Source organism: uncultured Butyricimonas sp., assembly GCF_959596855.1.
Classification (GTDB): Bacteria; Bacteroidota; Bacteroidia; order Bacteroidales; family Marinifilaceae; genus Butyricimonas; species Butyricimonas muris.
Genome location: NZ_CAUFYA010000008.1, coordinates 1 through 57,671, shown reverse-complemented (window position 1 = coordinate 57,671; position 57,671 = coordinate 1). Strand labels below are relative to the sequence as shown.

49 protein-coding genes (1 of these 49 running past the window's edge) are annotated in these 57,671 nt (G+C 41.6%); 14 read left to right on the top strand and 35 right to left on the bottom strand.

What is annotated here, in order from left to right; all coding sequences use genetic code 11:
- The 5 genes in view from Q5866_RS05440 to Q5866_RS05420 are tightly spaced (at most 22 nt apart) and all read left to right on the top strand, a layout consistent with a single transcriptional unit that may run on beyond the window.
- Positions 1-955, top strand: the 3' portion of a protein-coding gene (locus Q5866_RS05440) for a glycosyltransferase family 1 protein (RefSeq protein ID WP_292266348.1). 122 nt of this gene lie to the left of the window's left edge; the window shows 955 of its 1,077 coding nt (coding positions 123-1,077); its start codon lies off the left edge, out of view; the stop codon is at positions 953-955.
- Positions 952-2,391 carry a lipopolysaccharide biosynthesis protein gene (locus tag Q5866_RS05435; RefSeq protein WP_292266347.1) on the top strand — a complete coding sequence of 480 codons (1,440 nt, stop codon included), beginning with the start codon at positions 952-954 and terminating at the stop codon, positions 2,389-2,391. The genes Q5866_RS05440 and Q5866_RS05435 overlap by 4 nt, the downstream gene beginning before the upstream one ends.
- Positions 2,388-3,503, top strand: coding sequence for a glycosyltransferase (locus Q5866_RS05430; protein WP_292266345.1), 1,116 nt, complete (start codon positions 2,388-2,390; stop codon positions 3,501-3,503). Before Q5866_RS05435 ends, Q5866_RS05430 begins: the two co-directional genes overlap by 4 nt.
- Before the next feature lie 5 nt (positions 3,504-3,508).
- Complete coding sequence (locus Q5866_RS05425; RefSeq protein WP_292266342.1) at positions 3,509-4,267, top strand: glycosyltransferase family 32 protein; 759 nt, start codon at positions 3,509-3,511, stop codon at positions 4,265-4,267.
- 22 nt (positions 4,268-4,289) lie between these two features.
- Positions 4,290-5,138 carry a glycosyltransferase family 2 protein gene (locus Q5866_RS05420; RefSeq protein WP_292266340.1) on the top strand — a complete coding sequence of 283 codons (849 nt, stop codon included), beginning with the start codon at positions 4,290-4,292 and terminating at the stop codon, positions 5,136-5,138.
- Positions 5,139-5,433: 295 nt separating this feature from the next.
- On the opposite strand, the gene Q5866_RS05415 is transcribed toward Q5866_RS05420, so the two are convergent.
- Entirely contained in the window at positions 5,434-7,002 is a 1,569-nt protein-coding gene (locus tag Q5866_RS05415; protein ID WP_303179340.1) for an RNA-binding domain-containing protein, read from the bottom strand.
- A gap of 350 nt (positions 7,003-7,352) precedes the next feature.
- On the opposite strand from Q5866_RS05415, the gene Q5866_RS05410 reads away from it, so the two are divergent.
- The 3 genes from Q5866_RS05410 (at position 7,353) to Q5866_RS05400 (ending at position 10,753) form a co-directional block, all read left to right on the top strand.
- On the top strand, positions 7,353-8,390 hold the full coding sequence (locus Q5866_RS05410; protein WP_303179338.1) for an endonuclease/exonuclease/phosphatase family protein: 1,038 nt from the start codon (positions 7,353-7,355) through the stop codon (positions 8,388-8,390).
- A gap of 93 nt (positions 8,391-8,483) precedes the next feature.
- Positions 8,484-9,560 (top strand): endonuclease/exonuclease/phosphatase family protein, encoded by a 1,077-nt coding sequence (locus tag Q5866_RS05405; protein WP_227215864.1) that lies wholly within the window; start codon positions 8,484-8,486, stop codon positions 9,558-9,560.
- Positions 9,561-9,565: 5 nt separating this feature from the next.
- Positions 9,566-10,753, top strand: coding sequence for a glycosyltransferase family 2 protein (locus Q5866_RS05400; RefSeq protein WP_292266332.1), 1,188 nt, complete (start codon positions 9,566-9,568; stop codon positions 10,751-10,753).
- A gap of 33 nt (positions 10,754-10,786) precedes the next feature.
- Here the strand turns inward: Q5866_RS05400 and Q5866_RS05395 are convergent, their stop codons facing one another.
- The 24 genes from Q5866_RS05395 to aepX form a co-directional block, all read right to left on the bottom strand.
- Complete coding sequence (locus Q5866_RS05395) at positions 10,787-11,917, bottom strand: LruC domain-containing protein (RefSeq protein WP_303179336.1); 1,131 nt, start codon at positions 11,915-11,917, stop codon at positions 10,787-10,789.
- Positions 11,918-11,954: 37 nt separating this feature from the next.
- A complete protein-coding gene (locus Q5866_RS05390) occupies positions 11,955-12,887 on the bottom strand; it encodes a UDP-glucuronic acid decarboxylase family protein (protein WP_186976341.1) in 933 nt (310 codons plus the stop codon).
- 101 nt (positions 12,888-12,988) lie between these two features.
- Positions 12,989-14,599, bottom strand: a complete 1,611-nt coding sequence (locus tag Q5866_RS05385; RefSeq protein WP_099293587.1) for an ABC-F family ATP-binding cassette domain-containing protein — start codon at positions 14,597-14,599, stop codon at positions 12,989-12,991.
- Between the two features lie 37 nt (positions 14,600-14,636).
- A complete protein-coding gene (rfbD, locus tag Q5866_RS05380) occupies positions 14,637-15,491 on the bottom strand; it encodes a dTDP-4-dehydrorhamnose reductase (RefSeq protein ID WP_099293588.1) in 855 nt (284 codons plus the stop codon).
- A gap of 254 nt (positions 15,492-15,745) precedes the next feature.
- Positions 15,746-17,695 carry a nucleoside-diphosphate sugar epimerase/dehydratase gene (locus Q5866_RS05375; RefSeq protein WP_099293589.1) on the bottom strand — a complete coding sequence of 650 codons (1,950 nt, stop codon included), beginning with the start codon at positions 17,693-17,695 and terminating at the stop codon, positions 15,746-15,748.
- Between the two features lie 11 nt (positions 17,696-17,706).
- Positions 17,707-18,252, bottom strand: a complete 546-nt coding sequence (gene rfbC / locus Q5866_RS05370) for a dTDP-4-dehydrorhamnose 3,5-epimerase (protein ID WP_099293591.1) — start codon at positions 18,250-18,252, stop codon at positions 17,707-17,709.
- Between the two features lie 65 nt (positions 18,253-18,317).
- Entirely contained in the window at positions 18,318-19,370 is a 1,053-nt protein-coding gene (gene rfbB, locus Q5866_RS05365; protein ID WP_303179331.1) for a dTDP-glucose 4,6-dehydratase, read from the bottom strand.
- Positions 19,371-19,489: 119 nt separating this feature from the next.
- Entirely contained in the window at positions 19,490-19,723 is a 234-nt protein-coding gene (locus tag Q5866_RS05360) for a four helix bundle protein (RefSeq protein ID WP_099294684.1), read from the bottom strand.
- Positions 19,724-19,806: 83 nt separating this feature from the next.
- On the bottom strand, positions 19,807-20,679 hold the full coding sequence (gene rfbA / locus Q5866_RS05355) for a glucose-1-phosphate thymidylyltransferase RfbA (RefSeq protein WP_186976338.1): 873 nt from the start codon (positions 20,677-20,679) through the stop codon (positions 19,807-19,809).
- Between the two features lie 34 nt (positions 20,680-20,713).
- A complete protein-coding gene (locus Q5866_RS05350) occupies positions 20,714-22,003 on the bottom strand; it encodes a nucleotide sugar dehydrogenase (protein ID WP_099294686.1) in 1,290 nt (429 codons plus the stop codon).
- A 50-nt stretch (positions 22,004-22,053) separates the two neighbouring features.
- A complete protein-coding gene (locus Q5866_RS05345) occupies positions 22,054-22,452 on the bottom strand; it encodes a WbuC family cupin fold metalloprotein (protein ID WP_303179329.1) in 399 nt (132 codons plus the stop codon).
- 145 nt (positions 22,453-22,597) lie between these two features.
- Entirely contained in the window at positions 22,598-23,569 is a 972-nt protein-coding gene (locus tag Q5866_RS05340; RefSeq protein WP_099293597.1) for a Gfo/Idh/MocA family protein, read from the bottom strand.
- 151 nt (positions 23,570-23,720) lie between these two features.
- Positions 23,721-26,369 (bottom strand): S9 family peptidase, encoded by a 2,649-nt coding sequence (locus tag Q5866_RS05335; RefSeq protein WP_303179327.1) that lies wholly within the window; start codon positions 26,367-26,369, stop codon positions 23,721-23,723.
- A 6-nt stretch (positions 26,370-26,375) separates the two neighbouring features.
- Positions 26,376-26,780, bottom strand: a complete 405-nt coding sequence (locus Q5866_RS05330) for a lipocalin family protein (RefSeq protein ID WP_099293599.1) — start codon at positions 26,778-26,780, stop codon at positions 26,376-26,378.
- A 151-nt stretch (positions 26,781-26,931) separates the two neighbouring features.
- On the bottom strand, positions 26,932-28,068 hold the full coding sequence (locus Q5866_RS05325) for a Wzz/FepE/Etk N-terminal domain-containing protein (RefSeq protein ID WP_186976336.1): 1,137 nt from the start codon (positions 28,066-28,068) through the stop codon (positions 26,932-26,934).
- Between the two features lies 1 nt (position 28,069).
- On the bottom strand, positions 28,070-30,436 hold the full coding sequence (locus Q5866_RS05320; RefSeq protein WP_303179325.1) for an SLBB domain-containing protein: 2,367 nt from the start codon (positions 30,434-30,436) through the stop codon (positions 28,070-28,072).
- 147 nt (positions 30,437-30,583) lie between these two features.
- On the bottom strand, positions 30,584-31,555 hold the full coding sequence (locus tag Q5866_RS05315; protein ID WP_303179323.1) for a glycosyltransferase family 4 protein: 972 nt from the start codon (positions 31,553-31,555) through the stop codon (positions 30,584-30,586).
- Positions 31,552-32,454, bottom strand: a complete 903-nt coding sequence (locus Q5866_RS05310; RefSeq protein WP_303179321.1) for an NAD-dependent epimerase/dehydratase family protein — start codon at positions 32,452-32,454, stop codon at positions 31,552-31,554. Before Q5866_RS05310 ends, Q5866_RS05315 begins: the two co-directional genes overlap by 4 nt.
- Positions 32,455-32,831: 377 nt before the next feature.
- Entirely contained in the window at positions 32,832-34,004 is a 1,173-nt protein-coding gene (locus Q5866_RS05305; RefSeq protein WP_303179320.1) for a hypothetical protein, read from the bottom strand.
- Complete coding sequence (locus tag Q5866_RS05300) at positions 33,988-34,758, bottom strand: DUF6564 domain-containing protein (protein WP_303179318.1); 771 nt, start codon at positions 34,756-34,758, stop codon at positions 33,988-33,990. The genes Q5866_RS05305 and Q5866_RS05300 overlap by 17 nt, the downstream gene beginning before the upstream one ends.
- On the bottom strand, positions 34,755-35,756 hold the full coding sequence (locus Q5866_RS05295; RefSeq protein ID WP_303179316.1) for an NAD(P)-dependent oxidoreductase: 1,002 nt from the start codon (positions 35,754-35,756) through the stop codon (positions 34,755-34,757). The genes Q5866_RS05300 and Q5866_RS05295 overlap by 4 nt, the downstream gene beginning before the upstream one ends.
- 6 nt (positions 35,757-35,762) lie before the next feature.
- Positions 35,763-36,509: a metallophosphoesterase gene (locus tag Q5866_RS05290; RefSeq protein ID WP_303179314.1), complete on the bottom strand. Its 747-nt coding sequence runs from the start codon at positions 36,507-36,509 to the stop codon at positions 35,763-35,765.
- Positions 36,502-37,632, bottom strand: a complete 1,131-nt coding sequence (aepY, locus tag Q5866_RS05285) for a phosphonopyruvate decarboxylase (protein ID WP_186976644.1) — start codon at positions 37,630-37,632, stop codon at positions 36,502-36,504. The genes Q5866_RS05290 and aepY overlap by 8 nt, the downstream gene beginning before the upstream one ends.
- A 7-nt stretch (positions 37,633-37,639) precedes the next feature.
- On the bottom strand, positions 37,640-38,941 hold the full coding sequence (gene aepX, locus Q5866_RS05280) for a phosphoenolpyruvate mutase (protein WP_186976328.1): 1,302 nt from the start codon (positions 38,939-38,941) through the stop codon (positions 37,640-37,642).
- Between the two features lie 424 nt (positions 38,942-39,365).
- Here aepX and Q5866_RS05275 point away from each other — a divergent pair, with 424 nt between their 5' ends.
- From Q5866_RS05275 to Q5866_RS05250, 6 genes are read left to right on the top strand one after another with little or no spacing between them, the layout of a single operon-like run.
- Positions 39,366-40,472 carry a Wzz/FepE/Etk N-terminal domain-containing protein gene (locus tag Q5866_RS05275; protein ID WP_303179311.1) on the top strand — a complete coding sequence of 369 codons (1,107 nt, stop codon included), beginning with the start codon at positions 39,366-39,368 and terminating at the stop codon, positions 40,470-40,472.
- Positions 40,462-41,730, top strand: a complete 1,269-nt coding sequence (locus tag Q5866_RS05270; RefSeq protein ID WP_303179310.1) for a flippase — start codon at positions 40,462-40,464, stop codon at positions 41,728-41,730. Before Q5866_RS05275 ends, Q5866_RS05270 begins: the two co-directional genes overlap by 11 nt.
- Positions 41,727-42,434, top strand: a complete 708-nt coding sequence (locus Q5866_RS05265; protein WP_303179308.1) for a CDP-alcohol phosphatidyltransferase family protein — start codon at positions 41,727-41,729, stop codon at positions 42,432-42,434. The genes Q5866_RS05270 and Q5866_RS05265 overlap by 4 nt, the downstream gene beginning before the upstream one ends.
- 2 nt (positions 42,435-42,436) lie before the next feature.
- A complete protein-coding gene (locus Q5866_RS05260) occupies positions 42,437-43,615 on the top strand; it encodes a hypothetical protein (protein WP_303179307.1) in 1,179 nt (392 codons plus the stop codon).
- A complete protein-coding gene (locus Q5866_RS05255; protein ID WP_303179305.1) occupies positions 43,584-44,444 on the top strand; it encodes a glycosyltransferase family 2 protein in 861 nt (286 codons plus the stop codon). Before Q5866_RS05260 ends, Q5866_RS05255 begins: the two co-directional genes overlap by 32 nt.
- Complete coding sequence (locus tag Q5866_RS05250; RefSeq protein ID WP_303179303.1) at positions 44,422-45,279, top strand: glycosyltransferase; 858 nt, start codon at positions 44,422-44,424, stop codon at positions 45,277-45,279. Before Q5866_RS05255 ends, Q5866_RS05250 begins: the two co-directional genes overlap by 23 nt.
- A 557-nt stretch (positions 45,280-45,836) precedes the next feature.
- Here Q5866_RS05250 and Q5866_RS05245 read toward each other — a convergent pair.
- From Q5866_RS05245 to Q5866_RS05200, 10 genes are all read right to left on the bottom strand, one after another.
- Positions 45,837-46,331 carry a UpxY family transcription antiterminator gene (locus tag Q5866_RS05245; RefSeq protein WP_303179301.1) on the bottom strand — a complete coding sequence of 165 codons (495 nt, stop codon included), beginning with the start codon at positions 46,329-46,331 and terminating at the stop codon, positions 45,837-45,839.
- Positions 46,331-48,286, bottom strand: coding sequence for a nucleoside-diphosphate sugar epimerase/dehydratase (locus tag Q5866_RS05240; protein ID WP_227215885.1), 1,956 nt, complete (start codon positions 48,284-48,286; stop codon positions 46,331-46,333). The genes Q5866_RS05245 and Q5866_RS05240 overlap by 1 nt, the downstream gene beginning before the upstream one ends.
- 130 nt (positions 48,287-48,416) lie before the next feature.
- Positions 48,417-49,838 (bottom strand): pseudouridine synthase, encoded by a 1,422-nt coding sequence (locus tag Q5866_RS05235; RefSeq protein ID WP_303179299.1) that lies wholly within the window; start codon positions 49,836-49,838, stop codon positions 48,417-48,419.
- 70 nt (positions 49,839-49,908) lie between these two features.
- The gene (locus Q5866_RS05230) at positions 49,909-50,991 is read right to left on the bottom strand and encodes an LptF/LptG family permease (RefSeq protein ID WP_303179297.1); all 1,083 of its coding nucleotides are present in this window, start codon (positions 50,989-50,991) and stop codon (positions 49,909-49,911) included.
- Between the two features lie 21 nt (positions 50,992-51,012).
- The gene (gene tgt, locus Q5866_RS05225; protein ID WP_292266267.1) at positions 51,013-52,143 is read right to left on the bottom strand and encodes a tRNA guanosine(34) transglycosylase Tgt; all 1,131 of its coding nucleotides are present in this window, start codon (positions 52,141-52,143) and stop codon (positions 51,013-51,015) included.
- 54 nt (positions 52,144-52,197) lie between these two features.
- Positions 52,198-52,731, bottom strand: coding sequence for a hypothetical protein (locus Q5866_RS05220; RefSeq protein ID WP_303179295.1), 534 nt, complete (start codon positions 52,729-52,731; stop codon positions 52,198-52,200).
- A gap of 78 nt (positions 52,732-52,809) precedes the next feature.
- Positions 52,810-53,130 carry a TRL-like family protein gene (locus tag Q5866_RS05215; RefSeq protein WP_227215890.1) on the bottom strand — a complete coding sequence of 107 codons (321 nt, stop codon included), beginning with the start codon at positions 53,128-53,130 and terminating at the stop codon, positions 52,810-52,812.
- A gap of 122 nt (positions 53,131-53,252) precedes the next feature.
- Positions 53,253-53,486: a hypothetical protein gene (locus tag Q5866_RS05210; protein WP_099293641.1), complete on the bottom strand. Its 234-nt coding sequence runs from the start codon at positions 53,484-53,486 to the stop codon at positions 53,253-53,255.
- A 61-nt stretch (positions 53,487-53,547) separates the two neighbouring features.
- The gene (locus tag Q5866_RS05205) at positions 53,548-53,955 is read right to left on the bottom strand and encodes a DUF4878 domain-containing protein (protein WP_099293642.1); all 408 of its coding nucleotides are present in this window, start codon (positions 53,953-53,955) and stop codon (positions 53,548-53,550) included.
- Between the two features lie 21 nt (positions 53,956-53,976).
- A partial coding sequence (locus Q5866_RS05200) for a leucine-rich repeat protein (protein ID WP_303179291.1) occupies positions 53,977-57,671 on the bottom strand: 3,695 nt, incomplete at its 5' end.

Below are 57,671 nucleotides of genomic sequence, written 5' to 3'. Positions count from 1 at the left end.
AGATACATTTTATGACATTATCCATTTTCAATGGCCGGAAGAGCTCGTCGGTTGGAATAACCAGAATGCACATAAAATCCAACAACTAAAAGATAGAATTACATTTTTAAAAAACCGAGGTACCAAATTTGTGTACACTCGCCACAATTCACGTCCCCATTACTACAATGCCATAACATATACCGCATATGATATCATCGAATCATCCTGCGATACAATTATTCACATGGGACAATTCAGTTACAATGAATTTAAGCAACAATATCCTCAAAGTCATAATGTGATCATTCCTCATCATATATATGAAAATACTTACAATGAAAATATCTCAAAAGAAGAAGCCCGTGAAAAATTAGGCTTATCCCCGGATAAGTTTATTATAACAGCCTTCGGCAAATTCAGACTTAAAGAAGAAATATCCATCGTCATAAAATCATTTTTGAAATTCAAATGCAAAAATAAATATTTACTCGCTCCTCGACTTTTACCTTTCTCTCCACACGCTCGAAACAAAAATTTATACAAGAGATATATTTCAAAACTCTTGTATCATACAAGTAAATTCATTTGTAATTTGTATTCCATTCAAGCGGACAATAATGAAAAAATTATTAGTAATCAAGATCTTCCCTATTACATTATTGCTTCTGATCTATTGTTCATTCAACGAAAAAGAATACTTAACTCAGGGAACCTGCCTTTGGGATTCTTATTTAAAAAGATTGTAGTCGGTCCTGACTATGGTAACATTGGTGAAATTTTAAAAGAAAGCGGTAATCCGATATTTACCCCTGACAATACGGGATCCATTGTTCAGGCATTAACCCAAGGGTATAGTCTGGCACAGACACATAAAGGCAAAGAAAACTATTTATACGCCAAACAACATTTTTCACTACAATATATATCTGAACTTTATCGTCAAACTTATACAGACTTAATTCAACGACCATGACTTCAATAAAAAAAGACCTCCTTTCAGGTGTGTTCTACACGGCAATTGCAAAATACTCCGGCATCCTTATATCACTAGTGATTGCCGGAATTCTTGCTCGCTTGATCGCACCCGAAGAATTCGGAATTGTAGCAGTGGTCACGGTTATTATTTCTTTTTTCAGCATATTCAGTGATCTGGGTGTTGCCCCCGCTATCATACAGAACAAAACACTCCAACAAGAAGATTTAACACGCATATTTTCATTTACAATTTGGAGTGGTTCAATTCTAACAATCCTATTTTTCTTGTGTTCATGGCCAATCTCGATATTCTACAAACAACCAAGCATGGTTGCAATAACCCAATTACTATCCATAAACTTATTCTTTGCATCGGCAAACATTGTACCCAACGCATTGCTATACAAAACAAAATCTTTCAAATTTATAGCGTGGAGAAGTCTTGGCGTACAAATAGCAGGCGGAACGATTGCCATTATAGCGGCTCTTTGCGGAGCAGGGCTTTATGCCCTAATTATAAACCCCATTTTTTCCAGTATTTTGCTTTTTATCATATCCTACCGTAAATATCCTCAACGATTGGAAATGACGTGGGGCATCACATCCATGAAAAAGATATTCAAATTTTCAGCTTACCAATTCATGTTCAATATTATAAATTATTTCAGCCGGAATCTTGACAAACTCCTTATCGGAAGATACATGGATATGTCCGCCCTTGGTTATTATGAGAAATCTTATCGGCTTATGATGCTCCCGTTACAGAACATCACACATGTAATCACCCCCGTAATGCATCCTGTTTTTTCAGACTATCAACATGACTTAAATCGATTGGTAACCTCTTACGAAAAAATCATTCGTTTGTTGGCTTTTATCGGATTACCTCTATCTGCCTTTCTCTGGTTTTCCGCACGGGAAATCACATTAATTGTATTCGGAGAACAATGGCTCCCCTCTGTCCCCGTATTTCAGATATTATCTATTTCTGTCGGGATACAAATTATCATGTCCACATCAGGATCCATTTTCCAAGCCTCCAATGATACACGCAGCTTGTTTTTCTGCGGGTTATTTTCCTCAATAATCAACGTAACGGGTATCTGCATCGGTCTTTTTGTTTTCAAAACCCTTGAAGCGATATCTTGGTGTATTACAATAACATTTTCAATCAGTTTTCTACAATGCTATATGCAAATGTATTACATCACATTCCAACGCACGATAATTCATTTTGGGAAGCAATTATTCTCTCCACTTCTACTCGCTGGAATTGTATTTCTCGCGTTATATATAATAACACCTGTTATAGACAACACTCCGCAATTAATCAGCTTGCTCATAAAAGGTGTTATCTTTATGACTATCAGCGTTAGCTATATTCTTGCCACGAAAGAATATGATTTATTAAAGCGATTAAAATCTAAAATATGAAAACATTATTCCTTATTTTTCATGGATTTCAGGAGGCAAATGGAATTAGTAAAAAAATTCAATATCAAGTACAAGCACTTAAAGCAAATGGCATGGAAACTCATCTTTGCTATTTAACAGATGAACAAGGGACAAAACGTCGCATGATAGACCACCAAGTTTTAGTAGACTATGGAAACGGTTTAAAGGGGAAACTATATAAACGCTTCGAGTACAATTCTATCGCAAATTATGCTATTAAAAATCACTTTGAATTAATATATATTCGCTCCGGGCATAATGCAAATCCTTTTACCATCAGACTCGTTCGTAAAATGAAAAAGGCAGGAATACATATTGTCATGGAAATTCCAACATACCCGTATGATCAAGAGTACACCTCGTCTTTCATGAAACTTCAATTATTCATTGACAAATGTTTCAGAAAACAATTTGCAAAATATTTAGATCGTATTATCACATTTTCAAATCATTCGACCATATTCGGAATCCCCACATTACAACTCTCAAACGGAATTGATTTTAACGAAATTCCGATAAAACAAAAAATTAATGACACATCAAACCAAATTCATCTCATAGGTGTAGCCGAAATTCATTACTGGCATGGCTACGATCGTTTACTGAAAGGATTGGCCAATTATTACACGACTCATCCCCAATATAAAGTTTACTTTCATATTGTTGGTGAATTTACCGCCCAACGAGAACGGGATGAATGTATTCCGGTCATCGAGGAAAACCATTTACAGCCCTATGTTATCCTCCACGGACGACAACATGGACAAAACCTTGACAATATTTTCGAACAATGTGATTTAGGTATTGGTAGCCTCGGACGCCATCGAAGCGGAATCACAAATATCAAAACTCTTAAAAACAGGGAGTATGCCGCCAGAGGAATCCCTTTCATCTACTCGGAGATAGATGAAGATTTTGAAAATATGCCCTATATCATGAAGATTCCGGCAGACGAAAGTCCCGTGGATGTCCAACAAGTCATTAATTTCTATAACAGTACAAATTTGACTCCCACGAAAATAAGAGAAGCAATTAAACACCTATCGTGGAAAGAACAAATGAAAAAAGTAATAGACTCAATAAAAATATAAACAACATGATACCTAAAATTATCCATTTATGCTGGTTGAGCAATGATGATTATCCTCCAAAAATAAAAAAATGCCTTAAATCGTGGAAGAAGTACCTTCCGGACTACGAGATCATGTTATGGGATACAAAACGATTCAATTTAGACGAAAGCATTTGGGTAAAACAGGCTTTTGACAAAAAGAAATATGCATTCGCGGCAGACTATATCCGCTTCTATGCCTTATACAATTACGGGGGTATATACTTGGATTCAGACGTGGAAGTATTGAAAAGTTTCAACGATCTATTACATTTCCCGTATTTCATGGGTGCAGAGAAAGCGGGAACCATAGAAGCAGCTATACTGGGAGCAGAAAAAGGAACAGCATGGATTAAAACTTGTTTAAACTACTACACGAATAAAACCTTCATAAAAAAAGACTCATCACTAGACATCAGGAAACTACCGGAAATCATGGTGGAAGAGATTCAAAAACTCAAACCCATTCACTATCTTGATGCCTCAGAGATGAAAAATATAAAAAATATGGACTTCCGGAAAGAGATTCTCGTGATGCCCGACGAATACTTTTCTCCCAAAGTATTCGATTCAAGGGAAGTCTTAATCACTCCCAACACGTACGCGATTCATCACTATCAGAACTCATGGTTTTCACATAAAGCCAAGATGTATTATAGAACCCGCACAATAATGATCCGTGTATTCGGTTACAATTTTATCCGAAAAATCGAGCGCATCATATTACCACAAAGATTCAAATAAAAGAATTAAAACCCTCATAATCATGACTTGGTATAAAAAATATCTCTCCGTATACGAAAAACCATTACAAGAAGTACCCCAAGAAATTATTCACGAAGTAAAAACAAAAATCAGTAAAATACAAAATGATTCTCCGCTGGTTTCAGTGGTCGTTATAGCGTATAATGAAGAAAAGCATCTACTGGCAAACCTTTGGTCATTAAGTGATAGCACGTGTAAATACCCGATAGAAATTATCGGAGTGGATAACGACTCATCTGACAGAACTGCCGAAATCTTTAAAATGACCGGCGTCCCCTATTACACGGAATACGAACATAGTTGCGGTTTCGCCCGCCGTTGCGGATTGAATCATGCCCGAGGAAAATATTACATTTGTATCGACTCCGACACCATGTATCCCCCGAAATACATCGAAACCTTAGTCAAAGTATTAGAAAAACCGGGTACAGTTGCCGTTTCCTCCCTTTGGAGTTATATCCCGGATAAACAACATCCTTGGTTAGGTGTCAAACTATATGAATTTTTACGGGATACCCATCTATTTCTGCAATCTTTTAAACGTCCGGAACTCAGTGTCAGGGGACTTGTTTTCGCCTATAACATCGAATATGGCAAAAAAGTCGGTTACCGGGTAGAAATCAAACGAGGAGAAGATGGTTCCATGGCATTCGGCTTAAAGAAATACGGAAAAATTCGCTTTGTCCGTACCCGCAAAGCCCGTGCCGTCACGGGTTATGGAACAGTAGGGGCTGACGGTTCATTCTTCAATAGTTTTAAAATCAGAGCTGTCAAAACAGTAAAGAATTTCGGTGGCCTATTCTCCAAAAAAGAAGAATATAAAGATGAGGAATCCAATTTAATAAAATGACTATCATTACCTACCGAGAACCCAATACATTCCCAAAGAAGACCTAGGGAAGACATCCCTATTGAACGGTGTATGAGCAGTTCCGCTCCAATGTTTCTATATGAAAGATTATAGGATGTCCAGAGGATAAACGGAGGAAGAACGAAAGAGGGGTATGATTAGGGTAGGACTTCAATGGGTTCTCCGTGGGTTTTCTGTATGATATTCCTCGAAAGACATTACCCCAAATTCAAATAAAAATAGCAGATGGTTTAATTTCATCAAAAAGGAAGTTTTTGACAATCACTCATTTTCATCAACCACCTAACAAATCTTTCCCTAATACAGTAGTTATAAATTTCTGCGTGGGGCTATTAGGAGAATTGGGTTCTGTATTCTGCAAATATCCTTTATTTACAAGAGGTTTGATGTATTTCTTGTAATTATCTGAATGATATTTCAAATTGAGATGTTCTAAAATCTCGCGTCTGGAATGAGCAATCAAACAATATTCCAAGATGATCAACTCTGTTGTTACTCTGTCGTTACTCTGTCGTGTTACTCTGTCGTTACTCTGTCGTATTACTCTGTCGTTACCTTGTCGTTCATTTGTGGAAAGGATTGTTTCTACACCTTCACGACAAGGTATATCAATCAAAAAATAAGTACGGTCAGGGTCTGTTTCAATAATAGCTCGTGGCGAACCATTCTTGCGAAGTTCGTCTTGTATGGTTGGAATACCTGTGCTTCGACCTTCTGTCAAGTCTAACTCTTTCAAAAAGTCGCCTAAGCGACGATTACGATATCTTCGTGAACGCAACACTTCCCCTTCCCGAATGGCTTCAATGGTAACAGAACGGTCTGGTCCCGAATAACTCAATATAGAAACTTTATCGGGTTCAATGGTAATCTCCACGGGTTCACGTTCCTGATAATCGCGATGATACAATGCATTAACAACCGCTTCTTCCAAAGCTTGATAGGGGTAATTGAAGTATCGGATTGACTCGGCACGGTCTTTTAGCTTTACCACATATTCACGTATGAAAGTACGCAAATAGTTCAGTGTCTCTTTTATCATCTGTGGCACAGTACCTGTTATAACCGGAGCCTCATAAAAATTATTCGGGTTTTGAACACGTCCTTCCGGGAATACCACAATTTCTACACGCGTGATAGGAAAGAACTTTTGAAGTTCTTCGCAAAACATCATAGCGGTAACATTTTTCAAGTATCTACGTTCTGTTGATCCTTCATAAAGATTCATCTGATCCAAAGTTTTGTCTAACTCTTGCGCGTTAAAACTTTTTACAAGACGACTACCAACCTTTTTTAAGTGATCGTAAACCAATACAGGCGAAATATCATCAAGCGTAATATCGGGATTGCCCCGGTCATCAAATGGTGTACGGTTAGCCAATTCACGCAATTGGTCGAGTATTTCACCCTTTGCCTCTATAGAGCTACTACCACTACGAATGTAAAACTTCGGTCTGCTATGCTTGGAAGTCACATCCTCCATCACGCTAAACGGACGATTTACTCCACTTGGCACCCAAATGACGAGGAGTGATTTGCCATCAACCTCTTCAACTGATGTACGTGGCATATAGTATGGTTCTATTTTATTGTTAAAGCCAACCATATCTCTTAAAATCCTATCAATGGATTCTTCCGATACACCAGTCACGGGACGTTTGGCAATACCGTTCTCTTCCTCCACACCTAAAAGGATGTATCCTCCACCAAGATTATCCAAATCATTAGCAAAAGCACAAATCGAATGATAAATTTTTGAAGGATTCCATCCCTTTTTAAATTCTATTCGATTGCCTTCTACTTTATTTTTGGACAACAGGTCATTTATATTTATCGGTAATGCCATAGTTTCAATATTTACATTCTATCTCAAAAATAATGATGTAAAGATAATGATTTTCTCAAGTAAGTGAATTAAAGAAAAATTATTTGGCTTTTTAATCGAGAGAGCACTTCGTTTTCTTGGACGATTGGTATTCTTGGGGTTTCCCTCTAACAAGTCGTGTATATTAGGTTATTCTCGGTTCATTGACGAGTTGAATCTGCGATATTAAATTTTAAACTACAGATTAGCCAATTCACGCCAATATTGCTAACTTTGCACCGTGTATGACAAACTCAGATTATTTCAAATTGTAGAAAATGGCCGCATTAAGGTTCTTCTTTTACTTATTGATGAAACCCGCAACCCTCGGTATGGCATTCATCGGAATTTCCGGTGTGTTTGCGCCGTATACCAACCCGAATAGTTGGTGGATTCCGGCGCTGGCAGGATTATTTATGCCCGGCATTATTTTCGCGAATTTATATCTTTTCATTTTTTGGGCTATTTGCAAAAAATGGTGGGTACTCCTGCCACTTATCACAATCATATGTAATTACAATTATTTTACGGGAATATTTCAATCTCCATGGAAAGAAGATATCCCCTATATAAAAGACAACGAAATAACCATTGCCAGTTATAACGTGGAAGGATTTTTCTGGATCGCACGTAACGTGAAATACAATATAAAAAAAATAGTTGAAGATAATCAGATCGATATCTTATGTATTCAAGAACACTGCGAAGAACCTCAACAAGACTCAATAGCGATAAAGAAACGATTCGGTCTACCCTACCGATGTGTATTTTTTAACAGACAAGAGGCATGGGCTAATTTCGGAATCACGATTTATAGCCGCTACCCTATCATTCGATACGGGGAAATTGATTTCAATTCAAAACAGAACAATAGCATGTGGGCGGATATTCTAATTAAAGGAGATACAATCCGTGTTTTTAATAATCACTTACAAACCACAAATGTCAGTCCCAACAGCAAAAAATATGAAAAATATAAAAGCGTCAAAGATTGGAAAGGTCAGGCACGCACGTTGGTAACCATCGTGGAGCAACTAAAAGAAAATTTCAATATACGAGCCAATCAATCCATACAAGTCAGACAAATCATTGACACCACCCGCTATCCCGTTATTGTATGCGGCGACTTCAATGATACTCCTGTATCTTTTGCCTACAACCATATTGCCGGAAAAAATATAACAGACGGATTTCGGGACAGAGGAAAAGGATACGGACATTCATTCAATGGCATCAAAGGATTGCTACGAATAGATTTTATCGGTTATAACGAATCATTTATCGGGTTGGAATATCAATCCCCCCGCCTCTCGTGGAGTGACCATAACCCGATTATAATGAAAGTAGAGTTAAAGAAAGACCATGTATAATAATTCTTTCCAATCTATCCAAAATTTGTACTAAATAGCATATATTTGCATTATTACAATATAACATCGGCGTACTTTTAGAATAACAATATAATGGCAGCACTCAGATATTTTTTCTCCCTCTTGATGATTCCGGTCAGTTTTGTGGCGGCGGGGATCAGTATTGCCGCGTACATGGCGGGACAAACTAACCCGAACGAATCGACATGGATCACGTTTATCGGTTTAGCCATGCCTGTCGTTTTAATCATAAACCTCGTTATACTCGTCTATTGGATTATCGGCAAGAGGTGGTGGGCAATTGTTCCTGTCGCGGCTATCTTTCTTAATATCGGCTATCTCACGTCTATTTTCCAAGTTACGGTTTCATCGCCGGAAACCCCAAACGGCAAATTACCCATACGCCTCGCCAGTTATAACGCGGGTAAATTCAAATCGTGGGAGAAGTTCGAAACACAACACTATATCTCCGAATTTCTGAAAAACGATCATGTAGACATTGCTTGTTTCTTAGAATACCGGGAAGACACGAAAATCAACGCAGAAACTTTATCCCGGCTATTGAATCTACCGTATCATGCCGTGACGTATTTACCCGGTTCTACCACGTTGGGAATAGGTATTTTCAGCAAATACCCTATCCTGCAATCCGGCAAAATACCTTTAAACTCCGCGACAAATGATGCCATGTGGACTGATATTCAAGTCGGCGAGCAAACGATAAGAGTGATTAGTTGCCATTTGCAAACGACCAATTTCAGCGGGAAACGCAAACTACTGGATGATCCGGTATTCCAAAACACGGATATACAACAAAAAGAAGAAGTAGTACTGGATATCACGCAAGAACTATCCAAAAACTTCAAACTCAGAGCCACGCAAGCCGATATCGTGCGACAAGTTATCGACACGACAGGTGTCCCGACCATCGTGTGCGGGGACTTTAACGATACTCCGTCGTCATACACCTATCACCGTATCAAAGGAGAACTGAAAGACAGTTTCAAGACAAGCGGCAACGGTTACGCTTACACGTTCCGGGGTTTGCATCGGCTGTTGCGAATTGATTTCATCTTCTATTCCGACGAATTGAAATGTATAGACTACTACTCCCCGGAAAAGGAGTGGAGTGACCACAATCCGGTTACCAGTGAGTTTTATCTAAAATAACAGACATGATACAGTTTCTTCAAATATTATTCTGGATTTCCATTTTCATCGTGTTCTACACTTTTATCGGGTACGGGATACTGCTATATATACTCGTCAAATTCAAGGAAAAACGACATCCGGCACAACCATTGGCACTTCCGGAGAATCTTCCCGACGTGACGCTTTTTATCGCCGCCTATAATGAAGAAAAGATCGTCAAGGCAAAGATGGATAATTGTATGCAACTCGATTACCCGAAGGATAAACTTAACGTGGTTTGGATCACGGACGGTTCGACAGACATGACAAACAGTATGTTGAGAGTCTACCCCGACATAACTGTATTTTTTTCCCCGGAACGTAAAGGCAAAACTGCCGCACTCAACAGAGGAATGCAATATATAGAAACACCTTACACTGTTTTCACGGATGCCAATACGATGCTCAATGCCGACGCTATTCTGGAAATTGTACGATGCTTCACGGATACAAAGGTCGGTTGTGTTGCCGGAGAGAAGCGTATTGAAGTAAAAGACAAAGACAACGCGGCTTCCGGGGGCGAAGGCTTCTATTGGCGTTATGAATCAAAACTAAAAGCGTGGGATTCAAGATTATATTCCGCGGTAGGTGCAGCCGGAGAGTTATTTGCCATTCGGACGGAATTATTCGTCCCGATGGCGGAAGATACTTTACTCGACGATTTTATTCTCTCTTTACGCATTGCCATGCAGGGGTACAAAATAGCTTATTGTGACAAAGCATACGCCATAGAATCCGGTTCTGCTAACATTGAAGAGGAACAAAAACGAAAGGTACGCATTGCCGCGGGAGGGCTTCAATCTATCCGACGGCTACGCCCTCTTCTTAATCCTTTCCGTTACGGGCTCCTCTCTTTTCAATATATCTCACACCGGGTGTTACGCTGGTCTATCACTCCCATTCTCCTTTTCCTGCTATTACCCGTGAATCTGATTCTGGTACTCGCGACACATTTTACCCCGTTATATAGTGTTATTTTTGTACTTCAAGTTATTTTCTACCTGTTAGCTTGGACAGGGGCATCACTTGCCAGAAAACAAATCAAAGTAAAGATACTGTTTATCCCGTACTACTTCACTTTCATGAACTTGAATGTACTGAAAGGATTCTTCTACTTGAAAAAGCATAAGGGGAAAGGAACTTGGGAAAAAGCAAACAGGGCAGATTCGTAAATCCGCCCTGTCCTATCAATAATGATATTACTATTAATAAACTAAATCCGAATTATAATTAAAACTCCACTCATCTTGTGTTTCAAAGCCTGCTTCGCCATTCACCCATTTCTCAAAGTCAGGATAAGCGTCATAAATCGCCTTACTCTCTTGCGGATATTTTAACGGAGTATCGAGAATCAATGCCCAAACCCAATTTTCCGGAGAAGAAAAATTTCTATTATTACCGTGATGCAACAATTCGGGCTCCATCTTTGCCGTTGCCGGACGCCCTTTCACGTGTACTTCTTTGCCTCTTGTACCAAAAGTAACGAACAAGTCCATCATATTCCCCGCATTGTCCGGTTCCAATTGGATTTCGGTTAATTTCGGTTTCTGGGAAAACTCGATTTTTATTACTACTTCCTCCGCATCAAATCGCGGTAAATTGCGATCGGTATTCAAAATACCACCTTCTTTCCCAAAACAAGAATACAAGTTTCCGATCAACGGGACAATATATTCTTCCCCCTCTTCATTACCTTTCTTGTTTAGAGTAAACATTTCATTCTCCATGAATACTTGTCCGCTGACTTTGTTCACAGCCAAATGTTTCATGGATTTATTGACAAAGTTAAGAGCAAGTCCTACTTGCTTGTAAGCAGCACCACCCATAGCTACCGGTTTGATCCATATAGTCAGTGATTTCACTTCTTTCCCATTATTATTATCACTGATAGTCTCGTATCCTAATCTAAAATTAAATACGACATCATTCATATCCAGATCTCCCAACCAAGGAAAAATATCTTCAACCATCATACTCGCCCAATACCCCTCACCCGGATAATAAATCATCCGGTGCCCGTTAGGAACCTCATCACCCGGCGCTCTTGCAATAGAGTACGCCATAGCTGAAGATTTCACTTTCAATTCCCCACCTTTAATCCCCGTCGTAAATGTATATTCGCCCGCTTCAAGTCCATCCCCGATCAATAACTCTTCACCGTTCTTTACCAAATAAACTGACGAAGGTTTATCCAGTTTCAGATCTTGTCTTTCTAAAGTTTTCCAGTTAAAATCTAACGGAACAACCAAATCCTTATCCCCACCTTTATAAGGACCGTCTTTGTGGCATGCTGTGAATAACACCCCTAAAACTAAACAGCATAATAAATTTCTCATAATTACCTTTTTATCAAAAAATAAAAAACACCAAATACTACATCACCGATTCAAAATAATCGATGGTTTTCAATAATCCTTCTTTCAAAGGTATCGTAGGTTCCCAGTTTAATTTTGTTTTTGCCAGAGTGATATCCGGCTTTCTCTTTCTCGGATCATCCTCCGGAAGTATCTTGTACACGATTTTAGATTTCGAGCCCGTTAACTCCAGTACCAGATGAGCCAATTCCAACATCGTGAACTCTCCCGGATTCCCTATATTTACAGGTCCGGTAAACTCGTCTTCCGTTGCCATCATCCGTATCATTCCTTCAATCAGGTCATCCACGTACTGGAAACTCCGTGTTTGAGTACCGTCACCGTATATTTCAATGTCTTTCCCGGATAAAGCATTTACAATGAAATTCGATACCACACGCCCGTCATTCTCTGACATTCTGGGACCATAAGTATTAAAAATACGAACAATCTTTACAACAACTTCCGATTGACGGTGATAATCCATGCACAATGTTTCGGCACATCGTTTTCCCTCATCATAACAAGAACGCTTTCCTATGGGATTCACGTTCCCCCAATAACTCTCTTGCTGTGGATGAATGACAGGATCGCCATATACTTCACTGGTTGAAGCTTGGAGCAATTTGGCTCCCGCTCCTTTCGCCAATTCCAGCATATTCACCATTCCCAACACGGAAGTATTAATTGTCTTTACCGGATCATATTGATAATGAATCGGAGATGCTGGACAAGCCAGATTATAGATTTCATCCACGTTCTTTATATAAGGCCAGATAACATCCCTCTCTGCCAATTCAAAATTCGGAAGTTCCATCAAATGACTAATATTCTCCCTCGTTCCCGTGAAGAAATTGTCCAAACATACCACATGACTACCCGATTGAATCAATCGGTCACACAGATGCGATCCTAAAAAACCGGCACCACCGGTCACTAATACACACTTCATATATCCTCAACTATATTGAGTACAAATATATGAAAAATATTCGAAAACCATACAACATAGTACGATTTTCGAATATTCAAATAGTAACCTAATTTATAAAATCAATACATTTGATTCAATTGCTCTTTGATCTTCTCATTGGTGATATAATCGTCGAAATCCATTCGCTTGTCAATCATACCCGCGGGAGTCAGTTCAATAATCCGGTTACACACGGTTTGTATGATCTCGTGGTCATGCGAATTCATCAAGACTACCCCTTTGAACGCAACCAATGTGTTGTTAAATGCTTGTATGGACTCCAAATCCAAGTGGTTCGCCGGAGAGTCCAGCACCAGTACATTCGCGTTAGTCAACATCATCTTGGCAATCATACAACGCATTTTCTCTCCCCCGGACAATACTTTTACACGTTTGTATATATCTTCACCGGAGAACAGCATCTTCCCAAGGAAACCTCTCAAGAAAGTTTCGCTCGTGTCGGCAGAATATTGCCCCAACCAATCCACCAAGGTCATATCCGTCTGGAAATACGCCGAATTATCCAAAGGCAAATAAGCATTCGTGATGGTTACACCCCACGTGAAACTACCCGTATCCGGTTTATCATTGCCCGTGAGTATTTCCAACAATGCCGTCATCGCTCTCGGATCACGGGACAGGAAAGCAATCTTATCCCCCTTCTCCACGGTAAATTCGACATCTTTGAACAAAGTTTGTCCATCCACGGTCTTACTCAAATTCCGGACATCCAGAATACGGTCGCCCACCTCCCGTTCCGGGGTAAAAATAATACCCGGGTATTTACGCGTAGAAGGCATGATCTCCTCGACATTCAACTTTTCCAACATCTTTTTGCGACTGGTCGTCTGTTTGGACTTCGCCACGTTAGCGCTGAAACGAGAAATAAATTCCTGTAATTCTTTTTTCTTCTCCTCGGCTTTTTTGTTCTTGGCTTGAGCCTGACGCAACGCTAATTGGCTTGACTCGTACCAGAAACTATAATTACCCGCGAACAACTGTATCTTACCGAAATCAATATCCACGGAATGGGTACAAACGGCATCCAAGAAGTGGCGGTCATGCGACACGACTAAAACGGTATTCTCGTAATTCGCCAAATAATTCTCCAACCACATCACTGTTTCCAAGTCCAAATCATTCGTGGGCTCGTCCAGTAACAAATTATCCGGTTTGCCAAACAGCGCTTGTGCCAACAACACCCGCACTTTTTGCTTACCGCTTATATCTTTCATCAATGAATAATGCAGATTCTCTTTGATCCCCAACCCACTCAACAAGTTAGCGGCATCACTCTCGGCATTCCAACCGTCCATCCCGGCAAATTGTTCTTCCAACTCGGCTGCACGGATACCATCCTCATCAGAGAAATCCTCTTTCATGTAAATGGCATTCTTTTCCTGCATGACTTTCCATAAAGAGGAATGTCCCTGCAACACGGTATCCAACACGGTACACTCGTCAAACGCGAAGTGATCCTGTTTCAACACGGACAACCGTTCCCCGGGACCAAACATGACCGTACCTCTTGTCGGGTCCAATTCCCCGCTCAATATCCTTAAAAAAGTAGATTTTCCGGCACCGTTAGCACCTATCACACCATAACAATTGCCCGGGGTAAACTTTAAATTCACATCCCGAAACAACGTCCTTTTCCCAAATTGAATCTCTAAATCCGAAACTGTAATCATTTTTTCCTTTTTCTAAAAACGCCCGCGAAGGTACGCGTTAAAAAGTTGCCATGCAAGTTTTTAATGCATCTCTCCAATCCCGGATTTCCAGTTCAAACGTATCTTTAATTTTCTTTTTATCCAAAACAGAGTAAGCAGGGCGTTTCGCCTTAACGGGATACTCGGCGGTCGTTACCGGATTGACTTTACAATCCGCTCCCGCGAGAGCCACGATCTCTTTCGCGAAATCATACCAAGTACAGCCCCCCTCGTTCGTGAAATGATATATTCCTTCCCATTCGGGCAAATCCTCGTTTTCCATGATTTTAATGATCGCTTCTGCCAGATCGCCGGCATACGTCGGCGTGCCCCACTGATCATTCACCACGTTTATCTCGTCCCGCTCGTTCGCCAAACGGGCTATTGTCTTCACGAAATTATGACCGTAAGCAGAATATAACCATGCCGTACGGATGATAATATACATACAACCCGATTTCTTTATAGCTTCTTCCCCTTCCAATTTTGTCCGACCGTACACGGTTTGCGGATTCGTGGCACTCTTCTCGGTGTAAGGTTGGTCTGCCGTGCCGTCAAACACGTAATCCGTCGAAATATGAAGCAATATACAATCATGTTGCAATGCTGCATTTGCCAAGTTGGCCACGGCATCACGGTTAATCTTGGCTGCACGCTCCTCGTCATCTTCTGCCTGATCCACGGCGGTATAAGCCGCACAATTGATAATCGTGTCTATTTCATGTGTTTCAATAAACGACGATACCGCTTTCGCACTCGTGATATCCAATTCCTCCACGTCCGTGTAAAACACGTCGTCCAATAACGAAAAACTTCTATTTCTTAACTCGGTTCCGAGTTGTCCGTTCGCTCCTGTAACTAATATATTAGCCATAAACCTTTCTGATTTTAGATTTTAAATTTAAAAAACTCCCTCCCGGCTTCGCCGTACTCCCTCTATAAACAGAGGGAGAGCTAAAATACTCACTGTCTTCGGTAAGAATCACCAGTTCCTCCTCTGTTTATAGAGGAAACCGGCGATTAAGCGAGGGCAGAAAGAGAGCTTGCTCTCGGTTTGCCGAGCGGGAGCTGGTTCGAGACCGGCTTCCGGGCTCACTTGGCGGCGAAGCAGACGGAGGAGTTTTTAATTTATACATTTTCAACTATTTTATCAAACTTCTCGAACTCGGAATTTTTACTGACAAACTCCGGGACGATGTCTTTCATCATCTTTACCATCTCCGGGATATTCACCAATGCTGCCAATTCATTCAAGACATCCAACTCTTTGGCAACTTCCTTGTAATTATACTCTCTCACCTTGGCTACCCGAATTTTATCGTGCGCCGTGGGCAAAGTATTCTCCTTATTGCTCAACAACTCCTCGTATAGCTTTTCCCCCGGTCTTAATCCCGTGTATATGATAGAGATATCTTTATCCGGATTAAAACCCGACAATTCGATCATCTTCCGTGCCATATCAGCTATCTTAACCGGACGTCCCATTTCAAATATATAAATCTCTCCGCCTTTTCCCATGATACCCGCTTCCATCACGAGTCGGCAGGCCTCCGGTATCGTCATAAAATAACGGATGATATCGGGGTGCGTCACCGTCACGGGACCTCCATTACGAATCTGTTCCCTGAACCTCGGGATTACCGATCCGTTAGAACCTAACACGTTCCCGAACCGTGTCGTGATAAAACGTGTGATTCCCTCGTGTTCTCCATCCCGGATAGCGACACTAAGGCTTTGCACGTAAATTTCCGCCAAACGCTTGGAAGCCCCCATCACGTTCGTGGGGTTCACCGCCTTATCCGTCGATACCATGACAAACTGTTCTACCCCGTAACGAACGGCATGATCCGCCACGTTCATCGTACCGTACACGTTTACCCGTACAGCCTCACAGGGATTCAACTCCATCAAAGGTACGTGCTTATACGCTGCCGCGTGGAACACAACCTGAGGACGATAATTCCGGAACACGAAATCCACCCGTTCCTTAGATCTCACGTCGCCTATCACCGGCACAAAACGAGTGTTAGGGAATTTATCCGTAAATTCCAGTTGGATGTTATGCATCGGCGTTTCGGCAGAATCAAAAAATATCAATTGCTTTATATTGAAACGAGTCAACTGACGGCACAATTCGCTTCCGATTGAACCCGCGGCACCTGTCACCATAACCACTTTCCCGTCGAGTCCCTCGCCGATCTCTTTCATACTAATCTTGATCTCGTCACGCCCCAACAATTCTTCCAGACGGATTTCTTTCATCTGGGGACGAGGTAATTGCCCGTCATTCACTTCTTCCACGGATGGCAATACCAACATTTCCATTCCCAACTTCTGGCAATAATTCACCAACCGTTTCTGTTCTTCCTGTGCTGTCCGATAATTAGGAAACACGATCCCTTCTATTCTCAATCGCTTCACCAAACGGCTGAAAGCTTCTTCCCCCGTGACGAAATAAACGTTTTCTCCCGATAAACGGTAATGTTTATAACGTTTCCCTATCGTGAGGTACCCCGCCACCTTGTAAGAGGGTAAAAAACTATTGGACACGGCATTACTCAATGAAGCACTGCAATCATCCATACCATAAATCAACACCCGTTTCTGTCCCCCGTTTACCCGTACTTTCAAGAAATCATACATAGTCACGAGCAATACGCGAACAGATACCAGAGCCACCGTCGTTGTCATCATATCCAAGATTCCTCCCAGTATCAGACGCCAACCGGAAATCTCCGGGTATATCACGTGTACCAAAGGATACAAAATCACGACTTTCAATAACATGGCTATTCCTAATCGCCATGTTTCCCGTAAAGTTGTAAAACGCATCACCATGCGATGCGAATGTAATACGGCAAAAGATAACGCGCTGATTATCGCCGCAAAAATAGCCAGCCACCCGACAACAGACCAGCTTACCGGCTCTTCTCTCACGAAACGGACGAACCAATAGGCAAAGACCGTCACCCCGGTGGATATCAGCACATCACACCCCATCACGATCCAACGGCTAAGATAACGTGTGTGCACGATCTTGGCAGCCAATCCGTTCTGTCCAAATAAAAAATTCTTCATTCTATCCTCTTTTACAACAATATCGCTTCCCGAAAATTCGGATGCTTCTTATCTTTTTCAGACAAAATTAAATCTTCAGCCGGAATCTTCCAATCTATTCCCAGTTCGGGATCATCGAAACGTACAGCCGCCTCATGTCCCGGGGCATAAAATTCGTCACATTTATATTGAAATATCACCTCATCGCTCAATACCACGAAACCATGCGCGAATCCCTTCGGGATGAAAAACATCCGTTTGTTCTCCTCGCTCAACTCCACGACCGCGTGTTTGCCAAGTGTAGGTGAATCCTTCCGCATATCGACAGCCACATCCAATACCTTGCCTTTCACGACCCTCACCAGCTTTGCCTGCGTGTAAGGCGGTAATTGATAATGCAATCCTCTCAATACCCCGTATTTGGATTTGGACTCGTTATCTTGCACGAAATTGATTTCGCTCACGTTCTCGTTGAACCATCGAGCGGAATAACTCTCGAAAAAATAACCGCGTTCATCTCCAAATACCCGCGGTTCAATAATAACCGCCCCCTCGATTTCCGTTTTTATTACCTTCATTACAATTGAAAATTGAAAATTGAAAATTGAAAATGTAACATACATTTCCAATCTCAATTTAGTAATTATACATGGTACATTTCCTTGTAATAATTCATGTACTCTCCACTAGTTACGCTATCCAGCCAGTCTTGGTTTTCCAAGTACCATTTCACGGTCTTCTCGATACCTTCCTCGAACTGCAAAGAGGGTTCCCATCCCAATTCTTCGTGCAGTTTCGTGGAGTCGATAGCGTAACGCAAATCATGTCCCGCACGATCGGTCACGTAAGTGATTAATTTTTCGGAAGCACCTTCCGGACGTCCCAGAAGACGGTCGGTCACTTTGATCATTACCTTGATCAAGTCTATATTTTTCCACTCGTTAAAACCACCGATATTATACGTGTCCCCGATTTTTCCTTGATGGAAGATTAAATCTATGGCACGGGCATGATCTTCCACGAACAGCCAATCCCGCACGTTCTCACCCGTTCCGTATACCGGAAGCGGCTTATTGTGACGGATATTGTTAATAAACAGCGGAATCAACTTTTCCGGGAACTGATAAGTTCCGTAATTATTCGAACAGTTCGAAATCTTCACGGGCAACCCGTAGGTATCATGATAAGCCCGGACGAAATGATCGGAAGAAGCCTTTGATGCCGAATACGGGGAATGAGGATCATACTTTGTCGTTTCCAAGAAGAAGCCTCCATCCGGTTGCAAAGAACCGTATACTTCATCCGTTGAAACGTGATAGAACAACTTATCATCAAAATTACCGTCCCAAGCCAATTTAGCAGCTTGCAACAAACTCAGTGTTCCCATCACGTTTGTCTGCGCGAAAGAGAACGGGTCCCGTATCGAGCGATCCACGTGGCTTTCTGCCGCCAAATGTATAACCCCGTCAATATGATATTCAGAGAAAATCTCACGCATCCGTTCGAAGTCACAAATATCCGCTTTCACGAACTCGTAATTCGGCATATTTTCCACATCCTTCAAGTTAGCGAGATTTCCCGCGTAAGTCAACTTATCCAAATTGATAATACGGTAGTCCGGATATTTATTTACCATTAACCTTACCAAATGGGAACCAATAAAACCTGCACCACCGGTTATTAATAAATTTTTCATGCTTCAAAATTTAGTTGCAGGTTGCAAGTTACATTCGCCTTCGGCGAGTTGCAAGTTGCAAACTACAAGTTTATCTATTCAATTTTTATTTCATTTACCATGCTCTTCCAAGTAAATTATCAACTTACCTCTCCACAACTTCCCTTCGCTATCTGCAAAAACTTTTTAAACATCACGTTGCTTCCCGCTTCATACCCCTCCGCTATGTTATTCATCACGGACACAGCAGCTCTTCTTATCTGGTCATTAAAACCATAATCCTTCACATCAGCAGTACCCAAGTAAATTTGCTTCACTAATTCCCGAGCATCCTGCCAAATCTTAAACTCCTCAAAACATTTTACCGTCCCCATAACCTGCAACCTGAATTTATTACTAATATTTTCCCCCAACCTGCAACCCGCCGAAGGCAAATGCAACCTGCAACTTGTTGAAATTACTCCAGTAATTTCAACAAATACTGTCCGTATTGATTTTTAATCATGGGTTGGGCTAATCCCTTTAACTGTTCTGCTTCAATCCATCCTTTACGATAAGCAATTTCTTCCAGACAAGCGATTTTCAAACCTTGGCGTTTTTCAATCACCTCCACGAAAGTAGACGCTTCCGCCAATGAATCATGAGTACCCGTATCCAACCACGCGAACCCGCGTCCCAACAACTGTACCTTCAAATCACCTTTCTCCAGAAAAGCCTGATTCACGGTAGTGATTTCCAATTCACCGCGAGCGGACGGTTTTATTGTCTTCGCCACTTTCACGACCTCGTTCGGGTAAAAATATAAACCGACCACGGCATAATTGGACTTCGGTTGTTTTGGTTTTTCCTCGATACTCAAAACGTTCCCGTCCTTATCAAATTCTGCCACGCCGTACCGTTCGGGATCATTCACCCAATAACCGAATACGGTAGCTTTGTTTTCCTCCTTGGCATGTTTTACCGCGTCCAACAGCATTCCCGTGAAATGTTGGCCGTAAAAGATGTTATCTCCCAACACCAGACACACGGAATCATCACCGACAAACTCCTCGCCGATAATAAACGCCTGTGCCAACCCGTCCGGACTCGGTTGTTCCGCATACGTGAAATGTACCCCGTAATCGGAGCCGTCACCCAACAGACGCTCGAACCCCGGTAAATCTTGAGGCGTTGAAATAATTAAAATATCCCTAATTCCCGCCAGCATCAATACTGAAATCGGATAGTAAACCATCGGTTTGTCGTATATCGGCAACAACTGCTTCGATACGCCTTTGGTAATTGGATATAACCTGGTCCCGGATCCACCGGCTAATACAATTCCTTTCATATCTTCTATTTATGACGCGAAGTTATCATTTTATTTATAGGCTCCAGTATTTCATCTGATGAATTTTTCCCCGGTAGATACCTTTCACATCCCCGAGCACGGCATGTTCATAAGTCAATCCCCGGAAATACGCTTCGTCCAAATCTATATATTCTTTGTGAGAAACGGCAACAATTATCGCGTCATAGTTCGCTCTCGGCTGTTCAATCAATGAAAAACCGTATTCCCGAAGAACTTCTTCCGGATCGGCATGCGGGTCTGTAACATCCACGTCAACCCCGAAATCTTTCAACTCGTTCACGATATCCACCACTTTTGAATTACGGATATCCGCCACGTTCTCTTTAAACGTGATACCCATCACCAGCACCCTCGCTCCCAGTATATTCTTGCCCATGGCGATCATTCGCTTCACGATCTTTTTGGCAATATACCCGCCCATTGTATCGTTCACGAACCGCCCGGCATTAATCATTTGCGGGTGATATTTCAATTCTTTTGCCTTGTGTACCAAATAATAAGGATCGACACCTATGCAATGTCCGCCGACCAAGCCGGGATAGAACTTCAAGAAATTCCATTTTGTCCCAGCAGCTTCCAGTACATCATACGTGTTGATTCCGATACGACTGCAAATAATAGACAATTCGTTCATCAAGGCAATATTGACGTCCCGCTGGGTATTCTCGATAATCTTACCCGCCTCGGCAACTTTAATACACGGGGCCCGATGCACCCCTGCTTTCACCACCAACTCGTACACTTTCGCCACGGTTTCCAATGTTTCCGCATCACCGCCGGACACTATTTTCACTGTATTCGTCAACGTGTGTACCTTATCACCGGGGTTAATCCGTTCCGGGGAATAACCGATCTTGAAATCCACCCCTGCCCGTAACCCGGAAACCTCTTCCAGAATCGGAACACAGTCCTCCTCCGTGCAACCGGGGTAAACCGTGGATTCGTATACCACGTAATCGCCTCTCTTTAACGCTTTTCCCACGGTGCGGGATGCTGACAACAAAGGAGTTAAATCCGGTTGGTTAAAACGATCTATCGGGGTGGGCACAGCCACGATATAAAACGATGCTTCCCGCAACACGTCTACCGAAGAAGTAAACTCGATATCCGTGTTCTCGAATGCTTCCGCGCCTAATTCATCACTCGGATCTATATGTTCCCGCATTTTTGCCAAACGCACCTCGTTTATATCAAAACCTATCACAGCAATCTGCTTCGCGAACTCCAACGCTATCGGCAATCCCACGTATCCCAACCCGACCAACGCCAACTTCGCCTCCTTATTTATCAACTTGTCAAACATAACCATAATTTAGAATTTAAAATTTAGAATTTAGAATTATCTCGATCATTCTAAATTTCCAATCGGTCTTTCGGTTCGATAGGAGTGTAAGGCCCGTCTTTCACCTCGAATATCACGGTGTCCTTCTCCATAACTTCCAGCGTGTGCCATTGCCCGGCAGGAATATAAATACCATAATTTCCCTCCGACGGAGCAAGTTCCACTTCTTCCGTCACCCGCTTGTCATCATCATAAAAATACACGCGAATCCTTCCGCGGAGCACAATATAAGTTTCCGCCGTCATACAATGACGATGAACAGGCAATTCCGTTCCCGGTTCCAGTGCATTCAGCAAACGTTGCGCTTTCGCATCCAATGAATCATGAAAATTATAATTCATCCGCAAACGCTCGCTTTCCCTCGCCTGCCGGGATACTTCATCCAATAATTCGTTATCTATTATCTGCATATTTTATTCGCCTTCGGCGAGTTACAAGTTACAGGTTCACAGGTTACAAGTTCATTTCAACCACATGAATTTTACCGTTCCTCACCACATTATATATCATTAAAACCAGTAATCATTCAATCTAAAATTTAAAATCTAAAATCAATTATCGGTTCCACCCGAACGGATGTTTCGCCAAAGGCAACTTTGCCAACGGGTGATAATCACCTTTCAAGCCGATCGGGGTAGCGTGCCGGATATCATGCACGATACCGATACAATTCCGGGCTTCCTCGATGCGGAATCCGTTACCCGCCAGAATCTGACGGAAACTCTCCGTGTGCAACTCCGTGAATCCTTGACTAAACTCGAATTCTTCCCCCTCGATTTGTATCGAGCGGAATGTCCGTTTCTCTCCCTGCACGGCATTCTCCGGCAGATTATCGGCGTTGATACTCAAGAAATAACGTACCCGTGCTTTTTCCAGTCCCAAAAAACCTGCTACCCGGTCGTGACTCATCACGTGCACGATATTCTCTTTCACCGGACCGAATATCCATGATAACATATCATAAAAATGCACCCCGATATTCGTGGCCACCCCTCCGCTCTTGCGTTCATCGCCTTTCCAACTCGTGTAATACCAGTTCCCCCGGGAAGTAATATATGTCAAGTCCACGTCATATACTTTATCTTTCGGTCCCTCGTCAATTTTCTTTTTCAACGCCTTGATTGAATCATGCAAACGCAACTGCAAAATCGTGTACCCCTTGTGTCCCGTTTCCCGCTCCACGTCTTCCAGTGCATCTATATTCCACGGGTTCAACACCAGCGGTTTCTCGCAAATCACGTCCGCCCCCAACCGCAAACCGTAACGGATATGCGCGTCGTGCAAATAATTCGGTGTACAGATAGAAACCATGTCCACCCGATCGGTCGTTTTCTTCAACTTGGAACAATGCCTGTCAAACAACTCCATCTCCGTGAAGAAAGAACAGTTCGGGAAATAACTGTCCATGATTCCGACACTATCAAACTTATCGTACGCTGCCACCAAATTATTCCCCGTGTCTTTGATCGCACGCAGGTGTCTTGGGGCTATATATCCTGCTACACCGAAAATTGCAAAATTCTTCATAATCTACTTTTATTTTATACCGTCCACCTCATGTAAAATTGGGACTTTCAAAGTTATAACTTTAATAAGTTTCTTCAAACGAAACCAAAGAATTTGAAATAAAAAAAATCCATGCACCCTGCATGGATTCTTTAACCCCACTATTTAATGATTAAAAATCATACTTCTGGTCGTATCCCCGCTCGTGGATATTAATACCCTCTTTCATCCACCGGGGCATAGGTTCATTCTTGAGATAGTGATTGAAAAATTGTTCCATCCGTATCGTCCAGTCCTTTTGTGCCGGGCGTGCATTCAAGAAATGACCTTCCCCGACATAATTCAACATCCATGCCGGACGTTGCAGACGTCGCAAGGCAAGAAAAAGATTTCTACCGTCATAATAGGAAACAGCCCCGTCCTTATCACAATGGAAAATCAACACCGGAGTATGTATCCGATCGGCAAACAACAAGGGTGAATTCTCGATATACCCCTCCAGATTTTCCCACAAGGTAGTCCCCATGCGACATTGCCAATCCTCGTACATCAACATACAAGGAACACCGCTTTCTTCCCGGATCCCGGTATAGACAGAGGTCAGGTTGATCAAAGCTGCCCCGATATTCACGCAGGTGAACATATCGGTTCTCGTCACCAGATACGCGGTCTGAAACCCCGACCAACTATGTCCCTGCAAACCTACCCGTTTCGGATCAATGATTCCTCTGTCAATCAAAGCTTTTGTTCCGCTCACAACTGCATTGTAAGAACTTTTCCCCGGGTTGCCTATCTCAAAATAAACATCCGGCTGAAATACAATATATCCCTTGCTGACATACGTGGGGATGTCAATCATAGCGTGACTCAATCCGGGCACGGGATGAAGGTGCATCTCGGGAGTATGGGTTTCATAGAATGCCACTATCGTCGGGTAACTCTTGTTCTTGTCGTAATCATCCGGTAGATAGAGTAATCCTTGATTGGCTTTCCCGTCATAATTCGTCCACTCCACCTGCTGCACTGTTCCCCATTTATAATCGGCCCGTTGCGGGTTGACATCCGTGACCTTCCGCATCTTCCGGAATGAGGGATCGGTAATCCACAAATCCCGGTCTTCATAGTAATTCTGTTTCGTGCACAACAACGTATTCCCGTCGGCAGACTGTTGTGTAATCGTCAACATAAAAGCACCTTCAATCTTAGGTGCAAGTTTTCCGGACGGGGACAACGCCCAAACACCCGTATTCTTTGTCGTCCAATCCGTAGACATGACACGATTCTCTCGCTCCATATCCACTTGAATAATATCCCAATCGATATTAAACAAACGGAATATCGTATTACGTTTACGCCCCTCTTCATGCGTCCAGCAATACGTCTTTTCTCCGGTCAAGTCTACCACCCAAATATCGAAACGATCATAAACAAGAAGCCGCCTCCCGTCCTTACTCCATCCCGCTATACCGTAAGGCGGTGCAGGATTCGGGCGATCATACAATTCGTCGTGTAACGGGTAAGGAATTTCATCGGTTAGCACCCTGCGGTTTAACGTACCCGGTTCCAGTACCACCCATGAACGCTTGCCGTTATCGTAATAGAGTAAATAATCCCCCTTGGGACTCCAGTAAATCCGGCGAGTCAAAGCTTCCGCCACCAATTGGTGCTCCGCGGTAACCAGATTCACCAGATACAAATCAAAACGAGTGTCATGCAGCCAGTCCCGCTTGTTCAGATAAGGCTTTTCATCCTTCTCGTAAGCATAAACAGGAGCATCCGTATCAGGCATATACAATTCTGGGTGACCTGCCTCACAAAGTTGTATACACCCGCCGCCCTCCGCGTCCGATATAAACCGTTCGGGAGTGGACACGGCTGGACGATACCCGCTTATCGCTTGTTGCGAGGGAATCACCGGATCGTTCCAACTCCAAAGTTCAAGGGTAAAACCCTCGTCTTTCTCCCCCTTGGGCTTTGCAGCTTTCGGAGTTTTGTGTTTCTCGAATATAGAACGTTTCGATTTTCCCAATTGTCGCACAGACCGCATATTCACGTCCATTACTTCTATCCGGTCCGCATCCAGAAGTTCCGTCACCCGTTTGTCTTTCAATGAAAAAGTATAATATCCTTTCTCACCTTCATCCCCGGCAAAATAAAATCCGCCGTCTTTTCCCCACTCGTTGAAATAAAAATGCTCCAACCGTTTCGTGGTATCCCGATACAGGCATTCGTACTTGCCCGCCTTATTCCGTGAACCGAAATAAATCGTATGGCTATCGGCTTCCCGCTTCAGGTAGACAATCTTCCAATCCTTATCGTAAAGGCAATAAGTGCCGACACCCGTCAAAACCAGACTATCATTCGTCTGTATATTTTTCACAACCAGCGTATCATTCGTTTGATACGCGGCCAAGGGGATAACGGAATTGAGTTCCACACCCTCTCGCAGACAGACCTCCTTCTTGTTCCGCAAACAACGCACCACACGAATCACATCGTCACCTTCCTTCTTACCGTAAACAATCCACTCGCCCCCTGTAAAAAACTCGGGAGAATCCGGACACTCCAAAGTGCTCGTTCTCCCGGTTTTTACATCATAGAAATAATAAATATTTCGGGCAACCTTGTTTGCCGCATCATTATCGAAATACATGTACCGGTACATTACCCACTTCCCGTCGGGCGACAACTTGTAGCTGTCAACCCTCCGCCACTTCCGGTAAGCCTCTTCATCTAACACCTTTTTCTGCGCTAAACAGGAAAAGGAAACTAAAAACACATGAATAAAACAGAAAATAACGATATATGATAAACGGCACATAGTCTTTTACTTTTGAGGGGTTACTCGTTCTTTGATAATTTTGGTGTTCAAATACAGGAACGCGATACGCGGCGGTCCGGCACTCACGAGCAAAGAGAGGCTGTCTGAGCTCAACTGTGTAATTTTCTCTTTCGTCAAGTACTCTTCTCTCGTTCCGTCATCCTCGATACTTTCCCCCTTAATGATCAGATACCCCTCCTGAATCTCCCAAGTTTTCAGATCCAGACTAGGGATATTGATACTTTCACAAATACCACCTTTCTTGAAACGGAATCCCTTCAATTCTCCCGTGGACTGGTAGGTGTAAGGATTACACCACTCTCCAAGCAATTTCTTTTCCATTTCCTTCTGGGGGTCTGTGGCACATGCGACAAACAGGAGTGTCAGACCGATGTAGATTAAATTCTTCATGTTTCTAAATTTAAGATTTTACTTTTAATACACATCTTAATTACACGACCTACACGGAAAAGGATTAACACCATTCGAAAAAAAATCACGAGGGCGGAAAATAAAATGTTCTCCGCCCTCGTGATTTTAATTACAGCCCCTCAGCTCCGGACTATTCTTTTATCCATTTTTTCAATTTATCATTCCCGAACGTGTTAGCCAAAAACGGTAATCCCAACACCACACCTATTCCGGCAAAACCACCCAAGAATGTAAAAAGCACACATATCAACCCTCTTTTGGGTTTCGAGCGTTCCACGGGAACCACTACCGGCTCAACAACCGTTAATATAGGGGTTGTTTCATTCACGGCGATTTCAGCCTGTTCCAATTGCTTCGCCAATTCCGAGTATACACTATAGGCAAGATTATACTCGTTAGTCAACATATCCTCCCTCGTCTTGGCCACAGCCGAAACAAATCCTTTATTGGCATCCCGGAACTTGGCAAGTTCATCCTGCCTTACCTCGTAACGTTCTTTCGCCTTATCATATTGTTTTTGCACGAAGTCCAGATTCGACTGCACCTTCTCAATCTTGAAACGAGTAATGTACTCTTGCAACAACTTCTGCGCTTGTTGTGCCAACTGTGCTACGGCCAAAGGCTCAGGCATAGAAGCAGACAACTGCACGTATCCGTCTTTATCATTCACGTTCAACGAAACAATCTTATCCAATATCTCGGCTACCTCTTTTTCATCCTTCGAAAGCGATTGAATCGCCGAGCCTTGCTCCGCCATAATTTGTGTTGTATCTTCCCCTCGAATAGCGCCGATGATTACCCCCGGCAAACCAATCGTGTACTTTTTAACAACCCCGAAAAGACTGAATTTTTTATACTCGTCTTTCGTGTAATAATCAAACAAAGTGATAGGCTGTTCGTACTCCTCGAATTTCAAAGGTGTTGCCATCAACTCCTTTTTAAAAGGAACACTTGCCAATATCTTGGGATAAATCGTCGGGGCAAGAACTTCACCCCCACCCATGGAACCCAAATTAATACCCACCATCGAAGCCAAACCACTCAATCCGCCACTTGCTTTCTTATCTCCCACTTGCGGAACCATTGTACACCCTGCAGAATACTCTTTCGGACTAAAAAGAGCAACCAGCACACCTATCACCATAAAGACAACCGTGATCTTAATGATTAACTTACGGTTCTTCCACAATTTCCGGATGACTTCCACCAAATCAATCTCTTCATCTTGCGGAATCTGATTTGTCTGTCTTTTTATCTCCTGTTCCATACTACTTCGTGCTATTAAGAATTGATGTAACCATAGCGGCAATAGAAGTCGTCGAAGAAGTCAGACTTAATATTTCAGGTAAACCCAATCTATTCTTTCGCTCCAACTTCATCGGGACTATAATCTCACATCCCGGTTCAATTTTCGGATTCCGTCCCCCTCTCCGTACCGCCAATGTCCCATTCGGATAGATCACGTAAGCCCTACGCTTTTTAGCGTTCATAGCATATCCTCCGGCATTATCTATATAATCTCTCAACTTCATTTTATTCTTGTATGTAACCGCATTCGGGTACATCACCGCTCCACTGATTTTTACCGTATTCACAAAATTAGAAATATGCAAAACATCACCCTCTCGAAGTACCAAATCATCCTCTCCTCCCGGATTAGCCAAAGCTTTTTCCAAGTCAATACCAACAAAATAAGTCTGAGCTAAATCCAAACTTTCCATAGATATGGAATCACCTTCCGTAAATTTTGCCAACTTTTGGGCTGACGCCATCCTCATTCGTTCATCCTGATTCATCCGACGCTCCAAACGAGCGCCTCTCAGGTAAGCCTTGGATGTTATTCCACCGGCACGTGCCACCAAATCTGAAAGCCTATCATTAATAGATGTTTTCGCGTACGTCCCCGGATAAAGTATCTCTCCGTCAACCCTCACGTTCTGTTGCTCCCGGTATCCCGGCGAACGACGCACGTAAATCTCATCAAACGGTTCCAGAACGAAATTCTTAATACCATCCACCATCAACCCGTCCTTCAACGCGAACGTGAATAATTCCGCCTCTTCTGGTGCCTCGGTCGTACTTTTCGGTGATTTTATTCTTCGGGAAACATCCACTCGTACCTCGGATGCCGACTCCAAAAGTCCCCCGGCTTGAATAATTGCATCCTCTATGGTCATATCCTCCACGAAATTATATTCTTTCGGGTTCTTCACTTCTCCTCGGATTTGTATCACGTAACCTTCTCGCAAAGCGGTTTTCGAGGGGACATACAACACGTCATTCTTCCTCAAAATAATATCCTCAACTTCACCTTTTATAAATTTACCAAGATCTATTGCAAGAGCTTCACGAGTTAAATCTTCTCTCTCACGATACAATATAGCCCGATTCAAGAAAGCATCCTCTCTTGGTCCCTCGGCTATCGCAAGCAAATCCTTCAAAGTCACAATCATGGGGTTAATCGCATAATCCCCGGGACGGAATACAGCACCGGTTACAGAAACCTTATTTTCATATTTATTCAAAATTGAATCAACTTTCACGACATCCCCGTTTTCCATGATAAAAGAAGGGTACTCGTCACTAAAGAGCGTAAACATTTGATATTCGGTATCACCTTTACGACTCACGTTCAAATTCTTTTTATATGCGTTACTGGAAAACCCACCTGCGTACTCCAACAATTGTTCCAAGCTTTCGTCATTTTTCAATTCATAACGCATCGGACGTTTTACATTTCCCGAGATCGTCACTATTTTTTGGTACGTACCGATATTTATCAAATCACCATCCTGCAAGGTAATATCAACACTATCATCACCCTTCATTATATATTCATACACATCAATATGTTTGAACGGTCTCCCGTTTCGGTACAATATTACATCTCGCAACGTTCCGACATTACTCACCCCACCCGCAGAATATAACGCATGAAAAATAGTTGCTAACGACGGCAACGTGTAAGTTCCCGGCATAACGACCTCACCCATGACATTCACCCGAATACTTCGTATTTGCCCTAAAGAAAGCTTTAAAAAAGTCTTCGGGTCACCCGATATTAAATCCGAATAAATTCGCCCGAACACATTCGTCAAATAAGAAGAAGCTTCTTTAATCTGCTTACCATTCAAATAAATCGGTCCAATTCCCGGCACGTTAATATTCCCTTCCGGAGAAATCACTTGACGGATTGTAGTTTCCGAATTTCCCCAAATATCAATAATCACCTCATCTCCCGGTCCCAACTTGTAATTATCCGGTGTCGGAATATTCAAATTTGGTTCAAAAGTAAGATTCTTATTACTAAAAAGGTTCCTTCCGAAAACACTCGTTTTATTACCTTCAGTGACCAACACTACATCCCGGTTACCGACAGAAATAGTTTCCAATCGCTCCCGTTTTCCCTGTGCCAAACCACCTTGAGTAGCCTGATCTTTCTCGTAATGTTCTTTAATTCGCAAAACCTGTTCTTTAGTTACCCCCTTTTCTGCCAACATGACCACAATCTCATCTTGACTCTTGCCTTGAGCCTGTGCCTCTTTCACAGCTTCTACCACCTGTGTATCTGACATTTGGGCAAAAGCAAACCTCGATACGCCAAGTATTAGTACGATCAATATTAAAAATCTCATATTACTTTTTTTGAATGTTTTTACGCAACCATCCTCTCGGTTTACAGCCAAACCGCCCCCTCACGGGGCAAACCGTAAACCGAATAGCCGGATCGACCGCAAAGATACTGTATTAATTGAAAATGAAAAATGAATACGCGAAAAATATTACTTCTCTTCCAATAAAGCGTAATATTTACGACGCAACGGAAGATAAACCGCCACAAGCACCACCAAACTCACGATAGCGTAAAAAAGAGTATACGCCGGAGCATATTTCAAAACAAGCAAATACCCTCCCCCGACAAGCGCCTGTGTTGCCATATAAAAAAAAGATACCGACAAATGGGGAATCTTCGCCTCGTTAGCCAACAATTGATACAAATGCTTCCGATGCGGTTGTCCTATATTCTCTTTCAACATCAAACGATGAATAATTGTCAACACACCGTCAACCCCGTACACGCCCAATAAAATCAACACCGAAATCTCCCCCGTGCGCATGATAAAAGTCCCTAGCAGGAAAAGAAGTATAAAAGCAATAGCAACAGCCCCCACGTCACCGGAAAAACACCTCGCGCGAGTCCTGAAATTATAGAAATTAAATACCAACAATGACAGAATAACCACCGGAATAAAACCCGCGGGCGCAATCTGTATTACCCAAGCGTTTATCCCCCACAAAGCCAACAGTACAACCAAGCTATATCCCCCGGTAATCCCGTTGATGCCATCCATAAAATTGTATATATTCAGAATAGCCAAGCAAACGAACAAAGCCACAATCACGTATCCCCACGAAACCTCGTGCACCCCCAACTGCAACAACAAAAGCAACAAAGCAAAAGTCTGCACCAGCAAACGCAACTTCGCCGAAAGCGGATGCATATCATCCATAAAACTCACTACCGCCACCAACGTCAACCCGCACAAAAACCACGGGGCGAAAAAACCGAAAGTCAACCCGTAAACGAGCACACCCAAATAAAAAATCACCCCGCCTCCTCGCAGGGTAATTGTATGATGGGAACTCCTCTCGTTAGGAATATCCATGATTTTGTATCTTTCCGCTATTTTAAAATAAATGTTCTCCATCACAAAAAGTAGAAGGAGAACAAACCCGTAAATCCAGTCTATCATTTCCTTTGCTTGAACGATTCAACCATCTCACGAATCCCGTCTTCCAAAGTATAACGAGGTTCATAACCGATAGAATTTAAAGCCAATTGACGATCTATCACAACATCACCCCACAACTTCTGATAAAGATCCGGGCGAATTTTCTCAACCATTCTCAAAAACAAAGACGGGGAAGGTAAATTAATCGTGTGAACACCCAACTGTTCAGAAATCACCTCTATAACATTACGTGTTGAATAGGGTTCTTTATCTGTCGGGTAGAAAATACCTTCAGCCTCTTTCTCCACGGTTAAATGGATAAACTCTATCAAATTCTTCACGTTAATAAAATCACGACGATTCCGAGCCGAACCGAACGGAAGCGGTATATGACGATTCACCAAACGAATCAAACGCATCATATTTCCCGGAGCCATACCACCACCATAAGCCATCGGGGGACGAATAATCACCGTCTTGAACTCGTGCTCACTCATCGCCAACAACTCCTTATCAGCTTTCAACTTAGAACTTCCATAATAAGTCCTCGGCATTTCCGGTGTTGCTGTAGAAATACGACTGGCAGTACCAAACACGGCAATCGTACTCATTTGAATAAATTGACGAACGCCTGCCTGACGGGCTTTCTGAGCCAACACGCAAGCCATACGATAATTCACCTCATCATAAAGTTCCTGATTCTTCTCTTCCGGACGGTGTACGATAGCAGCAAAATTAATTACCGCGTCAAACCCGACGAACGACTCCACAGGCATATCCCAAAACGCCTTTACCACGATTTCCTTATCGTATCCTGTAGGACGCCGACTATAACAAGTTATCGAATCCACCGACTGGTAATTCCGAATAAACTGTCCAGCGATAAAGCTACTCCCTCCAATTATCAATATTCTTTTCATTCCTCGATCTATTTAAACGGCATAAAATCTTACTTTGTCCATTTTATGGACCCTAAACAATCTCCTTAACGCGTTATTCATTTTACCCGAAAAACGCCTCCTCGTTTTCCAAAGCTTGTTTACGTCGTGTAGACCTTAAATGTTTGATTTGTATTCATATAATTAATAATAGTGTGTTGTGTATGTTGCTTTTTACTTTCAAGATGCGAAGATATGATAAAGGTTGCGTCAACAACGTGAGTTTTTTTGTTTTTAACAAATCCTTAACAAGTCAGCAATATAATCTTATTTTTTGTCTAAAATATTTCGCAATAAAAAACGATTCATATATTCATTCTCCCCGCATTACACAACTACACCCTTTAATATAGTACCCATCATTTATTTCTCATAATAATTTGTTCTATTAGAAAATGTCCCACTTCATCAATTTCATTAAAGTGAACAACTTTAGGCAAAATCACCCCAAAAGCATTCTTCACCTTTTCCACTAAAACATCCGTGTATACCAAATTTCCATTAATAACATTTTCAATACCATCAAGAGCTATTGATTCTCTATTAGCTTGCCTCATCCGGGACATCGAAAAAATACTTTCATCAAAATAAGAATCGACATTCTCCCCATCGATAATATAAGGATACCCTCCTATTTCCCCCTGTACCCCCGGTGAATGTACTTTCATTTTCTTCTTTAAACGTATAGCTTCCAAGATCGTATAAATGATATCGAAATTACTCGATGCATTCATCATATTTCTCTTTTGATCCACAGGCATCGCAATTGCACAGTGTTTAAAAATCTCCGATTGCTCGATCTCCACGTTATGACCTTGGTACTTAACATCCAATAAAATTTTTTGCCCTTCAGCCTGTCCCTCCTTACTGATCACAACATCATGAAAATGACTAACAGCCAAAGTAACATCTATATCATTCAAATTGGTAATTTCACATTGTTCTCCTACATAAAATTTAATCCGCGGAATCAAATGATTCAAATTACCACTACCGAAATCAGGATATAATTTACCGGCAGATTTTAACCAAGGAATCACAGCATCAGAATATGAGGTATTAATAACAATTGCATGACTTCCAGCAAGCTCACATCCTTCCATAATATTACGGGCATAGCGTATTGAAAGTGGTGTCCAAATACCATACGCTCTCAAAGTATGCCAAGATATACTACCATACTTTAAACCTGCATACACCCTACTACTGTTAACGATAATATCCGGCTGATAACGGGCTATTGTTTTTGTAATGGAATCTATATGGTCTAGATCACAAGCACCATCTACCGTGATTTTACTCCTTAGAGCCCCTCGAATCACAGCTGCCGTTCGCACTATATTAACATCTTGAATTAATTTATCCAAATTTCTTCCAACCACAACAATTTCCATCTTTTCATCTTGTAATCCAACAAGATAGTCTAGCAAATATCCCCCAACACTTCCAAGTCCCATGATCATCACTTTCACAACACCATCAGCCTCCAGCTTTTGCCGTAGCAGATTTAATTTATCATTTGTCGCTTTCATTCGAATTATCATTTTCAATTTTAGAATATATCTTTAAATAATCAGCCACAGTATTACAGTTTTCCCATTCCTCAATAACACAAACAGATATATCATGACACTTAATATTACCATAATATCCTTGTATTATCTCCAAGTTTGTTCCTTGCACCTGTTGAGCAGTCAATTCCGAAACAACACCCTTCAATTTTGGAAAGTTCAAAAATTTCCAAATCTGGGCAGAATTATAAACAGCTCTAAAAGCCACCGGAATATTCAACAACTTATGACTTACATCGTAAATATAACGCACAAGATAATCTTGATCTACATATAAAACAACCGCTTTATCAGCCAAGATCAATTCCCTATTCACTGTTACAACATCTTTTTCAGACCTTAGCACGTTTTCAAAACTTTCAGAATCAAAAAACAAATCCCCCTCCACGAAGATCACTTCATCCGCCCAACTAATAGCCTCAATACCTTTAATCAAACTATAGCTGGAGCCATACGTGTTATACTTATCATTATAGACTAATTTTATCCGAGCCCTAAATCTCTGGCAAAATACATCAACATATTCTACTAATTTATCATACAGATATCCTCCAACAATAATATATTGATCTACTCCATCAGCTTTCTGAAGAATTTGATATAATAAGCTATTTTCAGGTTTATCTTTATAATAAAGACATTTCAAGACCTCTTCTTCCGTATCCCGATTAAAGCGGGTAGCTGTACCTGCAACTGTAATGATTATGGCTTTCATTCCTTACATTCTTTACCTAAACACATATCCAAACCTTGCGAAAGTTTCACAATAGGCTCCCATCGGGCCCTTTGCCTAATTTTTTCAGTATTCAAAATCCTGCGTTCCGGATCTGAAGCCCGGTAACCTGAAAACAAAATAGCAGGTTCTTTAATCCCTAACTTAGATGCGATTAACTCTACCAATTCAACAATAGATATCTCCTCGTCTGTTGCCACATTATAAACAGAACCATCCAACGCCTCTATAGAACCCAACAATGCAAGTATAGCCCGACAACTATCAATATTATGCAAGAAAGAACGTTTATTTTTCTTCGAATTTTCCAATAACTCAACTTCACCTTTGTTCTTCAAACTTGTTATAATATGAGGAATGATATGCTTGGGATACAACTCATGATCACTATAAACATTAGCAAACCGGATAGAGCATCCTTTAATCAGTCCCCTATCAACCGCATCTTTCATGAAAAACTCCGTCAACAACTTCCCTACAGCATAACTTGTACGTTGGCTATGTTCAGCCGTAGCCAATACTAAATAATCACTCTCTCTCACCCCTCCGTTTTCGTTCCACGATTGCATCGAATATACCTCTGAGGTAGAGCAATTAATATAGGCTTTAGCTCCTATTTCTATTGCCTGATCCAAAAAATTCTTCATGCCAGTAACATTTGTCATAAAAGTATTTTCAACTTTATAAAAATGCTCGGTATGAACAACAGCAGCACAATTTATATAAAAAACATCACAACCATCCTCTACTGCTTCAAGAGCAATTCGACCAACCATCTCCATCTGCTTCGCATCATTCAAATCGTATTGAAAGAATTCAAAATTCTCCCTACCGAGTAGATCACGAACTGAATCAATAGAACTAGCAAAAAAATTGTCAAAACCCACTACTCGATTTTCCTCTTTTTTTACTAATTGACGAGCCAACTCATTTCCAGTCATCCCCGTCACCCCACTTATTATATATGCATTCTTTTTCATATCTTATCAAATACCGTTTAACAATCTGTTTTTATAAAACACATCTACCGCATCAGTATATAAACTTTGTTCTAAAGCAATATCATATTCGACAGCATTATAGTGAAATGTATCAGTTCCCATATCCCAGTATAAATATTGAGCTTTGGGATTGTGATTCCTCGGTTGTCCAATCGATCCCGGATTCATAAACACAGTCCTTTTCTTTCCCCTAAACTCAATACATCCTCCAGCATAAAACATTTCTACATGAAGAGGGAAATGAGTATGTCCTGACAATACATAATCATACTTCGAGTAACTTTCTTCTTTCATTGATTCTGAAGTCAATTTTCCCCAGTACACATCCCGCAACTCCCCATGCAAACACAATACAGAACGACCATTTAATAATATTTCCGCGTATCCTTCGCCCTGCATTCGACTTTGAATATACTCGTAACTATCAGCTGTCAAAATATCTTTCGTATACTTTAAAGCAACACGTCCCCGTTCACTCGAAAAACGAGAAAAATGTGTACTATCCATCAAAGCCTTTTCGTGATTACCGAATAAATTACACATTACTTCGTATTCTTTTGACAAGGCTTTTATTTCCAGTATAACCTCATTAGGACGCATCCCGTAATTTATGATATCCCCTAAAAAAAATATTCCATCAGGTTTATACTTTTCTTTAAAATCCCGTATTACCGCCTTTAGTGCAGATAAATTCGCGTGTATATCCGATAATATAACAAACTTGCTACCCATTCTTAAGAAAATTCATAAAATCATGCTTATTCTCAACAGGAGAAGTTGCAGGACGCCCAAGATCTCCCCTCGAATCAATCCTCACTCGAATTTCCAGTAACATTGGCCCCTTAACTTCCCTTATATTCATCAATATTCTTTCAAGTTCATCTTTAGTTTTTGCCACAAACACATGTTTATATCCACAGGCTTTTGCCACAGCAGGAATATCCAGATAAAATGCCACCGTCGGTTGTCCGCCGACAGACTCATGTGCTCCATTATTAAATACGAAATGCCTGTAATTCATTGGTGCCAACTCGCCAATATTACTAATCGCCCCCATATGCATAATAAAAGCCCCATCACCATCAAAACAAAAAACTTCCCGATCAGTCTTCTCGATAGCAATCCCCAATGCAATTGAAGATGCATGCCCCATAGAACCAACGGTCAGAAAATCTCTCGCATGCCCTTGCCCTAACGCTGTCCTATATTCATATAATTCCCTTGACAACTTTCCCGTGGTAGACACAACAATATCCCGTTCCTTCAAGTGAGCAACAGTGATCTTCAAAGCCTCTTCCCGTGACAACGGATAATCATTTTCTACCTCTTTCTGCAATTTATACTTACCGAATAATCCTTTACGGATAAGCAGAACATGAGAAATACTCTCGTTTTTAACCTGTACAATCGCATTTTGTATTTGTTGCAATGCCAGTTCTTCTCTTTCATCCAATATCGTATACGGAATCTGCATCGCCTCCAACAAAGCAATAGTAACCTCCCCCTGCTTTTTATGCTGAGGCTCATCTTTTATACCCGGTTCTCCGCGCCATCCTACCATAAACAACATTGGCAATTTATACACCTTTTCATCAACTAACGATAACAAAGGATTAATAGCATTCCCTAAACCGGAATTTTGCATATACACCAACGGAATTTTACCTGTTGCCAGATAATATCCGGCAGCAACCCCAACTGCAGCGCCTTCATTAGCTGCAATTAAATTTTTTTCTTCCGGGGTAAAATCTGTAATATACGCACAAATACTTTGCAGTAATGAATCCGGAACCCCGGTAAAGAAATCCACTCCTTGGGCAATAAAGGCGTCGTACACTTTTTTTACATCAACCATCATCAATCTATTTTGTTCCCGGAATCAATTCTAATATTTGTTTTATTGGCATACAATAAGGATCGGCCTCCAGAGATCTTTCATTCTCAAGGATTATTCTTGCCACGTTGTACATTGCCGGATAAGAAGCCCTCAACATGTGATTGGCGTAAATCACGATATTTACTCCCCATTCGTTCAGTGCTGTTTCAGTAAACTGATTATACGTCGTGGGTACAACCACGATAGGAGTCACTTTATCTTTCTCTCGGAATTTTTGACAGAACGCCTTTATATCTTCTCCCGACTTGTCTTTACTGTGAATCATCACACCATCAGCACCCGCCTCCACGTAAGCAAAAGCCCTTTCGAGGGCATCTTCTACTGGCTGTCCGCAAATCAAACTTTCAATTCGAGCGATAATCATAAATTCCTTTGTAACCTGCGCATTTTTTCCCGCACGCAACTTGTCACTAAACTCCTCGATTGTAGCTTGGTGCTGTTGAACAGACGTTCCAAACAAAGAATTCTTCTTCAATCCAACTTTATCTTCTATAATAACAGCAGAAATACCATGACGTTCCAACGTCCTAACCGTAAACACAAAATGTTCTATTTTTCCACCCGTGTCTCCATCAAAAATAATCGGTTTCGTCGTGCACTCCAATATATTATTCAAATCCTGCAAACGAGTCGTAAGATCAACAGCCTCGATATCCGGTTTACCTTTACTGGTAGAATCCGTCAAACTACTGGACCACATACCATCAAAAGCTTGTAATTTATCCCCTTTCTGTAAAGAAATACTCTCGATAATTAAACCGGACAAACCACTATGTGCCTCTAGTATTCTCACGATCGGCTTTGCGGCAATCAATCGACGAAGAGTTTTCAGTCGGACATCCGGAGTTGTCCCGATAGCTTTAATGTCCTTATCCAAACCTGACGAATTAATTCCCTTTGTATAAGGGATCTCTATCACTTCGCCTCCAATTTCTTTCATTACACGAAAAACATCTTCCCTAATTTGTTTCAAAGGACCTCCGACCCAATCATCCCCATGAATAATATAATCAGGTTTATATTTCAACAAATTGGGGACATAACTCCATTCTTCTTGCGGAACTACTCGACTAACCCCCTTAATATTAGCAACAACTTCCTCTCTTTGTTCATAGGACAAATGAGGCAAACGCTTATGTGAGGCTATAGCTTTATCGGTTAATAATCCGATCAAAACTTCTCCATATTTGGTAGCTTCCTTAATAATATTAATTAATCCCGGATGCATTATATCCGCCGTCATGCCTAAATAAACCACCTTCTGCATACTCTACAATTCTATATTCTAATTTCAAATTATACTGAAAATCAACCTACTATTTACTCAATAATATGAAAAAATTTATGCCGTATAGAAACTCGCCAAAGATACATAAAATAATACGATTCCCACTATATTTACTGTTCATAAATCAATCCCAGACCATTACACGTTGAATCAATTTATATAAAACTGGATCAACCAATTCTAAAGAGCACCTTGAAATTGATAAAGATGATTTTCGGTACATGTAGAGTTTAATTTACAGCCTCAGGCAGTTGTGAGTTGAAAACAAATAATGTACTTTTGTGCGGAGAAAGAATAGAGAGGGGTGGTTTACCCTCCCATAATATAAATAATCACAGGTTAACGCAACTATTTCGCAAATACAGCATCCTTAATAAGTTGGCTAACCTTTTAAAAATGTTTTATGCAAGAATTTGATGTAACGGATTTGATCCGATTGTTATGGAGAAAAAAGTCTTTTATTCTTAAGACTACGTTTATATGTTTGTGTTTGGGCGTGCTTGTTGTGTTATTGAGTTCAAAACAATATACTTCTATTTCCTCTTTTATACCCCAAAAACCGCAAACGGATTTAGACAAAAGTGCTTTGGATGCTTATTTACAAAGGGAGAGTCCAAGTATTTACGAGGCAAATGAAGTGCTAAACCCAGGATTATACCCACGAGTTGTAGAAAATGTGACCTTCCGTAAAAAGGTCATGTATATGCCCGTTTGGGAAGGAAAAGATGGGAAAAAAGTTAATTTAGTGGAATACTTGAGTTCTGATGAGTACCATCCTTTTCATTTTGGCCGTTGGCTAAAGAAATACACGATAGGATTACCCGCCACAATTCGAACGGCAAAAAAGGGAGGTTTTGAAAATGCTATGGAACGAGACACTTCATTGCTTATATTATCACCGAAAGAACAACGGGCAGCAGATGTATTGCAAAGAGGTGTGGTTTTATGGATTGGGGAGGACAATGCTTTGTTGCAAGTGACAACAGGAGACCCCGTGGTTGCGGCTCGTTTAGCCCAAAATGTACTGTCGTTGCTGAAAGAAGAAGTAACGAATTACCGTTCTGCAAAAATTGAAGAACAATGGGTATTTTTAAAACGGCAAATAGGAATAGTTATGCAGGAATTGAAAGCCAAACAACAGGAAATGGCAGAATTGCAGACGAAACAACATGTTCTTTCCACCGGAAATATTGATATACAGAAAGGCTGTCTATTAGCTGAATATCAACATCTTTACGGTAGTTATCAAGAGTTGAATGGAAAATTGGAACGATTAAAGTTAAAGACACAGGATAACACGCCGGTATTTACTATGTTAGAAGAAGTTTACGTACCTTATCAAGCATCAGCTCCAAGACGGGGAATTATTTTAACCGCATTCGTGGCTCTCGGACTATTTTTAGGAATGGTATTGGTAATCACACTACCTTATATAGCAGAAGTGACTCGAAGTAAATTTTTGATGCGTCATTTTTCGGTGAAAGGGGATCAAGTAAAAGATGTTGAATAAGCGACTGATAGGAAATCCGCTAGTTGAGAATTTTCTCTCGTTAGCCATTTTGCAGGGGATAAATTATCTTTTGCCGTTGATCACGATACCTTATCTTTACAACCATCTGGGAGTGGAGCATTACGGGTTAGTAAATTTTGCTATTGCTTTTATGCAATACTTTCTGATCGTGACCGATTTCGGCTTTGGATTATCCGGGACTCGCTATATCGCAGAAAACAGAGATCAGAAAGAGACGATCAACACTTACGTGAATAGTGCAACTTTTTCCCGCATGGGGATTTGTATCGTTTCTTTCGTCATCTTATTGATTTGTTTGTTTCTAATTCCTTCTCTAAGACAAGAAAAGATGTTCTTCTTGTTATTTTTTGGGCAGGTAGTAGGAAATATTATGTCTCCCTACTGGTTCTTTCAAGGAATGGAGCAAATGAGATTTATCACGATAATGACTGTCGTAACAAAAGTATTGAGCCTAACACCTTTATTCTTTGTGGTAAAAGATAGTGCTGATTATTTTTACATCCCGATTTGTTATAGTGTGGGGAGTATCGGGAGTGGAATCATTTGCCTTTATTTGATGAAAAAACGGTTTGGAGTAAACTTCTTTTTTCCAAAAATAAAAAATATTATGACCGTGACAAAAGATAGTGCCAATTATTTTCTATCACGAATTTCTGTTTCGATGTTTACGAATACCAATACCTTTGTGTTAGGATTAGTTTTAGGTAACACCGCAGTTGGCTATTACTCTTTGGCAGACAAGGTTTATCAAGCGTTAACAGGGATATACCAACCTTTAGTGTCTGCAATATTTCCTTATATGACGAAAAACAAAAGAGTAGCCCTTTTCAAGAAGATTTTTATTTGGTCGAATTTGGCTAATATTTGCTTGGTTATTATTGTTGCCTTGTGTATATCGGATATTATGCATTTATTGTTTCAGAACGTGGATGAATCTAGTGTGAACGTGATGTATATTTTTCTGCTTGCCTGCTTGGTAGCTTTGCCAAACACATTGCTGGGATATCCATTTTTGGCAGCATTGGGACATCCTAATTTTACAAACTATTCGCTAGTTGGAGTTTCATTGGTACATATTGTTATAATTGCTTGTTTGTGGGGTGGCGGATGGATTTCTATTTATAGCGTGGCTTGGGTCGTGGTGATGACAGAAACATTATTGTTATTAGTTCGGGCTTGGGGCGGACATAAATATCAGCTTTACGGACAGAGTATAATAAAAAAAGTAATAAAATGAGTTTGAGTTATAAAGAGGTACGAACTTTTACTCCCATGGGGAAATGGAATACCAGATTGGTAGCGGATTGGCTATGTATGCCGCTATCTCCTTTTTTTTCAACAAGATTCGTGGAGTGGAAATTGAGACCGAATACAATCACGTTATTCATGATTTTCTTCGGGGTTATGGGATCTGTGTTTTTTGCCTTGCCCGATTGGAGTTTTAAAGTGACGGGGATCATTTGTTTTTATTTGTGGTATGTGATGGATTGCAGTGATGGAGAAGTGGCTCGAATCACAAAACAATTCTCTACATACGGGCGGGATATGGATTATTGGGCACACCTAACTTGTCATCCATTAATGAATTTGGCTCTTTGGTATTCGTATTTGCAACTTGGGAGATATGAGGAGAGGCTATTGGCTTTTGTGTTTATAGTATTTATTTCGATAGAATTCCAACATCGGGCTTTATTGACATTTCAAGCCTATCACCGGAAAGAAACAGGCACGGAGAATATTGATAATCCTTCTGTATTTCGATATATTTTCCGACAAATGTACCAATATCCGAATTTTATATTGCTGTTTCCATTAATATTCTTGTTGGAATATTTCACGAAAATTCCCACGTTCTATTTACTCGTGGGATGGTGCTCGTTTTTTGTCGTAGGAGTAGGACAAGCTTTATTGAGAATGATTGCATTTTGTTATAAGGGTTAAGGATGAACGAAGAAAGAAAAATCGGCTTGAAAGACACGTTATCGATGTTACTATGGGGAGTAGTGATTCTTATTATTACTCGTCAAGTACCTTTCGTGTCGTATAGTATATTCGGTAATCTGGCTTTGCTGGGTATTGTCGTATTGAATATACGTTATAATGCAACCGGATTTTATCGCACATTTCTGCCTATTCTCTGCTGGTGGTTCTTTCTGGTATTTTACGCCTTGCTACAGGGGAACGAAGTGCCCCTCGTGGCTCGCTTTGCTCTGATTATTTTCTTCCTACTAGCGGCTTATTTCATCATTTTACCTTCTCGGATGATCAAGCTGCTGTTCGCTTTTACATTGTTACAATGTATATTTCTGATCGGACTAGAGTTTGTTCTTTTGCTCTTTTTTAATTTAGAGACATATGAACCACTCCGACATTATTTTATCAATCAGGGATGGGGAGACGTTTACACGTTCACGGGATATTTTTATAATATACCGGTAAAAGGTAACGCACTATTACCTTTCGTGTATATGTTATCGTATTTTATACCTGTATTTCCGCAAAAAAGAAAACGTTTCTTCAGGTGTATATATTTGTTAGCTATCGTATTTGCCGGAAACTTTGCTTACCTAATCAGCTTGTTTTTCTTCCATTTTATACTCTTTTTCTTACAGAATGAGTCTCTCCGACGATTACAGATGAAGATTCTAGGATTATCTTTTCTAATTGTATTGTTTTTTATCCCCGGATTGATTTTCGTGGAGAATGTCATGTCTAAAAAAGTAGATTCTATGGGGACAAGACAAGATCAAGTGGAGGTCTTGATACGGGATATGGGACAAGAACACATGACTATTTGGCTGGGAAAAGGATTAGGAAATACGGTTTCGGAGAAAACAGCTTATCGGGATTACACTGGAAATGTTTATTTCGAGTTACAGACGGTTTATTTCTTTAATCAATTAGGAATTGTGAATTTTATTGTTTTTATATTGTTGAATCTATTTTTGGCTTACACGAAGATTCGAGATCCTAGGTTGTTGTTCGCTTATTTATGCTATATTCTTTATGCATTTACGAATCCTTATATCTTGGATACGAATCAAGTGATTGTGATATTAACTTTAGTAATGGCAAATAAAATACTTGAAGATGAAAATAGGGTGTGTACTCGTAATGTATAATCCTCGACAGGAGTTGTTGACAGCTTCTTTAGACTCATTGAACAAACAAGTGGATGAAATCTTCTTGGGGGATAATTCTGTGAATATGCCGGATTTTATGGCAACATTACTTACTTTATATCCCAATGTGTATTATCGTGGTTTCAAGGAGAATTTAGGGATTGCCGAGGCACAGAACCGAGGGATCGCTTATTTCCAAGAAAAGGAATTTGATTTCGTGCTATTTATGGATCAGGACAGCTTGGCTCCGAAAAATTTAGTTATTTCTTTACTAGCAGATTACGATCGTTTGCAGCAAACAGGAATTGCTATCGGAGGAATCGGTCCCCGCCCCTTTAATCGGAGCGAAGGAAAACCCTACGTGGGGGCAGTGAAGAAGGGAAAATTAATTTTACCGGGAATCACGGAAGTTGGAGAAATTATTAGTTCTGCATCATTGATTCCTATGGTCCATTTCAAGCAGATCGGAGGGATGGAGTCGAGTTTATTTATTGATGGGGTAGATCATGAATGGTGCTGGAGAGCCAAGAAGATTGGTGGATGGCGTTTTTTTATTTCAGAGAAAGTACAATTGAGTCATCAAGTAGGAGAAGGTGACCGACCGTTCATTCTTCGGAAAGTGGCTATACCCACGCCTTTTCGTACATATTATCAATTTCGAAATTATTTTAGATTGGTTCATCGGGGATATGTACCCTTGTATTGGAAAGTTTCTAATGGTTTCAAATATAGTATAAAATTTTTTTATTATCCTTTATGCGTCTCTCCGCGTATAAGTTACATGAAGCAAATATTAAAAGGAATTTATGCAGGAATTACAGGTAAATAAGGAAAGCTGTTTTTCGGTATTAATAGCTGTTTACACGAAGGAACAACCGCTTTTTTTCAGAGAAGCCTTGCGAAGCGTATTTGAACAGAGTTTAACTCCGAATGAAGTGGTATTAGTGAAAGACGGTCCGCTAACTGAAGAATTGGAGCAAGTAATTGCTGATTTTTCTAATGAAAGAAAACAATTAAGGGTTATTGCTTTAGAGGAAAATCGGGGACTAGGAGAGGCATTACGTGTTGGATTGGATGCTTGTTCTTTTGACCTAGTAGCACGAATGGATAGCGATGATATTTGTAAACCAAATCGTTTTGAAAAACAAGTTACCTTTCTGAAAGAACATCAAGAAGTGACTATTGTCGGCAGTTGGATAGAAGAGTTCTCTGATTGTAAAGAGAAAATAGAAGCAATTAGAAAATTACCTCAAGAAGATAAGAAATTAAAGGTATTTATGAAATGGAGGAATCCATTTAACCATATGACGGTGATGTTCCGAAAAAAGGATATACTTGCAGTAGGCGGTTATCAACCATTTTATCTATTAGAGGATTATTATCTTTGGAATAGGTTAGCCAATGCCAATTATTGCTTTGCTAATATTGGGGAATCTTTGTTGTGGGCAAGGGGCGGTTACACGATGCTAGAGCGACGAGGCGGATGGAAATATGTCATATCTGAAAGTCGATTGTTAAAATACATGTATAGTTCCGGGCGAATTAATATTGCGGAATTCGGGATAAATTTGATAATGAAGAGTGTGATTCGTTTAATTGGAAAACGATTACGCCATACAGTGTACACGTTTTTTTTGCGTAAAAAAGTAAAATGTGATAAATAAATTCATAACAAGAAAACGACTTTACATGCAAATGACAAACACTCAACAATTCGTCAATAGAATTTACAAAGATGTAAACCTATAGAGAACCCACTGCAATCCTAGCCAAGTAATACCGTAGTCATACCCTACCTCCGGTCTTCCTCCGTTTATCACGCAGAGATTCTATTATCTCCAATATAGAATTCCCGCCCTTAAGGCACCAATTCACCGCCCCCGTGTACTTATTTCTATAGGTCTTGGGTAGTATTACGATAGATTTTCAGTAAGACATTCACCTCGAATCACAGGAATTGAGCCATATACACGGGAAGATAAATAATTTGCTCTTCTTCACAAAGCTCCTTTGTATAAACGAGATAGCGAGTAAGTATCTTATTGGAAAACTTCTTGCAAAAAGCATCTAAAGAAGCATGCCTCTTGTAACCAGATGATTTCACTTCTATAGGACAAATTTTACTACCTCGTGTCAACAAGAAATCTATTTCATATAACATAAAAAGGCAACTCCTCAAAATCTTTTCACCCCAAATACCCGAAAATCTCAAAATCTTCGTTCACAAACGAACCACACTATCCTGTGACACGGCAGCAATTACATTACCAACCCGGGGCAATCGAACCAAAACCCGACACACACCCGGCTCATCAAGCAATTCTCCCTCAAGTCCTAAAAGTTTACCTTGAATGACACGAACGGGAGAACTAACCGGGGTATCACCTTCAACAACATCTATTTCATCCGCATGATCATTTAAAAGACGCAAGGATGTAATCTGTTGCTCGGAATACACGACAGGGGTTTCGCCCTCTCGTAAAAAAGATATTATGCCGGTAATGTCTTGAATTTTGGAAAACTCGGAACGTGTAAGCCGCACGAATACACAATTGCTAAACAGAGGAACTTCCACCCGTTTTACCTGATTATCCGAATTCCACTCCACCACACGCGAAGGGATATAATTCACAATTCCGGCTTCATCAAGTCGTTTTTTTACACGTTTTTCCGCCCGAAAAGCGGTATATATAGCATACCAATTCGTCTGCTCCATTATTCTCTCACTTCTAAATTTTCAGTCACCTGAATTTTATCCAACACCTCCTGCATGTGGTGTTGAACTCCCTCTTCTTCCATTTGGAAATCAATGGATTCATAAGTAGAATTCTTGGATTTAAACTCGGGAACAATACATTTCATTTGTTTTACCACGGCAAAGTTATCCCTCGTCTGCAAAGCGATATCAAGAGCTTTGATCGAATCGACAACTTCATTATAATTATATTCACGCACTTTAGCAATCTTGATTCTCTCGTGCACGGTAGGCAAAGTAGTTTCTTTCACGTTAAGTACTTCCTCGTACAACTTTTCACCCGGACGCAAGCCCGTGAACACGATATGAATATCTTTACCTATCTCGTAACCGGAAAGTTTAATCATCTTCCGCGCCAAATCAACGATTTTGACACTCTTACCCATGTCGAACACGAATATTTCACCACCGTTACCCAATGCCCCGGCTTGAAGTACCAACTGGCAAGCCTCCGGGATAGTCATAAAGAAACGGGTAATCTCGGGATGAGTTACCGTAACCGGTCCCCCGGCCTCTATCTGCTTTTTGAAACGAGGGATAACCGAACCGTTGGAGCCTAAAACATTTCCGAAACGCGTCGTGATAAAACGAGTATTCGCTATTCGATTTAAAGATTGTGTATAGATTTCCGCGATACGCTTGCTGGCACCCATGACATTGGTAGGATTCACCGCTTTATCGGTAGAGATCATCACGAAACGTTGGCAATCATATTTGACAGCACAATCTGCCACGTTTTTCGTTCCCAGAATATTGGTTTTCACACCTTCGATCGGGTGTTTTTCCATCATCGGGACATGCTTGTAAGCCGCCGCATGATACACTATATTAGGTCTGTATGTTTTGAATATACCTTCTACCCGACTCTGGTCACGAACATCACCGATCTCGATCTTGTAATCGGTAAAACCACATTCTTCCTTTAATTCCAATTCGATATCATAAAGAGCAGATTCGGCTTGATCGAACAACACGATCATCGCCGGGTTGAAATGAGTCAACTGTCGCACGATTTCACTGCCGATTGAACCTGCCGCACCCGTTACCAGCACAACCTTGTTCAATAATTGTTTACGCAAATTCATCTCGTCCATGTGGATCACTTCACGCTCAAGTAAATCCTCGATCTTTATGTTTTTGATATGCCGCATGCTCAATTCCCCGTTTATCCAACTCTCGAAACGAGGCACCTCAAGCACGTTGACATTCGCGGTCAAACAGGTTTCCACGATCTCTCGCTTTTTATCAGCTGAAATCTGTTTTTTGGCAATCACCACTTTATCTACCCGGTGACGTTTCAACAACCCGGGCAAAGCGGACATCTTGTATATTTTGACTCCTTCAAGTACTTTCCCCGCCTTGCGATTGTTCACGTCGATAAAAGCTAACACGTTATAAGTGGCATCTTCCACGTTATCCATGGCATGCTTTGCCATAATCCCGTACTCGTCACTACCACAAATAATCACGTTCTTTTTCGTGCGCTCGGCCCCGACGTACTGGGAAAAGATTTTTTTCACGATCGCACGACTCATCACCATCACGCTTGTCAATCCCACGTACTCGGTAAGAAGCACCGACAAAGGGATATAAGTCTCGCCAAACACTAGAAAATAGATACCGTCTCCCATCAAAAGAGCGATCTCTCCCGCTGTCAAGACGTAATAGATGCGCAAAGCATCCTCTGTTCCCGAGAAACGCACTATGCCGGAATAAGTACGCCCCAACACGAAACTGATAACCCGGACTCCCACGATCACGAGGGCTCCGTTCAGAACAAAATCCAACCTCATCCGGTCAATTTGGAAATTAACCCAGATCAGATAGGCAACACTCACAGCCATTATGCACAACGCCACGTCTATCAGGAATACAATCCATCTAGGCGTGTAAGAAAATGAATGCAATGTCCTCATTCTGTAAAGACCATTTGTTATAAAAGCAACCATATCATTATTAGTATAAAATAAAAACCTTCGCGGATTACCATTCCTTAAAGGTGGACATCCGCGAAGGTAATAGAAATATATTAAAAAGAAAACTTTTTTAATATGCTTTTAATACGTTCACCTCTTCCGGCGTTAAAAATCGCCAACGTCCCCGCGGCAAATTTTTCTTCGTGATCCCGGCGAAAAATACCCTATCCAACCGGAGTATCTGGTACCCCAGATGCTCGAATATCCGGCGAACGATTCGATTCCGACCGGAATGAATCTCAATCCCGACCTGAGTCTTATCGTCAGCAGATACCATAACTTCATCGGCTTTAATAAAACCGTCTTCAAGGTCAATACCTTTCCGTATGGCATCCAAATCTCCGGTTTTTACCACCTTATCCAAGAATACGTGATAAATCTTCTTCTGGTTATACTTGGGATGCGTTAATTTTTTAGCCAAATCGCCATCATTCGTGAAAAGTAACACTCCCGTGGTCTGACGGTCCAAGCGCCCAACCGGGTAAACCCGTTCTTTGCAAGCTCCATCGATCAACGACATCACGGTTTTACGCTCCAAGGGATCTTCCACCGTGGTCACGTAATCTTTCGGTTTATTCAACACGAGATATACTTTGCGCTCCGGAACAATCACTTGATCATCGACCTCAACTTTATCCGTTCGTTTCACTTTCACACCTACCTGCTGTACAATCTCACCGTTCACCTTCACTCGTCCGGTAGTAATCAAAACATCCGCATCACGTCTGGAACAAACACCACCTTTGGCAATATAACGGTTTAAGCGCAGTTCTGTTTCCTGTCCCTCGTTTTTCTTGCGAAACTCGATTTGCTTTTTCTTGCTATATACACTTCTGGATGCCTCCTCGTTATCAAACGATCTCTTGGGACGCTCGGAAAACCGTTCGCGACGCTCTCCACGATCATCCCGATTTCCCTGCTCCCGACGATCATCTCTCCGGTACGCGTCACGATTTCTGTCTTGGAATCGATTTTCTCTGTTTCTATCCTGATCTTGCGGACGTCTTTCACGACGTTCTTCTCGGTCTGAATTACGGTAATTATCACGATATTCCCGTCTTTCACGATCATCTCGACTATCCCGGTTATCACGATACTCCCGTCTTTCCCGGTTATCACGATTGTCCCGGTTAATCCGGTTATCCCGGTTATCCCGATCAAAAGATCTTCTCGGAGCACGGTTATTGTTATCCCGATTCTCGAAACGATTGCCTTCACGTGTTCCTCTTTCCCGGTTTCCATCCGTCTCCCGACGATAACGATTCCCGTTGTCGGAATCCCCGGATTGTTCTCTTTCTCTTTCCTTGTTCAAATCACGGATACCATTATATCCACGTTCACGGTCAGACCGATCCGCGTTAAAACGGCTAGGTCTTCTGAATTCTCTTTCTCCACCCTCACGGTTTTCGAAATTCTGTGTTCTGTCCCGACGATTCTCATCACGATTCCCTATCGGTCTAGTAATTCTAGGTCTTTTAGTTTCCCTACTCATGTTCTAAATCTCAATTTAATTTTTGATTTTATATCAATCACGCGAGCCGATGCCCGTATTCAATTTTCAATTACTTCGGTGCCGCCCTATAAACGAAAAACGCCACCACAGAGAACAGGATATTCGGTATCCATACAGCTAATAACGGATTCATGTTTCCATTGGTTGCAAAAACTGTTGAAAATTGCATGAATAAAATGTACGAGAAACTGATTAATAAACCTAATCCCAAGTGGAATCCCATTCCTCCCCGTATTTTTCGAGAGGCTATACACACGCCGATTAACGTCAATATAAAAGTGGAAAAAGCACCCGAAAACATCTTATACTTTTCGATCTGGTATTCCACCACGTTACTGCTCCCCCGCAATTTTTGACGGGCTATATACTCGTCCAACTCCGGCAATGTCAGACGTTCCTTGATTTTCTTCGGGTCTTCAGTAAATTCTTTTACACTGAAATTCAGCACGGTATCGATATCTTCTTTCCCGACAGTATAAGTTTCATTCGTCCCGTCAAATTCCCGTAAAACCCAATTTTTGATAGTCCATTTTTCTTTTTTATCATTCCACACGATAGAATTCGCGGACAATTTGCTGACCAGCGTGTCGTCCTTGAACACCTCGTACGTGAAATTATCTCCCCGTTTGGCATATATATTGAACCCGCTCATGTAAATAAACTCACCGGGCGCCACCTGCTGGTGAATATCACTTTCCTTGAAATTATAAGGTTTCCAGATATATTTTTCAGAAAAAGCAATCCGTTTTCTATTGGCATTAGGTATAATGAACGCGCTCAACAAGAGGGACAGACCGGCAATTACCCCCGCCGAAATCATGTACGGGCGCACCATACGCCGGAAACTGATTCCCGTACTCAGAATAGCGATAATCTCACTGTTGTACGCCATCTTCGAGGTGAAAAAGATCACGGATATAAACGTGAACAAGGCGGAGAACATATTAGCGAAATAAGGCACGAAATTCACGTAATAATCGAAAATAATCTCCCCTGCCGGGGCTTCTTTTTCAAGGAATTTCTCCAAACGTTCCGAGAGATCGAAAACAATCACAATACTCAAGATTAGCACCATCGAGAAAAAGAAGGTACCCAAGAATTTCCGGATAATATAGATGTCTATTTTTTTCATTTTCACATGTACCTCGCGGCACTACAATCTTCTTGTAACTTTTTTAATCGTTCTCGTTTTCCACTCTACAAAATCCCCTGCCTGTATATGTCGGCGTGCTTCCCGCACCAACCACAAATAAAATGACAAATTATGGATCGAGCAAATTTGTAAGCCTAAAATTTCATCCGCTTTTATTAAATGTCGCAAATAAGCTTTCGAGTAATCGGTATCCGCGAAACTCAACCCGGCGGGATCGATAGGACTGAAATCATTCTCCCATTTCTTGTTCTTTATATTGATAACCCCTTCTGTCGTGAACAACATCCCGTTCCTACCGTTACGCGTCGGCATCACGCAATCGAACATATCCACTCCAAGGGAAATCGCTTCCAGAATATTTTCCGGCGTTCCCACGCCCATGAGATAACGGGGCTTATCTTGCGGCAAAATCCGATTGACTACCTGAATCATCTCGTACATGGTTTCCGCCTCTTCCCCGACGGCCAATCCCCCGATTGCGTAACCTTCCCGTCCCAAAGCCACGGCATGCTCCGCTGCACGTTCCCGTAAATCTTTATACACGCATCCCTGCACGATAGGAAAAAGTGACTGGTGATACCCGTACAAGGGTTCCGTTGCGTCAAACTGCCGCACGCATCTTTCCAACCAACGCTGCGTGAGTTCCAACGACTTTTTCGCGTACCCGTAATCACTCTGTCCCGGGGGACACTCGTCAAACGCCATCACGATATCCGCCCCGATCTTTCGCTGGATATCCATCACGTTTTCCGGCGTGAATAAATGCTTCGAACCATCTATATGCGAACGAAATACAACTCCCTCTTCCGTGATTTTCCGGCAATCACCCAAAGAAAATACTTGAAAACCGCCACTATCCGTGAGGATCGGACCATCCCAAGAATTAAACTTGTGCAAGCCGCCGGCAGCTTCCAATATACCCGTGCCCGGACGCAGATACAAGTGATACGTGTTCCCCAGAATAATTTGGGCTTTAATATCTTCCTTCAATTCCCTTGCATGCACGGCCTTCACGGTTCCCACCGTGCCCACGGGCATAAAAATCGGAGTTTCGATATTCCCATGATCCGTGGTCAACACACCGCATCGTGCCTCACTATTCTTGTCTTTCGCTAAAAGGGTATATTTCATCTAATCATGATTTTGAGCCTGCAAAGATAGCACAACTAAACGAGAGTTGCAACACTAACTTTTTCGGTTCAAACGAATCATCTCCTGCAACCGCCTAAAACGGGCACAAACTTTTGACCACGTCCCCGCTTTGTCCCTAAAGCATAAACCGACATTATCCTTTATCGAGAATAGTGTCAGCGTGAAGGGTTGCTCTTTATACATTCGCACCCACACGTCATAAGTCAACATACAACGCGCACGACATCTCCAAGCATTTTTACGCGGTTCGCGATAAATCATTTCCACGGCACAAGCATACCTCGAACCATCCGGGAGATCCACGAATAAAGAATCCGTATTGAAAACCGCATTCGTTTCCACCGTAATCAATAATGTCACGGAATCCCTTGCATCCAAATAAGTATAATCATACAACAAAGACCCGCGACACAATTTCATATTCCCTTTCATCTCCGCCATTTTTTGGGGATACACGAAATAAAGCAATCCATCCGGATGTATTTTCTGCACGTAGAAACCTTTCAGATTCTGGGCTCCCAGCGGCAAAGCCATAAACAACACAAACACCAAAAACAATCTTCTCATAACTATTATATATATAAAAATAATCCGACCAAATTTACACCTAGTCGGATTAATACATGTTTCAATTAAATCTTCCGTTTACTCCCCGTAAACCATCACCTTATAAGTACTGAAAATTCCCAAAATACTCTTTTTCTGGCTGTCCACGTGGCTGATTTTCTTAATTCCGGCAGACTTGGCAGCGGCTTGAATAGAAGCATCTCCCGACAGATACACTCCCAAAATATTGTTCACGGAAGCAGTTCCTACCTTTGAGCCCAGCGGGTTGGATGTCACGTGTTCACCTGTTTGCACATCCATGTAAATAGCTCCCATTCCGGCTTGACTTGACAAAGACGCACAGCTTGACATACCCGCTGCCACTACCACTAGTAACAATAATCTTTTAATTGATTTCATAGTTTCTATTTTTAAATTTTAAATATAAGGTTCTTGTAACAACGCTCTTTTTAATATTTTTTCAAAAATACAAGAAAATCATAATTTCCCGTGCAATATAACGATGCGGGAATGACACGATTTTATTGCGAATCTTGCGACTGCATTTTCTCTTTTAACCGCTCGGACAAGTATGAAAAAAAGTCCCGTTTCAAAAGCAGGGAAACCCGAAATAACAGAGTCGTGTCAATACTTTCCTTTTGAAACAAACGATAAACGTTTGAACGATCGCATGACAATTTACGGGCAAACCAACTAATGCTCCGCTCCTGTTTTTCCAATTCCTCCTTAATTAAATCTCCGATACTTTTCTCCATAGTTTTTATCTCTATCCGTTACATCGCGAAAAACAACTGTCTTTCCATGAATTTCCTCTTTTTAACGACCGGGGACACCTTGGTACACCATCCATTTCCCATCAACTTTCCTCACATCCAAATTATCCGTTCTTTCTCTCTCTCCTTTTTTTTCTTTCAACAAGACCTGCACCTTTGCCTTAGTGCCATCTTCCGAAAACTCAATCCCTTTCACGGTTTCCTCGTACTTGGCTGCCTCTTCTTCCATGAATTTCAATACTTGTTTATCTTTAGCTTTTCCCGCTTTGACTATCTGGAAAAGCATATCATTTCCCACCACGTATTTCTCCATGGATGAATAGTTACCCTCTTTCGAGTCTTTATAAAACTTCAACGCCAAATCTTTCACTGTTTCCTCATCCGACTTACCACATGATGCCATTAAACCGCAAACGAGTAACAACATCAAACTAAATAATTTTGTTTTCATATTCAAACGATTAAATTAAACTTATTCCTCTTCTATCACGGCAAATTCATTCCATTTATTAGCTGCTTTATAAGTTTCAAGAGAACCTTTAGGCACAATCAATGTACACTCGGACGCATTCGCAAACGGTGAAAGCGATAAAACCAAAGGTTCTGCCCGATTACAACGCACGTACTTTATGTCCGGCATCCCGTAAAAAGCTTGATATCCCAATGAAACCAAGGTACTCGGGAGAATTATCGTATTTCCTATACTTTTACAAGCAAAGGCATAACTCTTTACCGTAGTCACCCCTTCCGGAATAGTCAAATTACCCGTGAAAGCGTCACAATAACTAAAAGCATTTTCCCCTATCACGCGTAACGAAGCAGGCAACACCAAAGCTCCGGACAAGGACTTACAATTCCAAAATGCGTTATCTCCAATCTCTTCCAAACCGGAAGGCAAAGTCAACGCCCCGTTGAATCCCCTGCAATCGGAAAACACAGAAGCCTCAATCACCTTTATTCCATTCGGTACAATCAAATTACCCGTGAAACCTGAGCAAGATGAAAACGCCCCTTTCCCGATTCGTGTAAGCGTTGACGGAAGACTCAATTGCCCCGTGAAAGAACAAGCTCTAAAAGCCTCCATTCCTATAGTTTCCAAACCGTAAGGTAAAGTCAACGCTCCCTCGAAAGCACAATCGGCAAACGCCATGTCACCAATCGATTTCACGTTAGAAGGAACAACCAGATTACCGGCTAATTGAATACAATGGTCGAAAGCACTCTCCCCAATCTCTTCCAACGCCGCAGACAAAGTCACCCCGGTAATTTTCTTACAATAATTAAAAGTTTCCTTACCAATTATCCGTACCCCATCAGGAATAATTACATCCCCTGTTAACGATTCGCAACCATTAAAAGCCGACTCTCCAATTTCAACACAAGTGGCAGGCAACACCAATTTCCCGTCAAAATAATTTCCATAAAAAGCCCTACGGCTAATCACCTCTATTCCATCAGGCAAAATCAAATCGCCACGCAAACCGGTGCATTGCGCGAAAGCGTACTCGCCTACTTCCTTCAACCCGTCAGGCAATTCCAGTGTTCCGGTAAAATTATTACAAGACTGAAAAGCAGCGTACCCGATTTTCGTCACGCTTCCCGGAAGTTTCAATTCCCCTTTAAAACCGCAATCATAAAAAGCATTGTCCCCAATCTCCTCCAGCCGGGATGGTAACACAATATACCGGAAAGCACTCTTCCCGTAGAAAGCCCGAGCGGGAATACTGGTATCTTCCACCTCTTCCATATCGATACTTGTCAACTTTGTCATGGAATACTTCATGGCGTCATAATCATCCTGTCCCAATGTTCCACTCAACTTCACCCCGCAAGTAGTCGTCATACGCTCTTTTCCGACCAACGTCCTCAACGTTCCCGGCGTCTTCACGTGAATATACAGGCTATCGCCCACACCTTGATACACACCGATAGTACGAGCTGTACCATTCTCCCTCACCGTGATCAATCCCTTGCGATAATCGCGGGTAGTGTTCGTATCCACGGAGAATTGCAACGTACTTACTTCCCCGTCAAGAGACGAGATACATTTTAGCCACGAATACTCACTTGGGATGTCCACGCTAGGAATCCCACCGGAAGACACGTTTACCGAAACTATATTCTTCCCGCTACTCACACAACATACATCGTCAACCACCGTACTTCCACCTCCTTGCGAGAAACCGTATCCCTCTTGCTGTGGATAAATGTATACATCGGCATTGAAAGTATTCCAATTGGGCAAGCGTTTAATCTCTTCCGGAAACACTCCGGTCAAACGATTGCCATACAAAACCAATTTCCCCAAACCGGTAATATTACCCAACGATGCGGGAACAATTCCAGTTAATTGATTATTATGCAAAAGCAAAGAATATAAACCAGTCAAATTACCCAATTCTTCCGGAATATTTCCGGATAAATTATTATCATGCAATGCCAAAACCGAAAGAGTAATAAGTTTTCCAAACTCTTTCGGTATATTACCGGTCAACTGATTATACATCAAAAACAATCTTTCTAACTTCTGCAAGTTCCCTAGTTCAGCAGGAATATTTCCGGTTAATTGATTCATATGCAAAAACAAATTTGTTAATTCCGTTAACAAACCCAATTCGACAGGGATCTCACCGGATAAACGATTATCACATAATTCTAAATATTCTAATTTTACCAATAACGACAATTCCTTGGGTATACTTCCGGTTAATGCATTACTACTCAAACGTAATGTCTGCAGATTTGTTAGATTTCCTAATTCTGGAGGAATATTTCCGGTCAATTGGTTTCTTTCTTCACCAAGTCCTAATCCCAAGTATTGCAATTCACTTAATTTTCCAAGCCCAGAGGGAATATTCCCAATTAAATTATTTCCATCTAATTCTAATTTTATAACCCTTCCATCTCCATTACAAGTCACCCCATACCATTCCGACAATGGTTTATCGCTACACCAGTTCGCATTATTTATCCAATTCTGACCACCCGTCGCGTTGTAAAAAGCGATCAACGTCTCCCGGTCCGAAACACCTCCCTCTTGAGTAACCGTGAGAACAACATTTCTCTTCATCCCCGGTTCTCCGACACTTACCACGATTTCTCCCGAACGGGGACTCCCGTTATTGGCGGTTGCCGTTACCGTAAGAGTATTACCGCTAGCCACCGCACTACACCACCCGGTGATTTCCGGATCTATTGCAAACGTCCAAGAACTTTGATTCGTGAGCACCAACACGTTTCGGTTTTCGCCCGCGGGAGCCATTTGCAAGGTATCGTGATTTAGCATCAACGTCATATCCGGCAATTGGATCACGCGAACCGTCTTCTGTAAACTACCCGCCGTGAAAGTAATCGCACACTCCCGGGCAACAGTTGTATTACCATAAGCCTTGGTATAAACGGTCACCGTGTTAGCGTCTTCCATCAACTCGCACCAGTCCGCACCTCCCGTCACCGAAGCCGTCCACTCCTCGGCATTGGTTGTTACCCAAAGCGTCGTGTACGATTCCGATGCATCCACCGCAATCGTGTCCGCAGATACTTCCAACGAGAATGCCGTTCCCAACTGCGCCAGCGAAAGGTTGGCGTACACCTTGCCGTTAGGCGTTGCCACCGTCAACTCGGATTTCCGGGCGTTGCCACCCGTGTTTTTCTTCACGGAGACCACCACCTCGTCGCCCTCGACACGAGTCTCGTACCAGTCTACCGGAGGCGTATGAAGTTGCCACTCGGGCTGATTCGTCACCACCCGCACCCGGCGTTCCCCGCCATCGGCAGAAAGCGAGAATGCATTCTCGGACAACCGAAGAGCCGGATCGGTTCCCAACTGTTCCACCGTGATCAATCCCGTGGCTGTCACTTCCGTCGCCGCACTCGACGAGGTCAAGTTGATATACCCTTTACGGGTAGCCCTCTCGGGATTATCCCCTTTCGGAACGATTTGCAATTTATCCCCGTCCCGGGTAACCTCGAACCAAGCGGCATCGCCCCCCACCGCGTTGTACGTCCACTCGTCCTGATTGGTACTTATCGATACTTCTTCCTTCACGGCTCCCTTTTGTTTGAAAATCAATTGCGAGGAACTGTATTTCACTTGCGGCAATGTGCCCGCTTGGAACACGGAAACCGTCTTCGTCAACTCCTTGCTCCCCTTTCCCACGGTCACGG

What these genes read in the sequence shown, in the direction of transcription:
- Q5866_RS05375 (WP_099293589.1), bottom strand. Translation starts at nt 17,695, where the DNA reads ATGAAGAATTTTTTATTTGGACAGAACGGATTGGCTGCCAAGATCGTG.
- Q5866_RS05210 (WP_099293641.1), bottom strand. Translation starts at nt 53,486, where the DNA reads ATGGAGAAAAGTATCGGAGATTTAATTAAGGAGGAATTGGAAAAACAG.
- Q5866_RS05420 (WP_292266340.1), top strand. Translation starts at nt 4,290, where the DNA reads ATGACTTGGTATAAAAAATATCTCTCCGTATACGAAAAACCATTACAA.
- rfbB (WP_303179331.1), bottom strand. Translation starts at nt 19,370, where the DNA reads ATGAAAAATTTATTAATAACCGGTGGTGCAGGTTTTATTGGTTCCCAT.
- Q5866_RS05345 (WP_303179329.1), bottom strand. Translation starts at nt 22,452, where the DNA reads ATGCAGATAATAGATAACGAATTATTGGATGAAGTATCCCGGCAGGCG.
- Q5866_RS05260 (WP_303179307.1), top strand. Translation starts at nt 42,437, where the DNA reads ATGAACGAAGAAAGAAAAATCGGCTTGAAAGACACGTTATCGATGTTA.
- Q5866_RS05400 (WP_292266332.1), top strand. Translation starts at nt 9,566, where the DNA reads ATGATACAGTTTCTTCAAATATTATTCTGGATTTCCATTTTCATCGTG.
- Q5866_RS05315 (WP_303179323.1), bottom strand. Translation starts at nt 31,555, where the DNA reads ATGATAGACTGGATTTACGGGTTTGTTCTCCTTCTACTTTTTGTGATG.
- Q5866_RS05295 (WP_303179316.1), bottom strand. Translation starts at nt 35,756, where the DNA reads ATGAAAAAGAATGCATATATAATAAGTGGGGTGACGGGGATGACTGGA.
- Q5866_RS05275 (WP_303179311.1), top strand. Translation starts at nt 39,366, where the DNA reads ATGCAAGAATTTGATGTAACGGATTTGATCCGATTGTTATGGAGAAAA.
- Q5866_RS05230 (WP_303179297.1), bottom strand. Translation starts at nt 50,991, where the DNA reads ATGAAAAAAATAGACATCTATATTATCCGGAAATTCTTGGGTACCTTC.
- Q5866_RS05310 (WP_303179321.1), bottom strand. Translation starts at nt 32,454, where the DNA reads ATGAAAAGAATATTGATAATTGGAGGGAGTAGCTTTATCGCTGGACAG.
- Q5866_RS05270 (WP_303179310.1), top strand. Translation starts at nt 40,462, where the DNA reads ATGTTGAATAAGCGACTGATAGGAAATCCGCTAGTTGAGAATTTTCTC.
- Q5866_RS05240 (WP_227215885.1), bottom strand. Translation starts at nt 48,286, where the DNA reads ATGAGGACATTGCATTCATTTTCTTACACGCCTAGATGGATTGTATTC.
- rfbC (WP_099293591.1), bottom strand. Translation starts at nt 18,252, where the DNA reads ATGAAGGTAATAAAAACGGAAATCGAGGGGGCGGTTATTATTGAACCG.
- Q5866_RS05265 (WP_303179308.1), top strand. Translation starts at nt 41,727, where the DNA reads ATGAGTTTGAGTTATAAAGAGGTACGAACTTTTACTCCCATGGGGAAA.
- tgt (WP_292266267.1), bottom strand. Translation starts at nt 52,143, where the DNA reads ATGAAATATACCCTTTTAGCGAAAGACAAGAATAGTGAGGCACGATGC.
- Q5866_RS05245 (WP_303179301.1), bottom strand. Translation starts at nt 46,331, where the DNA reads ATGGAGCAGACGAATTGGTATGCTATATATACCGCTTTTCGGGCGGAA.
- Q5866_RS05235 (WP_303179299.1), bottom strand. Translation starts at nt 49,838, where the DNA reads ATGAGTAGGGAAACTAAAAGACCTAGAATTACTAGACCGATAGGGAAT.
- Q5866_RS05360 (WP_099294684.1), bottom strand. Translation starts at nt 19,723, where the DNA reads ATGGGGACGGTAAAATGTTTTGAGGAGTTTAAGATTTGGCAGGATGCT.
- Q5866_RS05300 (WP_303179318.1), bottom strand. Translation starts at nt 34,758, where the DNA reads ATGAAAGCCATAATCATTACAGTTGCAGGTACAGCTACCCGCTTTAAT.
- Q5866_RS05390 (WP_186976341.1), bottom strand. Translation starts at nt 12,887, where the DNA reads ATGAAGTGTGTATTAGTGACCGGTGGTGCCGGTTTTTTAGGATCGCAT.
- Q5866_RS05215 (WP_227215890.1), bottom strand. Translation starts at nt 53,130, where the DNA reads ATGAAATCAATTAAAAGATTATTGTTACTAGTGGTAGTGGCAGCGGGT.
- Q5866_RS05320 (WP_303179325.1), bottom strand. Translation starts at nt 30,436, where the DNA reads ATGAGATTTTTAATATTGATCGTACTAATACTTGGCGTATCGAGGTTT.
- Q5866_RS05405 (WP_227215864.1), top strand. Translation starts at nt 8,484, where the DNA reads ATGGCAGCACTCAGATATTTTTTCTCCCTCTTGATGATTCCGGTCAGT.
- Q5866_RS05290 (WP_303179314.1), bottom strand. Translation starts at nt 36,509, where the DNA reads ATGGGTAGCAAGTTTGTTATATTATCGGATATACACGCGAATTTATCT.
- Q5866_RS05410 (WP_303179338.1), top strand. Translation starts at nt 7,353, where the DNA reads ATGGCATTCATCGGAATTTCCGGTGTGTTTGCGCCGTATACCAACCCG.
- rfbD (WP_099293588.1), bottom strand. Translation starts at nt 15,491, where the DNA reads ATGGCTAATATATTAGTTACAGGAGCGAACGGACAACTCGGAACCGAG.
- Q5866_RS05435 (WP_292266347.1), top strand. Translation starts at nt 952, where the DNA reads ATGACTTCAATAAAAAAAGACCTCCTTTCAGGTGTGTTCTACACGGCA.
- aepY (WP_186976644.1), bottom strand. Translation starts at nt 37,632, where the DNA reads ATGGTTGATGTAAAAAAAGTGTACGACGCCTTTATTGCCCAAGGAGTG.
- Q5866_RS05325 (WP_186976336.1), bottom strand. Translation starts at nt 28,068, where the DNA reads ATGGAACAGGAGATAAAAAGACAGACAAATCAGATTCCGCAAGATGAA.
- Q5866_RS05205 (WP_099293642.1), bottom strand. Translation starts at nt 53,955, where the DNA reads ATGAAAACAAAATTATTTAGTTTGATGTTGTTACTCGTTTGCGGTTTA.
- Q5866_RS05395 (WP_303179336.1), bottom strand. Translation starts at nt 11,917, where the DNA reads ATGAGAAATTTATTATGCTGTTTAGTTTTAGGGGTGTTATTCACAGCA.
- Q5866_RS05335 (WP_303179327.1), bottom strand. Translation starts at nt 26,369, where the DNA reads ATGTGCCGTTTATCATATATCGTTATTTTCTGTTTTATTCATGTGTTT.
- Q5866_RS05305 (WP_303179320.1), bottom strand. Translation starts at nt 34,004, where the DNA reads ATGAAAGCGACAAATGATAAATTAAATCTGCTACGGCAAAAGCTGGAG.
- Q5866_RS05340 (WP_099293597.1), bottom strand. Translation starts at nt 23,569, where the DNA reads ATGAAGAATTTTGCAATTTTCGGTGTAGCAGGATATATAGCCCCAAGA.
- Q5866_RS05250 (WP_303179303.1), top strand. Translation starts at nt 44,422, where the DNA reads ATGCAGGAATTACAGGTAAATAAGGAAAGCTGTTTTTCGGTATTAATA.
- Q5866_RS05255 (WP_303179305.1), top strand. Translation starts at nt 43,584, where the DNA reads ATGAAAATAGGGTGTGTACTCGTAATGTATAATCCTCGACAGGAGTTG.
- Q5866_RS05350 (WP_099294686.1), bottom strand. Translation starts at nt 22,003, where the DNA reads ATGTTTGACAAGTTGATAAATAAGGAGGCGAAGTTGGCGTTGGTCGGG.
- Q5866_RS05385 (WP_099293587.1), bottom strand. Translation starts at nt 14,599, where the DNA reads ATGATTACAGTTTCGGATTTAGAGATTCAATTTGGGAAAAGGACGTTG.
- Q5866_RS05220 (WP_303179295.1), bottom strand. Translation starts at nt 52,731, where the DNA reads ATGAGAAGATTGTTTTTGGTGTTTGTGTTGTTTATGGCTTTGCCGCTG.
- aepX (WP_186976328.1), bottom strand. Translation starts at nt 38,941, where the DNA reads ATGCAGAAGGTGGTTTATTTAGGCATGACGGCGGATATAATGCATCCG.
- Q5866_RS05415 (WP_303179340.1), bottom strand. Translation starts at nt 7,002, where the DNA reads ATGGCATTACCGATAAATATAAATGACCTGTTGTCCAAAAATAAAGTA.
- Q5866_RS05425 (WP_292266342.1), top strand. Translation starts at nt 3,509, where the DNA reads ATGATACCTAAAATTATCCATTTATGCTGGTTGAGCAATGATGATTAT.
- Q5866_RS05330 (WP_099293599.1), bottom strand. Translation starts at nt 26,780, where the DNA reads ATGAAGAATTTAATCTACATCGGTCTGACACTCCTGTTTGTCGCATGT.
- rfbA (WP_186976338.1), bottom strand. Translation starts at nt 20,679, where the DNA reads ATGAAAGGAATTGTATTAGCCGGTGGATCCGGGACCAGGTTATATCCA.
- Q5866_RS05430 (WP_292266345.1), top strand. Translation starts at nt 2,388, where the DNA reads ATGAAAACATTATTCCTTATTTTTCATGGATTTCAGGAGGCAAATGGA.